Raw genomic sequence first — 54,284 nt, 5'->3', positions numbered from 1 at the left:
GGACCTTGGCCATCTCGTTGTCGCTCATGTCGAGGACGCGGTAGCCGGCGTCGCGCAGGGAGCCGATCAGCGCCTGCTTCTCGCGCTTGCCGCCGCCGACGTTGATGCCCACGAAGATCTGCGCCTCGGAGCCCGGGGCGTGGCGGTAGTTGAACTCGGTGACGGCGCGCGGGCCGAGGGCCTGGATGAAGGCGCGATAGGCGCCCGGACGTTCCGGGATGGTCACGCCGATCAGGACCTCGCGCTGCTCGCCGATCTCGGCGCGCTCGGCGATGTGGCGCAGGCGGTCGAAGTTCAGGTTCGCCCCCGACGAGATGGCGATCAGCGTGCCGTCGCCGCCCTCGCGCTCGGCGTACATCTTGGCGCCGGCGAGGCTCAGCGCCCCGGAGGGCTCGGACACCGCGCGGGTGTCGTCGAAGATGTCTTTGACCGCGGCGCACATAGCGTCGGTGTCCACGGTGATGACCTCGTCGAGATGCTCGCGGCAGAGCCGGAAGGTCTCCTCGCCGGCCTGCCGCACGGCGACACCGTCGGCGAACAGGCCGACGCTCGGCAGGCTGACCCGGGTGTCGGCCGCGAGCGCGGCGGCCATGCAGGCGGCGTCCTCGGGCTCGACGCCGATCACCTTGGTGCCGGGCCTCAGGTACTTCACGAAGGTGGCGATCCCGGCGGCCAGCCCGCCGCCGCCCACCGGCACGAAGATCGCCTCGATCGGGCCGGTATGCTGCTCCAGGATCTCCTTGCCGATGGTGCCCTGGCCGGCGATCACGTCCGGATCGTCGAAGGGGTGCAGGAAGGTCAGGCCCTGCTCGTCCTCGAGGATCTTGGCCTGCGCCAGGGCCTCGTCGAAGGCGTCGCCGTGCAGCACGACCTCGGCCCCGCGCGCCCGGCAGGCATCGACCTTGATCGAGGGGGTGGTGCGCGGCATCACGATCACGGCCCGCGCGCCGAGCTTGGCGGCGGCGAGGGCGACGCCCTGGGCGTGGTTGCCCGCCGAGGCGCAGACGACGCCGCGGGCGATCTGGTCGGGGTGCAGGCCCGACATCTTGTTGTAGGCGCCGCGCAGCTTGAACGAGAAGACCGGCTGGAGATCCTCGCGCTTGAGCAGAACCGCCCGGCCGAGCCGCTGCGTCAGGCGCGGCATCGGATCGAGGGGGCTCTCGATCGCGACGTCGTAGACGCGGGCGGTGAGGATCTTGCGGATGTAGTCCGTCACGGTGTGCAGTCTCGGCCGATGCGCGGGGCGATGCCGGCCAGATAGACCCTCCGGCCCGCGGATGCGAGCGCGCCCCGCGCGCGGCAGGTCAGCCGAGACGGTCCACCAGCGCCGCCACCCAGACGAGCAGCGCCGCCATCTGCGCCATGAAGGTGCCGGCGGAGGCGAGGTCCTTCACGGTCCCGATCATCGGGTGATGGCCCGGATGGACGTGGTCGCAGAGCTTCTCGACGGCGGTGTTCAGGAACTCCGCGGCCAGCATCAGCAGCAGGCTGACCATCAGGGCGACGCGCACCCAGAGCGTCGCGCCGAGGAACAGCGCGACCGGGATCCCGAGCGCCAGGAGCACGAGTTCCTGGCGCACGGCCCGCTCGGTGCGCGCGCCGTGGCGCAGGCCGCGCCAGGAATTGAGGAAGGCGAGGACCAAGGCGTTCATCGGATGGCGGCCTCCGGCACGGACCGGCTGATCCACTTGGCGAGCAGCGGGCCGGTGAGCAGCACCACGAACAGGCGCAGGGTCTGGACGGCCAGCACGAAGGAGACGTCCGCCTTCGAGCCGACCGCGATGATCGCCACCGAGTCGAGGCCGCCGGGGCTCGTGGCGAGGATGGCGGTCAGCAGGTCGATGGGCAGCAGGAGGGTCAGCCCCCAGCCCCACGCCGCGCAGAGGGCGATGACCGAGAAGGTCGCCGCCAGGATGCCCGGCAGGGCGGTGACGGTCAGGCGCAGCGTCTCGCGGGTGAAGCGCAGGCCCACGTAGATGCCGATGCAGGCGTAGGCGAGTTCGAGGAGCGGCACCGGCAGCGCCATCCGGACGAGCCCGGTGGCGTGGAGCAGGCTGCCCAGCACCATCGGCCCGATCTGCGCGCCGGCCGGAACCCGCAGGGCGAGCGCCGCGCCCGCGCCGACGACGGCGACCGCCAGCGTCGCCAGCAGCGAGAGCGGACCGGTGACCTCGCCGGCGCCGGCCGACGCCCCCGGGACCGGGGCCTCCATCAGGAAGCGGGCGGCCAGCGAGGCCGAGAACACCACGGCGGCGACGCGCACGTACTGCATGAAGGCGACGAGGCGCGGATCGGCGCCGAAATCCTCGGCCATCGCCACCATGGCGGAGGCGCCGCCGGGGGACGAGCCCCAGGCCGCGGTGGTCCCGGGGAGCACGCGCAGGCGGGTCAGGATCCAGCCGACGAGGCCGCTGACCGCGACGGTGACCAGCACGACCGCGACGATGAGCGGCCCGTCCTCCATCAGGGTCTGGGCGATCTGCCCGGTGACGGCGTGCGCGACGAGGCAGCCGATCGCCGCCTGGGAGGCCTGGAACGCGGGCCGCGGGACGCGCAGGCGCGAGCCGCCGACGCCGAAGGCGATGGCCGCGATCATCGGCCCGAGCAGCAGCGCGGCCGGGAACTGCGCCTGCATCAGGCCGTATGACACGGCCGCCGACGCGGCGGCGAGGGCGGCCCAGAGGCCGAGGGTGCGGAGAGGGGGCAAGGCGACCGATCGGGAGAGGCCCGCTTCAGCCGGCAGGCGTCAGGCGCGCGCTATACCGCAATATTGGCCCTGTCACGGCAGAGTTTCGGCACGGCGCCCCCGCGCGGAACTCAGGGCTCGCGCGTGAGGGCCGCGAAGGCGGCGTCGAGGCGCGCCCGGGCGTCGGCCAGGCCCTTGCGGCGGGCGTCGAGCCAGTCGCGGTCGGTCCGCAGCCGCGTCTGCGCGGCGCCCAGCATCCGCCGGACCTCCGCGGGCTGCGGGCCGCCGAGCCCCTTCGTGGCGTCGATCATGCCGCGGGCCGACAGCGCCGCCCGGAAGCGGGCCTCGTCGAGGGGCAGGTCCGGCTTCAGCCCCGACCCCGCCGCGGCCTCGGCGTAGATGCGCCGCACCTCCGGGAATGGCAGGTCGGCCGGGCGCAGGTCGTGGCTGCGGCCGTAGCTCACGAGCTCGGACGCGAAGTGGTGGCCGAGCCGGAACGGGACGTCGGCCTCGCGCTGGAGCGTGTCGGCGAGCTCGGTGGTGGTGGAGTAGTCCGCCGCGACCTCGTCGGCGGCGCGCGCCCGGTCCACGACCAGCCCGTCGAGGACGCGCGTCCAGCGCCGGCACATCTCGGCGGCCTCGGCCAGGGTCCGCCCCGGCGGCTCGGCTTGGTTGCGCTTGTAGTCCGGCATGCCGGAATCGACGTTGTGCGCCATGATGACGAAGGCCTGGGCGGCCCCCACGACGTCGCTGGCCTTCATGCGCAGGCTGTAGAGCGCGACGGGGTTGCGCTTCTGCGGCATGATGCTGCTCGGCCCGGTGAGCGCGCCCTCCCGCAGCAGGATCCAGGGCCGGGTCTGTTGGTACTGCGCGTAGAGATCCTGCGCGAAGCTGCCGGCCGTGGTGGCGAGGTTCGCCGCGAGCCCGGTCAGCTCGAGCCCCATGTCCATGGGCGCGAGTTGGCCGGAATCGTAGCTGTTCTCCACCGGCGCGTCGAAGCCGAGCAGCGCCGCCAGCCTCTCGCGATCCACCGGGAAGCTCGACGTGCCGAGGGCGGCCGCGCCCAGGGGCGACAGGTTCAGCCGCGCCCAGCTCTCCCGGAGGCGGTCCGCGTCGCGGGCGAGGACGGATGCGTAGCCCAGGTAGACGTGGCCGAGCGTCGTCGGCTGGGCCTGCACCCCGTTGGTGTAGGCCGGGACGATCGTGTCGGCCTCGCGCTCGGCCACTGCCAGCAGGGCCGCCCGGGTCTCGTCGAGCGCCTTGGCCAGGTTCAGGAGACGGTCGCGCTGCTCGAGCTTCAGCACCGTCGGGATGATGTCCTGGCGGCTGCGCCCGGAATGCATCCGCGTGGCGTCGGCCCCCGCGATGGCGGTGATCAGCGGCTCGATCCGCAGGTAATCGTCCGGCCGCTCGGCGCCCGGCTTGGCGGCGTCGGCGGCGACCTGGTCGAGGGCGCGGGCGACGGTCGCGCCCAGCGCCCGCGGCACGATGCCGGTCTCCACCGTCATCACCAGGGAGGCGCGGTTGATCTGGTCGATCCGGGCGAAGCTGTCCTTCGGCTCGGCGCGCGCGCCCGCGGGGATCAGCAGCGCCAGTACGGCCCAGACCATCGTGCGCCGCATCGAGCCGCTCCCTGTCGTCACCCGTCCTGATAGACCGGTTGCGGCTCCTCTTCCTATTCACAACCGCTCAAGGTGGGCGTCCGCGGCGGCTCAGGCGACGGCCTCGCCGTCGCGGCAGGCGGCCGTGCCCGCTGGCGCGTGCGCCCGGAAGAAGGCGGCCAGGCTCGCGAGGCCGGCGGCCCGCGGATCGCTCGCGCGCCAAACCAGCGCGATGGTCCGCCCGGGCCCGTCGACGTCGAAGGCGCGGGTGACCGTCAGGCCGCTAGGATCGGGGCTCGCCGGCACCGCCAGGGCCGGGAGCAGCGTGTATCCGGCGCCCGCCGCCACCATCGAGCGGAGCGTCTCCAGGCTGGTCGCGTGGCGGCCGACCGAGGAGCCGGCGCCGCAGGCCGCGATCGTCTGGTCGCGCAGGCAGTTGCCCTCGTCGAGGAGCAGCAGGTCCGGCCCCGCGATCTCGTTGGCGGAGAGCGCGCCGCCCCGGGCGAGGGTGTGCTCGGCCGGGCAGGCGAGCCAGAACGGCTCGACGAACAGCGGCGAGACCGCGAGCCCGTGCGACGGCAGCGGCAGCGAGACCAGGGCCGCGTCGATGCGGCCGTCGCGCAGACCCTCGACGATGTCGGCCGTGCGCGATTCGGACAGCGAGAGCATCAGCAGCGGGTACTGCTCGCGCAGGGGCCGCAGCACCAGCGGGAAGAAGTAGGGGCCGAGCGTCTGGATCGCCGCCAGCACGAGACGCCCGGTGAGCGGCGAGCCGCGCCCCTCGCTGGCCAGCGCCAGGAGCCGCTGCGCCTCCGCCAGGACGACCCGCGCCTGCCGGACGATGGCCTGGCCCGCCTCGGTGAGCAGGATCCGCCGGTTCGAGCGCTCGAAGAAAGTCAGGCCGAGCGCGGTTTCCAGCTTACGGACCTGCACGCTCAGCGTCGGCTGGCTGACGTTGCAGCGCTCGGCAGCCCGGCCGAAATGCCCCTCGTCGGCGACGGCGACGACGTATTCGAGATCGCGGAGCGAGAGGCCGGCCAGATTCATAGGCTGCGTCTATCAGAACCTTTGTGACGATGCATTTGCCTCGGGGTCACGCCCCGGTCATAACCCTTCACCAGAACGGTTCCAGGCTGACTCCGCTGTCCACCGAGAGCCTTCGCAGTACGGAGAGACGGTACGCATGAGCGATCAACGCCCGATCCTGACCACCCGCCAGGGCCATCCGGTCCGCGACAACCAGAGCACCCGCACGGTCGGTGAGCGGGGCCCGGCCACGCTCGAGAACTACCAGTTCATCGAGAAGATCACCCACTTCGACCGCGAGCGGATCCCGGAGCGCGTCGTCCACGCCCGCGGCGCCGGCGCCCACGGCTGGTTCGAGGCCTACGGCAAGATCGGCGATGAGCCGGCCTCCAAGTACACCCGCGCCCGCGTGCTGAACGAGACCGGCGTGAAGACGCCGATGTTCGTGCGCTTCTCGACGGTCGCCGGCGCCAAGGAGAGCCCGGAGACCGAGCGCGACCCGCGCGGGTTCGCGGTCAAGTTCAAGACCGTCGACGGCAATTGGGACCTCGTGGGCAACAACCTCAAGGTCTTCTTCATCCGCGACGCGATCAAGTTCCCCGACATGATCCACGCGTTCAAGCCGGACCCGGTGACGAACCGGCAGGAGGCGTGGCGCTTCTTCGACTTCGTGGCCCAGCACCCCGAGTCGATCCACATGGTGACGCACCTGAAGTCGCCCTGGGGCATCCCGGCCAATTACCGCGAGATGGAAGGCTCGGGCGTCAACACCTACAAGCTGGTCAACGACCAGGGTGAGGCGGTGCTCTGCAAGTTCCACTGGGAGCCGAAGCAGGGCGTGCGCAACCTGACCTCGCAGCAGGCCTCCGAGATCCAGGCCAAGGATGTCGGCCACGCGACCCGTGACCTGTACGACAACATCAAGGCCGGGAATTTCCCCGAGTGGGAATTCTGCGTCCAGATCATGCCGGACGGCCCGAACGACCACCTGTCGTTCGACCCGCTGGACGACACGAAGCTGTGGCCGGTCGACCAGTTCCCGCTGCTGCCGGTGGGCCGCATGGTGCTCGATCGCGTGCCGGACAACTTCTTCGCCGAGGTCGAGCAGTCCGCCTTCGGCACCGGCGTGCTGGTCGACGGCATCGACTTCTCGGACGACAAGATGCTGCAGGGGCGGACGCTGTCCTACTCGGACACGCAGCGCTACCGCGTCGGCGCCAACTACCTCCAGCTGCCAATCAACGCGCCGCAGCCCGGCGTGAAGGTCTACTCGAACCAGCGCGACGGTCAGATGGCCTACACGGTCGACGGCACCGGCCCGAACAAGCACATCAACTACGAGCCGTCGACGCTGGCCGAGGGCCTGCGCGAGGCGCCGAAGCCCGCCAAGGACTACCACCAGCCGGTGGAGGGCCGCCTCGGCCGCTACCAGACCTCGCGGACCGAGGACGACTACACCCAGGCCGGCGTCCGGTACCGCTCGTTCCAGGATTGGGAGCGCGACGACCTGATCGCCAACCTCGTGGCCGACATGAAGCAGTGCCCCGAGCCGATCCAGCTGCGGATGGTCTGGCACTTCTGGCATGCCGACGAGGATTACGGCCGCCGCGTCGCCGAGGGCGCCGGGATCGATCTGGAGAAGGCCAAGGCCCTGCCGCCGCTGCCGGGCCGCGCCGCGCCGGGCAAGCGCCTGCAGTCCGAGACCCTGACCGACGGCTCGCAGGCGCACCGGGTCGCCGCCGAGTAAGCCTCGCGCGCGCGCTCATCGACACAGCCCCGCGCGGTCACCCGGCCGCGCGGGGTTCTCGTTTGCGGAACGGACGGGGGCGAAGATGGCGAGTGTCGTGCACCGCGGGCCCGGCCCGAACGCCGTCATCGGCGGCATGCGGGTCTCCTATCTCGCGCGCAGCGACGAGACGGCCGACGGCCTCGGCATCTACCGCGTCGCGATGGATCCCCGGACGCCGGGCGCGGGACTGCATCGCCACGCCCGACTGACCGAGACCTTCTCGATCGAGGCGGGCCGGCTCGCGCTCCACGTCGACGGTGCCGACCACGACCTCGGACCCGGCGACTTCGCGCTGATCCCGCCCGGCGTCGCGCACGCCTTCGCCAATCGCGGCGACCGCCCGGTGCGCTTCACGCTGAGCTTCGCGCCGGCGCTCGGCCGCGAAGGCTTCTTCGAGGGTCTGGCCCGCCTCGCCGCGGAGGGACGGCTCGACGACGACGCCGCGATGACCGACCTGATGGCCCGCTACGATCAGGAACCGCTGGCCGGGTTCGCCGGCTGGAGTTCGGTCAGCGGCTGAGCGTCCGGATCCCGCGGCTCGGGTTCGGCCGCGCTGACCTTCCGGTCGCGTCCGGCGGCGAGCCCGATCAGGATCGCCGCGACGGTGATGCCGACGAACAGGGCGCCCGGCACGGCCCAGCCGCCGGTCGCCTCGTGGGCGAGACCGAAGACCAGCGGCCCCAGCGCGGCGCAGGTGTAGCCGATGCCCTGCGCCATGGCCGAGAGGCCGGCGGCGCTCGCCGCGTCCGCGGCGCGCAGCACGATCAGGGTCAGGCCCAGCCCGAAGCAGCCGCCGATTCCGAAGCCCAGCGCGCAGGCGGCGGGGATCCGCAGGGACTCCGCCCCGAAGGCGAGGACCACGAAGGCGGCGGCCGTCAGGCCGGGTATCACGACGATCCAGGCGCGCTGGTCGCGGGCGCGGGCCGCCAGCATGGCAACGAGCAGGGCGCCCGGCGCCTGCACCAGCGTCGCCAGCGAGGCGTAGAGCCCGGCATTCAGCGGCGTCAGCCCGCGGCCCTGCAGCAGCAGCGGCAGCCAGCCGAACAGGATGTAGGCGAGCGAGGATTGCAGGCCCATGAAGCCCGTCACCCACCACGCGAGCGGGTTGCGGAGCAGCCGCCCGGCCGAGGGCGCGGCGGTCGAGGCGGTCCGGCGGGCGAACGGGATCCACACGAAGGCCGCCACCAGCGCGGGCAGCGACCAGATCGCCAGGGCGGAGGGCCAGCCGCCCCCGAGGGCGTGCTCCACCGGCACCGAGGCCCCGGCGCCCGCGGCCGCGCCGAGGCACAGGGTCATCGTGTAGAGGCCCGTCATCAGGCCGCCGTTGCCGGCGAAATCGCGCTTCACCAGCGCCGGCAGCAGGACGTTGTCGAGCCCGATCCCGATGGCCGCGAGCGCCGTGCCGGCGAAGAGCGGCACGAGGCCGCCGAGACCGCGGAGCGTCAGGCCGGCGACGAGGATGGTCGAGCCGGCGAGCACGGCGAGGTCGGGCCCGATCCGGCGGATCAGCGGCGCGGCCAGCGCGCAGGCAATGCCGAGGCACAGGACCGGCAGCGTCGTGAGGATGGCGGCGCCGCCGGCGCCGAGCCCCGTGCCGTCCCGGATCGTCGCCAGGAGGGGGCCGACCGTGCTCAGCGCCGGGCGCAGGTTGAACGCGACCAGCATCAGCGCGAGGCCGAGCAGGAACCGGTTGGCGGTCGCCCGGTCCGCGCTCACGGCCGCCGCCGCGCGATCACGGCCCCGCCCAGGCAGGCGGCCAGCATCAGCGCGAAGGCGGCGTCGCCGAACTGACCGTAGAGCGTGCCGCCGACGATGCGGGCGGGCAGGTCGGCGTCGAGCCAGGTCTCGGTGTCGAGCGCGGTGCGGGCGACGACGCGGCCGTGCGGGTCGATCACCGCGGAGATCCCGGTATTGGCGTCGCGCACGAGCGGCAGACCCTCCTCGACGGCGCGCAGGCGCGCCTGGGCGAGGTGCTGGCGCGGCCCCGGCGTGTCGCCGAACCACGCGTCGTTGGTGACGTTCAGGATCAGCCCCGGCGGCTGCGGGGACGGCGCGGCGTGCCCGGCGGGCAGGATCGCGCCCGGGAAGATCGCCTCGTAGCAGATGGTCGCCGCGACCGGCGGCAGGCCCGGCACCGTCAGGATCCGCTGCCCGGCGAGCGTCCCGGCCGAGAACCCGCCGGGGATCGCCACGAACTGGCGCAGCCCCACGGTCCGCAGGGCGGCGTCGAGGGGCGCGGGGAGGTACTCCCCGAACGGGACGAGGTGGACCTTATCGTAGCTGTCGGAGATCCGGCCGTCCGGGCCGATCACCAGGACGGCGTTGTAGAAGCGCAGGCGCTCGCCCGGCAGCGGCTCCTCGGCGCGCGCCGCCCCGGTGATCAGGTGCTGCCCGGGCTTGAGGCCGGCCGCCACCTTGGCCAGGGCGTCGGGGTCGCGCTGGATCAGGAACGGGAAGGCCGATTCCGGCCAGACGATGTGGGTCGGTTCCGGCGCACCGGCCTCCGTCGGGCGCTGGCTCAGCTCGATGTAGCGGTCGACGATGTCGGCCCGGTTCTCGGGCCTGAACTTGGCGTCCTGGGGCAGGTTGGGCTGGACGAGCCGCAGCCGGACACCCGCGACCACCGGGTCGGGCGGACCGAGCCGCTCGGCCCCGTAGAGCGCCAGGCCGGCGAGCACGATCGCGGCGGCGACGCTCGGCCCGAACCGGGCGCGCGGATTCGCGCCGCTGGCGAGCGTCGCGGGCGCCGCGCAGACCAGCGCGGCCAGGATGCCCAGGCCGTAGAGCCCGATCGCCGCCGCCCCCTGCATCAGCCAGAGGTTCTGGGCCAGCGCCATCCCGAGGGTGTTCCAGGGGAATCCCGTGAACAGGTGGCCGCGCAGCCAGTCGGCCGCGCCGAGCCCGAAGGCCAGGGCGGCGATCCGCGCCGCGCCCCGCCCCCAGAGCAGGCCCGCGGCGCCGAAACCGGCGCCGTAGAACAGGCCGAGGACGAAGGGCAGGCCGATCACGCCCAGCGGCAGGGCCCAGAGGAACTCGTCGGCCTCGACCAGGAAGGCCTGGCCCAGCCACCAGAGACCGGCGGTGAGGTAGCCGAAGCCCCAGGCCCAGCCGATGAGGAAGCAGGGCGCGAATCTCCGGACCGTCGTCCGACCGGCCGCAGCCCCGTCCTGCAGCCAGACCGCGACCGTCAGGGAGACCGCGAGCGCCGGCAGGAGCCCGTAGGGCGGCATGGCCAGCGCGCCCAGGGCGCCGGCGAGCCACGCCAACCCGAGCCGGCGCCAGCCGGTCAGGCGCGCGATCGCCAGCACCGCGCCGGGGACGCGCGCCCGCTCCGGATCGGACATGGGACCCGGGATCGGCCCGCGCATCGGTGCGCCGGCCGCCGCGGGCGACCGGGCGAAACCGTCCACCAGACCCGTCACGCCGCGACCGTCACGGGTGCGGCGTCTCGGCGACCGGGGCGTTCGCGGGCGGCGGCAGGGCGAGCGGCACGACGTTGCCGATGCGCGCCGCGCCCTTGTGGAACCGGAGCCGCTTCAGGCGGCGCGGATCGGCGTCGAGCACCTCGAACTCGAGGTCCCCGGGGCCGGCGATCAGTTCGCCGCGCGACGGGACGCGGCCCGCCAGCGTCACGATCATGCCGCCCAGCGTGTCGATCTCCTCGGCCATCTCGCCGACGGCCGCGACGAGGTCGACGCCCGTCACTTCGGAGACCTCGGCCAGCGGCGTGCGCGCGTCGGCCACGAAGACCTCGCCCTCGCCCTCGACGCGCTGGACGTACTTGTCCTCGGCAACGTCGTGCTCGTCCTCGATGTCGCCGACCACGACCTCGATCAGATCCTCGATGGAGATCAGCCCGTCGGTGCCGCCGTACTCGTCGATGACCAGCGCCATGTGGGTGCGGGTCGCCTGCATCCGCACCAGCAGGTCGATCGCCGGCATGGAGGGCGGCACGAACAGGACCGGCCGCTGGATGCGCGCCGCCGCCAGCGTGGTCGTCAGGTCGACTTTGCCGAGGTCCAGGCCGCGCGGCAGGCGCGACGCCGGCCGGCGCGGGCGCGGCGCGGCCGGCGCGTCCGCCGCGCCGTCGGCCGCGACCTCGGCGGGCTTCGAGACGGCGGGCGCGCTGCGGCGGGCCGGCTCGGCCTTGGCGGCGATGTGGTCGACGAGGTCGCGGATGTGGACCATGCCGCGGGGATCGTCGAGGGTCTCGCCGTAGACCGGCAGCCGGGAATGGCCGGCCGTGCGGAACAGCTTGAGCAACTCGCCGAGGCTCGTGTCGTTCGAGACGGCGACGATGTCGGCCCGGGGGACCATCACGTCGTCGACGCGCACCTTGTGCAGGCCGAGGACGTTCTTGAGCATGACGCGCTCGAGTGGGGTGAGGCCGCTCTCGCCGGCGTCCGGCTCCGCCAGCGCCTCCTCAAGACCCTCGCGCAGCGAATCGCGCGGCTTGAGATGGAGCGCCTGGAGCAGGCGGTCGTACCAGGGCTCCCGGTGCTGGGACTCGCCCTCGGTGGAACTGGGCGCGGCCAGGGCCGCGCCGCGACTTCGATCGTTGCTCATGTCTCTCGGGTCTGGGGTCGCTCGGACGTCGCGCGCTCAGGCATAGGGATCCGGGATGCCGAGGGTCGCGAGTGCCGCGACCTCGAGGGCTTCCATGGCATCGGCCTCGGCCTCGCCGATCTCGTGGTCCTGACCGAGACAATGCAGGGTGCCATGGACGAGGAGGTGGGCGAGGTGATTCTGGAGCGGCTTCGACTGCTCCGCACTCTCGCGCACCAGGGTCTCGTACGCAAGGACCACGTCGCCGAGGGGCGCGGCGGTCCCGGCATGCCGCGGCTGCGGGGCGGCCGGGAAGGACAGGACGTTGGTGGGCTTGTCCTTGCCGCGCCAGGTCCGGTTGAGTTCCCGGACGGCGGCGTCGTCGGTCAGCAGGACGCTGACCTCGACGGGACCGTCCGGCCTCTCGGGGGCGACGGCGAGCCCGGCCTCGACGGCGCGGGTGACGAGGGCCTCGAGGTCCGGAACCGCCGTCTCCCAGCGCGCGTCCTCGACGGCGAGGTCGATCTCGTGGGGCATGGTCACGCCAGGGGCCGGCGGCGGGGATTCGGGTTGCGGTCGGCCTCCGCGCTGCCGTGGGCGGCGCGCTCGTAGGCGGTCACGATCCGGCGGACGAGGTCGTGGCGGACCACGTCGACGTCCTTGAACCGCACGTGCCCGATCCCCTCGACGTCCTCCAGCACGCTGACCGCTTCCACGAGGCCGGATTTCTGGCCCGGCGGCAGGTCGATCTGGCTCGGATCGCCGGTGATGATCATGCGCGAGCCCTCGCCCAGGCGGGTGAGGAACATCTTCATCTGCATGGAGGTGGTGTTCTGCGCCTCGTCGAGCAGCACCACCGCGTTGGTGAGGGTTCGGCCGCGCATGAAGGCGAGCGGCGCGATCTCGATCTGGCCGGTCTGGAGGCCGCGATCGACGTGGCGGGCCTCCATGAAGTCGTACAGGGCGTCGTAGATCGGGCGGAGGTAGGGATCGACCTTCTCGCGCATGTCGCCCGGCAGGAAGCCCAGGCGCTCGCCGGCCTCGACCGCGGGCCTGGACAGGATCAGCCGCTCGGCATGGCCCTGCTCCAGGAGCGACACGGCGTGGCCGACGGCGAGCCAGGTCTTGCCGGTCCCGGCCGGGCCCTCGGCGAAGACCAGCTCGTTGGTGCGCAGGAGCTTGATGTAGGCGTCCTGCGCCGGGTTGCGCGCCCGCACGGCCCCGCGCTTGCGGGTGGCGATCTGCTCGAAATGCGGCCTGTCGGCCTCGGCCGCGATGACCTCGGCCGGGAACAGGGTCGCCTGCGCGGTGGCCTCGCGGATGGCGCCGTCCACGTCGCCGAGGGTCAGCGTGCTGCCGCCGGTCCGCACCCGGGCGTAGAGCTTCTGGAACACCCGCCGCGCCGTCTCGGCGGCGTCGGCCGGTCCCTTGATGACGAGGTGGTTGCCGAGCGCGGTGGCGGTGACCTCCAGCCGGCGCTCGATATGGGCGACGTTCTGGTCGTACTGGCCGAAGACGAGGCTCGCGAGGCGGTTGTCGTCGAAGGTCAGCGGCACCTCGACCGCCTCGTCCGATCCGGCCGGCCGCGCCGCCGGGCCGCGCCCCTTGAGCGCGCCGCGCGCGCCCGCACCGTCCGACGCGCTCAAGCCGCCATCCTCGCCATCATCCCGACCGCTCCGCTCCTCACGCCGCCGCAGCCGCGGAGACGAGTTCCCCGAACAAGCTGTTGGACCCTGCCTCGGTGATCCGCACGGGCACGACCTGTCCGATATGGTGAGGCGCGGCGTCGAACTGGACGGCCAGCAGGTGCGGCGTCTTGCCCGCGACCTGACCGGGGTGCCGCCCGGGCTTCTCGACCAGAACGTCGAAGACCCGGCCGACGGCCGCCCGCTGATAGGCGTGGCGCTGGCCGTCGAGGAGCGCCTGCAGCTCGGCGAGCCGGGCCGCCATCACGGCCTCCGGCACCTGATCGGTGCGGTCGGCGGCCGGCGTGCCGGGGCGCGGGCTGTACTTGAACGAGAAGGCGCTCTCGAAGCCGACGTCGCGCACGAGCCGCAGGGTCTCGGCGAAGTCCGCGTCGGTCTCGCCGGGGAAGCCGACGATGAAGTCGGAGGACAGGGCGATGTCGGGCCGCGCCGCGCGGATCCGGTCCATCAGCCGGCGGTACTGGTCGCCGGTGTGCTTGCGGTTCATCGCGGCGAGGATCCGGTCGGAGCCCGACTGCACCGGGAGGTGCAGGTAGGGCATCAGGGCCGGCACCTCGGCGTGCGCCCGGATCAGGGCGTCGTCGAAGTCGTTCGGGTGGCTCGTCGTGTAGCGGATCCGCGCGATGCCGGGGATCTTCGCCACCGCGCGCACCAGGTCGGCGAGGCCCGCGGGCGCGCCGTCGGGGCCGTCGCCGTGATAGGCGTTGACGTTCTGGCCGATCAGCGTGATCTCGCGGACGCCCCCGTCGGCGAGCTTCTCGGCCTCGGCGAGCACCGCCGCCACGGAGCGCGAGACCTCCGCGCCCCGCGTGTAGGGCACCACGCAGAAGGCGCAGAACTTGTCGCAGCCCTCCTGAACGGTGAGGAAGGCCGACGAACCCAGCGTCCGCCGGCGGGGCAGGTGGTCGAACTTGTCCTCGACCGGGAACTCGGTGTCGACGACGCGGCGCTCGCGGGAGCGCGCCAGCAGGTCCGGCAGCCGGTGATAGCTCTGCGGGCCGACGACCACGTCGACGGCGGGCTGGCGCGCCTGGATCTCGGCGCCCTCGGCCTGGGCGACGCAGCCCGCGACCACGATGCGCGTGTCGAGGCCCTGCGCCTTCCGCTCACCCTTGAGCACGCGCAGGCGGCCGAGTTCGGAATAGACCTTCTCGGCGGCCTTCTCGCGGATGTGGCAGGTGTTGAGGACGACGACGTCCGCGTCCTCGACCGTGTCGGTCGCCGTGTAGCCCTCGGCGCCGAGGACGTCGGCCATGCGGGCCGCGTCGTAGGCGTTCATCTGGCAACCGTAGGATTTGACGAAAGCCTTCTTCAACGCGCGCCGTCCCGAACCGTCCGATGATCCTTGCACCCGCCCCGCGGGGCCCGGCACGCGGCCTGTAGCACGGATCGCGGGGGCCGTCGCGGCGCCCGAAACGCGACCGGCCGCCCGAGGGCGGCCGGTCAGAGGCTGTCGCGGTCGAACCGGCCTCAGTGGGCGGCCGGCGCCGCCGCGGGCAGGTCGATGACCATCTGCTGGAAGAACGGCACGTAGGCCTGCAGCATCACGAACAGCCCGACGAGGCAGGCCAGCGCGATCGAGTGCCAGAACACGAAGCGCAGGATCTTGCCTTCCTGGCCGAAATAGCCGGTGGCCGTGGAGGCGACGACGATCGACTGGGCGTCGACCATCTTGCCCATCACGCCGCCCGACGAGTTCGCCGCCGCCATCAGCACGCCCGAGAGGCCGAGCTGCTCGGAGGTGATCCGCTGCAGGCCGCCGAACAGGACGTTCGAGGCCGTGTCGGAACCTGTGAGCGCCACGCCGAGCCAGCCGAGCAGCGTCCCGAAGAACGGGTACAGGATGCCGGTGCCCGCGAAGGCCAGCCCGAGCGTGGCGTCGACGCCCGCGTAGCGGGTGAGGACGCCGAGCGCGAGCATCGCCGCGATGGTGATGAGCGAGTAGCGCAGGGCCCAGATGGTCTCGAAGTAGGCGGTGACGAGGCGCAGCGGCGAGAACCGCATGATCAGGCCGGAGATGATCGCCGCGATCAGCACGCCGGTGCCGGTGTACGACATGTAGGTGAACAGGAAGACCGCGCCCTCCGGCACCGGCTTGGCCACCACCGGCGGCACCTTCATGATCACGTTGTGCAGGCCCGGCACCTCGTATTTCCAGGTGAAGAGCGGGTTGACGATGCCCTTGAACCAGCCGGTCCCCCAGACGGCCACGACGATCGACAGGATGATCCACGGCACCCAGGCCATCAGGATCTCGCCCTGCGAGGCGGTGCGGGCGCCGGTATGGACCGGGGGCGTGCCGGGCACGCCGGCGCCGAGCGCCACGGGCCGCGGACCGGCGACGGCGAGCGACGGATCGTGGCCGCGCAGGGCCGGCGACGACCAGATCTCCTTGGGCTGCCAGACCTTCAGGAACAGCACCAGCGCGAGCATCGAGGCGAGCGAGGCGCCGATATCGACGATCCACGGGTTGACGTAGTTCGAGATCAGGAACTGCGCGACCGCGAAGGAGGCGCCGCAGACCAGGATCGGCGGCCACACCCGGATCATGCCGCGGAAGCCCGCGAACACCCAGATCAGCCAGAACGGCACGATCAGCGAGAACAGCGGCAGCTGCCGGCCGATCATCGCGCCGAGGATCTCGGGCGGGTAGCCGGTGACCGAGGCGAGGCCCTGGATCGGCGCGCCGAGCGCCCCGAAGGCCACCGGCGCGGTGTTGGCGATCAGCGACAGGCCGGACGCGGCGAGCGGCGAGAAGCCGAGGCCGATCAGGATCGCGCCCGTGACGGCGACCGGCGTGCCGAAGCCGCCCGCGCCCTCGAAGAAGGCGCCGAACGCGAAGGCCACCAGGAGCAGCTGGAGGCGTCGGTCCGCGGTGATGCCCGCCACCGACTGTTGCAGGATCGCGAACCAGCCCTTCTCCACCGTGAGCCGGTAGAGGAAGATGACGTTGAGGATGATCCAGCCGATCGGGAAGAAGCCCGTGACCATCCCGAGGATGGCGGCGCGGGTGGCGAGATCGGTCGGCATGCCGAAGCCGACGATGGCCACCAGCATGGCGAGGCCGAGGGCGATGACCGCCGCGATATGGGCCTTCACGCGCCCGCTGGCGATCATGGCGAGCAGTGCGATGACCGGCACTGAAGCGGCGAGCGTCGAGAGCCACGGGCTCCCGAACGGGTCGTAAACCTGGTTCCAGGTTTGCACCGGGCGTCCTCCAATAATTTCCGTCTGTTCCGGATTGCGGCCTAGCTAGCAGACGTGTTCCGGCCGCTCAATGCGTTGAATCATGTATTCTGACGGTGATTCCACCGGCTTACTCTCGCGCGGATCGGCGGATCCGCCCGGTCGAACAGCGACGAGCTGGTCTCGAAAGGATCAGACCCGTCCGGACCAGGCGTAAAATCTGGATCTGAGACAGGATTCCGTTCGCGTCCAGGAGCTTAGGCGTGGAAAAGCAGGCCGCGCGCGCCTCCCACGGTGCCGGGGTCGCGGGCGCGCCGGCTCCGGATCCCGACGCGGGAGCAGCGTCCGGCGCAGCGCCGAGGGTTCAGACCGGCGCGATCTCCGGCCCCTGGAGACCGATCCCCGGGGCGGCCGGCCGCGTGTCGGGTGCCGGGGCGGTGCCGGCGCCCGTGCCGGCGCCCCGCAGGGCCGCGCGCACCTCGGCTTCGGCGGCCGCGGTGGCGACCTTCCGGTCGGTGGTCGCCTCGAAGGGGATCGGCGCGCCCCAGACCACGTGCACGTCGATGGGGCCGCCCTGCACGAAGGTCGCGAGGTGCGGCACCAGCTCCATGTCGCCGTACCACGCGATCTCCGCGCGCTCGGCGCGCGTGACCGGCAGGCCGTTGCGCCGTGGATAGGCGATGGCGAGCGGCTGGAGGCGCACCCGTCCGCGCCCGGCCTCGGCCTGCAGCGCCGCGCGGGCGGCGCCGACGAGGGAGGAGCGGAACGGCAGGAGCCGGGTCCCGTCGCCGGTGGTCCCCTCCGCGAACAGGACGACCAGCTCCCCCTCGGCCAGGCGGTGGCCCATGGCGGTGCTGACGCTCGCGGTCGCGCCGCGGCGCTGCCGGTCGATGTAGATCGTCCGCTGGAGCCCCGCGAGGACGCCGATCAGCGGCCAGCCGGCGATCTCGGACTTCGCCACGAAGGAGAGCGGCCGCAGCGAGCCCACCGCGATGATGTCGAGCCACGAGACGTGGTTGGCGAGCACCAGAGCCGCCTCGCCGGGGGCCGGGGGCGTCCCGCTCTGCGTGACCCGCACCCCGAACAGCCACAGGAAGACGCGGTGGAACAGGATCGGCGCCAGGGTCGCGCGGCGGCCGAGGAGGCGCAGGGCGATCCAGTGGGGCGGTCCCAGCACAGCGAAGGCGAGGGCGAGGGCCGCGACGCGCCAGGCGATGCCGAGGCGGCTCACGGCGTCACAGGTCGGCGCTCATCGTCAGCGCGGTCGCCCGGCTGCCGTCGGCCTTGAGATAGTAGCCGGTGCGCGAACCGACCTGCCGGAAGCCGTGCCGGGCGTAGAGCCGCAGCGCGGGAGCGTTGCCCTCGTCGACCTCCAGATGCACCCGGGCGACGCCGTCGAGGGCGAGGCTCGCCAGGTGCTCGCGGAGCAGCTTGCGGCTGTGGCCGCCGCCGCGCAGAGCCGGGGACAGCACGACCGTCAGGATCTCGGCCTCGTCGGCGGCCCGGCGCGAGAGCACGAAGCCCTGGAGGACGCCCGCGCGCCAGAGGGCGTGCGCGTGGGTCGAGCGCTCGCAGAGCATCCGCTCGAACTCGTGCGCGTCCCAGGGCCGCGCGAAGGCGGTCGCGTGGAGGCGGGCGAGGGCAGGGGCCTGCGCGGCGTCGCGGAGCGGCGCGACGTAGGGCTCCGGGGTCAGCGCGTCCCACCACGCGAACCACCAGTCGAAGGGCCAGAAGGGCAGCGGGCGCGTCATCGCCGTGCGATCCGCGCGTGGTCCTGCGGCCGGGCATCCGGCCCCCGCAGGTAGAGGGGCCGCGCCAGGGCCTGCGCCGGGTCGGCGACGAGGCCGAGGGAGGCCACCGCCGCGATATCGGGACCGCCGACATGGGCGACGCGCGCCGCGACGCCGCGTGCGGCGAGCGCGGCGGCCAGCATCGGCGCGCCGGAGCCGGTCAGCACCACCGGGCCGTCGCCCAGCTGCTCGGCCGCCGCCTCGACGGCGAGATGCGCGGGCGCGAGGCCATCGCCCGGCCCGAGGGCCTGCACGTAGACGGCGCCGTGGCGGGCGTCGATCACCGCGGCGATCGTGCCCGCGACGGTGTCGGCCAGGAGCGGCGCGAGGAGCGCTGAGAGGGTGCCGACGCCGACGACGGGCTTGCCGGTCGAGAGGCCGATGGCGCGGGCCGCCGACAGGCCGACCCGCAGCCCGGTGTAGCTGCCGGGTCCGACCGTCACGGCGACCCGGTCGATCGCCTCAAATCCGCCCTCGACCCGGGCGATCACCCGCTCGATCAGCGGCAGCAGGGATTCCGCGTGGCCGCGCGCCATGGGCAGCGACTCGGCGGCGAGGGGCGCCTCGGACTCCTCCGCCATGACGCAGGCGGCGCAGGTGTCCAGCGCTGTGTCGATGGCCAGGATACGCACGCTCACTCCCACAGGCCGGTCCGCGCCGACGGTTGCCTCCCTGCGCCGCGACGGGCGCGAAGAGCCTCCAGCGTTAGAGCAAAACCGCCGCCTCGTCAGCGGCGGGGCGCCCGCACCGGGCGGATCACCGGTGGAGTGTTGCCGGCTTGCGCCGGTGCGCGCCCGCGGCCTCGGACGGGTCCGGCGCACCGGCCCCGCCGCGAAGGCGGGAGCCGGGGGGCAGCCGAGTGCCGTTCCGGCCCTCCGGCGTGCCGCCCGCACCGCGGCGCGGGCGCAAATCCTCAGATCGCCTGGACCTCGCGGATCTCCGGCAGGAAGTGCCGGAACAGGTTCTGCACGCCATGCCGCAGGGTCGCCGTGGAGGACGGGCAGCCCGAGCAGGCCCCCTTCATCTCCAGATAGACCACGCCCTCCTTGTAGCCGCGGAAGGTGATGTCGCCGCCATCGCCCGCCACCGCCGGGCGCACCCGGGTCTCGAGCAGGTCCTTGATGGTCACGACGGTGTCGTGGTCCGCCTCGTCGTAGAACTCGTCGCCCGGCTCGATCTCGCCGTGGCCGCCCTCGGCCATCACGGGCGCGCCGGACTGGAAGTGCTCCATGATCGCGCCGAGCACCGCCGGCTTGACCTGCGCCCAGTCCGAGCCGTCCTCGGCCTTGGTCACCGAGATGAAATCGTGGCCGAAATAGACGCCCGCCACGCCCGGGACGGTGAACAGCGCCGCGGCCAGGGGCGAGCGGGCGGCGGCCTCGGCGTCCCGCGCCTCGAAGGTCGATTCCGCCAGCACGACGCGGCCGGGCAGGAACTTCAGGGTGGCCGGGTTCGGCGTGGCTTCGGTCTGGATGAACATGGTGGCGATACTCCGCTGCGCCGGTTCAAGGCCGGCCGGGACAGGCGCCGCGAGGCGCCGCCTCCCATGTGGACCGGCGATCGGATTTTCTCAACCTGTCGTCCGGTCCCGCCGGCGCGCGAGAGTGGACATTCGGCCGACGGCGCGACAGGACGAACGCCGTCGAACGCCAGAGGAGCCGGCAGTGGACATGACCGCGGACCAGACCCTCGCGCAGGACTTGCTGAAGGATCTGCGCGAGGCCCAAGCCAAGCTGGACGCGGCGCGCGCGGAAGCGGCCTCGCTCAAGGTGCTGCTCGCGCTGCGCACGCATCAGCACGACCAGGCCTGGCAGGAGGGGCAGCGCCTCGCCGCGGCGCTCGCGGAGGCGCAGACCCGCGCGGAGGCGGCCACGACCGCGCGGGCCGAGACGCAGGTGGACGCGCAGGCGAACGCGGCCGCGTCCGAAGCCGCCGCGATGGCCGACGAGCGCACCGAGGCGGTCCGGATCGTCCTGGGCGCGGTCCTCGCCAGCATCGGACACCGCGCCCTCGACCGGCGGCGCTTCCAGGACCTGATCGCCCGGGCCGGCCGCGAGGCGCCGGATCAGGGTCCGGGCGCGGCCCGGCACGCCGTGCTGCTGACCGAGGCGCGGCGGGTGCTGGGGATCGCCCAGTAGGGCGGCCGGAAGCGTGCGCACCGCGACCGGTCGCCGGCGGCAGGGTTAACCGACGCTTAACCCAGCTCTCCCATCGTCGTCCCCGGGACGGACAGGAGATCGACCGCATGCTGATCAGCGAGCACCACGTGCGCGAGTGCGCCTACTACATCTGGGAGAACGAGGGCCGGATTCACGGGCACGCTGCGGCCCACTGGATCCGCGCCGAGTCCGAGCTGCGCGCGAACGCGATGCTCGCGGCCGCCGCGTCCGAGACGGTCGAGGCCGCCAAGCCCGTCGAGGCCGCCGCGAAGGCCGCGCCGGTGAAGACCGCCGCCAAGCCGGTCGCCAAGACCGCTGCCACCAAGGCCGCCATTGCCAAGCCCGCCGCTGCCAAGCCCGCCGCGTCGAAGACCGCCGCTGCCAAGCCCGCGGCCCCGAAGCCCGCCCGCGCCTCCAAGGCCGCGGTGACCGCCGGCCTCGCCGCCAAGGCGAAGCCTGCCCGGACCCCGGCCTCGATGCACTGAAGGGTCGGCGCCGCGGCGCCACCACGGCCTTTCCCGGAGCCCGCCCCTCGCGCAGGGGCGGGCTTCCGTCGTTCGTGGGCCCAGCGCGGAACAGGCCGGGCGCCGGCAGGTTGTCCGGCCTGATGCGGGCGCAGGGCTCCGCGACGGGGCTGCGATGCGCGCGGTGATCTTCGACATCGACGGGACGCTGCTCGACAGCGTCGACCTGCATGCCCGCGCCTGGGTGGAGGCCTTCGCGCATTTCGGCGTGGAAACCGGCTTCGCCGAAGTCCGCCGGCAGATCGGCAAGGGCGGCGACGAGCTGATGCCGGTCTTCCTGTCGGAGGAGCGGATCGCGCGGGAGGGCGAGACCATCGAGGCCTACCGCTCCGACCTGTTCAAACGGCGCTACCTGTCCGAGGTCCGGCCGTTCCCGGGTGTCCGGCCGCTGTTCGAGCACATCCGCTCCGCCGGGCTGAAGATCGCGCTCGCCTCGTCGGGCAAGCGCTCCGAGGTCGAGCACTACACCGAGATCCTGGAGATCGGCGACCTCGTCGACGTCGCCACGAGCTCGGACGACGCGGACCGGTCCAAGCCGCACCCCGACATCTTCGAGGCCGCCCTGGCGAAGCTCGACGGCGTCCCGCCCGACGCGATCATCGTCGTCGGCGACACCCCCTACGACGCCGAGGCCGCCGCGAAGGCGGGCCTGCGCACCGTCGGCCTCCTCTGCGGCGGCTTTCCGGAGGCGGACCTGAGGGCGGCCGGCTGCGCGGCGATCTACCGGGACCCCGAGGATCTGCTCGACCGATTCGCGGAGTCGCCGCTGGCGGGCCGCTGAGCGGCGGCCCGGCAAGCGGATTCCGCGGCGGGTCCGGCGTCGTCCACACATTCCCGCCACGCTGTTGCAGCGCGGTGACGCGGAGCGATGCCGGCTACGTATTCACGCGAAAAAGACTGGTGCCCGTCGATCGAAAGGCGTAGCGACCCGCCCGCCAATCTGGACTCCTTCGAAGGACGAGCGCCTCGCATGCCCCAGACTCACCAGGCCGGCCCGGCACCGCGCTTCCTACCGGTCGCCAAGTCGCTGCCGGAGCAGATCGCCGACGCGGTCGAGAGCCGGTCGACCCCGCTCAGCCAGCTGCTCCGCCTGATGGCCGCGCTCGATGCCGAAGGCGGGCACGAGGCCCTGCGGCTGCGGCTCCGCGCCCGGATCGGCGCGCCGCTCGACGCCTGACCCCCGCGTCGCGGGTCAATGCCGCCGGTGCCGATGGCGCCGGCCACCCCGCTTCGCCGCCGGTGCGGCCGCCTTCGCGACGCGGTCCATGCAGGCGAAGTAGATCCGGCGCCCGATCTCCTCGAGTTCGAGACCCTGCGGGTTGGGCGCCGAGAACACCTTCGCGCGGGCCTCGTTGCGGCAGGCCGCGTCCTCCGGGCTCCGGATCGGCGGCTCCGCGCGGGCGGCCCCGCCGGCCAGGGCCGAGACGATCCAAGTCGCTGCCACGATCGATACGCGCGTGCTTGCCAGGGTACTCGGCATACTAACGTTCGGACCTCACTCGCTCGAGACACAGATAGAGCGTCTCGATCACCCGTGAAGCTTGGTCAGAGTGCGGGCTCCGGCAATAATCGACAGCCTTCGCGTCAGGGCACGATCCAGCGGCACGGCCCCCCGCCGGCGACGGTCAGGCACTCGTAGGGCGCCCCGCCGATCAGGGCCCGCTGCTCCACGGTGCCGAGCGCGCTGCGCGGGATCCGCCGACAGCCGGACTCCGTGGGGGCGGGGCCACCGCTGCCCGAGGACGCGTCGATCCGCCGGGCGGCGATCAGCGTCTCGCAGGCCATCACCGAGTCCGCCCCCTGCGCGCGGGCCGTCCGGGGCGCGACGGCGCCGGACAGGGCGGCGAGGACGAGGACCGCGGGAAGAACCTGTCGGGATCGGGAAAGCATCGCGGCCTCGGCTGCCCGCGCCGGACGGGCGCGTCGCGGTTCGGCCGCCCTCAACGCGTTGCCGCGCGCGTTGGTTGCCGCGTGCGGACACGCCCCCCCGAACGCGACGACGCCCGCCTTGCGGGCGGGCGTCGTGGGCGTCCGAAGCTCGGGTGAGCCGACGGCCTGCGCTCAGCGCTTGGTCTTGACCTTCGCCTTGCGGGCCGCGTAGCGCGCGTCGCGCTGGGCCTTCTTGGCGGCCAGGTCGGCCGACTTACGCTCCTGCGCAGCGGCCAGCTCGGCGGCCTCGCGGGCGATCTGGGCGGCGAGTTCCGCCTCCTCCCGCTGACGCTTCTCCTCGGCGGCCTTCCGCTCGGCGGCGATCCGGGCGGCCTCGCGCTCGCGGGAGCGCTCCTCGCGGGCCTTGGCGACCTCGGCGCGGGCCTTCGCCTTGGCGATCACCTCGGGGTCGTCGGACGGGGGGCGCGCCTTGAACTTGGCCAGCAGGGCGGCCTTGGCGTTCTGCGAGTTCTGGCGACGGTCGTCGAAATTCCTGTAGTCGAATGCGCTCATCTGACCTTTCTCAGTTGGGTACGTCTCGCGTGTCGCGGGGACATCCGGCGGGGCCGGGCACGTACGGAGTCTGCAGGTTCCGACGCCATCCCCGCGCCCCGGAACCGCACCGATCCACCGGCTGTACCGATGGTCCGACCCGAGCGTTCGGCCTGCGTCTGAACGCTCGGGTCGGACCATTGTTCGAAGATCGCAGAGCCCTTAATCAGAGCTTCACGCGAGATGCAATCGGCGAGACCTGCGCAGGCGGCAGGTCCAGCGACAATCCCGGCCCACTCTGTAAGAGTTTCGACCCGCGGTGCGGAAATACCTCAGGCCGGCAGCCGGCAGAGGCTTCGGTGCTCGACAGGTGGGCGCGCATCCATCCCCTGGACTTGCCTGCCAGTCCTAGATGGGTCGCGCGCCGGGCGAAGACAAGATTCGTGTTCGCCCGGCGCCCGTCGCGCAGCTGTCCGCTGGACGCACCTATACTTCCATCGCAAAGCAGACCTGCAAAATCGACAGCGTATTCGTTGCCGGACCTTCGATCCCGCGAGGCGTCGCGATTCCGCTCCGGCGCGCGGCCATGCCCAGAAACGGCCCTTCCGCTGCCGCCTAATTCTTGTGCACGCGGATCGGAGCGCATCGAATCCATCGCCAGCACGTCCCTGCCTGCCTATGATCTAGGCACGCAGGCGCGCCGGTTCGCGGCACTGCGCGCGGGCTCGCGGCACAGGGCCTGCTTGCCGCGATCGATCGCGTCCCGAGCGATCGGCCTGAGGAGTTCCATGTCCGAGACCCGCCCCCCGTACGATCCCGAAAGCTACGCCGCGGCCGCGGCGGCCCTCCTCGGCCTCACCCTCGACCCCGCGTGGATCGCCCCGGTGACCGCGAATCTGCGCGTCCTGGCCGCGGCGGCCGAGCTGGTGGAGGCCTTCCAGCTCGCCGACGAGATCGACGCGGCCCCGAGGTTCGAAGCGTGAGCGCGAGCGATCCCTCGACGGCAACGGCGATCGCCGCAGCGATCGTCGATGGCCGGACCACCGCGCGGCAGGCCGTCACGGCGGCGCTCGACCGGATCGGGCGCCTCGACGACCGGGTCGGCGCGTTCACCGACGTGCTGTCCGCCCGCGCCCTGGCCCGGGCCGACGCGCAGGACGCGGCGCGCCGCGAGGGTGCGTCGCCGGGCCCGCTGGCCGGCGTGCCGTTCGCGGTGAAGAACCTGATCGACATCGACGGCCTGCCGACCCGCGCCGGATCGAAGATCAACCGGGAGCGGCCGCCGGCCGAGCGGGACGGCGCCCTGGTCCGGCGCCTGGAGGCCGCGGGGGCGATCCTCGTCGGCGCCCTCAACATGGGCGAGTACGCCTACGACTTCACCGGCGAGAACATCCACGACGGCGACGCCCACAACCCGCACGCCCTGGATCACATGACCGGCGGCTCGTCGGGCGGCTCGGGCGCGGCCCTCGCCGCCGGGATGGTGCCGCTGACCCTGGGCTCCGACACGAACGGCTCGATCCGCGTGCCCGCCGCCTTCTGCGGCTGCTTCGGGCTCAAGCCGACCTACGGCCGGCTGTCGCGCGCGGGGAGCTTCCCGTTCGTGGGCAGCCTGGACCACCTCGGGCCGATGGCCCGGAGCGTGACCGATCTCGCGCTCGCCTACGACGCCATGCAGGGCCCCGATCCGGACGATCCGGTGGCGACGCTCCGCCCGGCGGAGCCGGTCCTGCCGCGGCTCGAGGCGGGGATCGACGGCCTGCGCGTCGCGGTGGCCGGCGGCCATTTCGCCCGCAACGGCGATCCGGAAGCCTTCGCGGCGGTGGCGCGCGCCGCCGAGGCGCTCGGCGCGCGGCGCACCGTCGAGTTGCCGGAGGCCCACCGCGCTCGCGCGGCCGCCTACCTGATCACCGCCGCGGAGGGCGCCACGCTCCACCTCGACCGTCTCCGCACCCGGCCGCAGGATTTCGACCCGGCGGTGCGCGACCGGCTGATCGCCGGGGCGATGATCCCGGCGCCCCACGTGGAGCGGGCGCAGCGGTTCCGCCGCTGGTACCGGGCGCGGGTGCTGGAGCTGTTCGAGACCGTCGACGTGATCCTGGCCCCGGCCACGCCCTGCCGCGCGCCGAGGGGCGGCCAGACCCACTTCGTCCTCGACGGCGTGACGCTGCCGGTGCGCGCAAATATCGGGGTGTTCACGCAGCCGGTCAGCTTCATCGGCCTCCCGGTCGTGGCGGCGCCGGTCCGGCTCGACGCCGGTCTGCCGCTCGGCGTCCAGATCATCGCCGGCCCCTGGCGCGAGGATCTCGTCCTGCGCGCGGCGCGCCATCTCGAACGGACCGGCGTCAGCGCGGCGCCCATCGCGGAGCTTGACCGATGATCATCGACGATCCCGCCGTGAAGGCCGAGGTCGAGGCCGCGTTCCGGGCCTACGAGACGGCGCTCACCACCAACGACGTCCCGGCCCTGGAGGCGCTGTTCCGGGACGATCCGCTGACCAACCGCTACGGGATCGGCGAGAACCTCTACGGCATGGACGCGATCCGCGCCTTCCGCCGGGCCCGCTCCCCGGTGGGCCTGGAGCGGACCCTGGCGCGGACGCAGATCACCACCTACGGGCGCGACTTCGCCACCGCGATGACGCTGTTCACCCGCGCCAACGCGCCGGGGAAGATCGGTCGCCAGAGCCAGACCTGGGCGCGCTTCCCGGAGGGCTGGCGGGTGGTCGCCGCGCACGTGAGCCTGATCGACGCGGACTAGCCGCGGAGCGGCCCGCGCCCCGGCGGGGGCGTGTGGCCGCGGGCTTGCATACGGTCGAGCGTATTCCGCGCCGTCTGGCGCGGACCAACGCGAGTACCCGACCCAAGATGCTGTCCCGTCTGAGAAAACTCGGCGCCCGTGCGGCGCTGGCCGGCGCCCTGGCGCTCTCCGCGAGCACCGCTGCCCTCGCGCAGGGGACGCTGCGGATCGGCATGACCGCCTCCGACATCCCGCTGACCACCGGCCAGACAGACAACGGCGGCGAGGGCATGCGGTTCATGGGCTACACGGTCTATGACGGCCTCATCAACTGGGACCTGTCGAGCGCCGAGCTGGCCTCCGACCTCGTGCCGGGGCTCGCCACCAGCTGGGGCGTCGACGCCACCGACAAGACCAAGTGGACCTTCAAGCTCCGGCCGGGCGTGAAATTCCACGACGGCTCGGACTTCACCGCCGACGCGGTGGTCTGGAACCTCGACAAGCTCCTGAAGGCCGACGCGCCGCAATACGACCCGCGCCAGTCCGCGCAGGGCAAGACCCGCATCCCGGCCGTCGCGAGTTACCGGGTGGTCGACCCGCTGACCATCGAGATCACCACCAAGGCCCCCGACGCGACGCTGCCCTACCAGATCGCCTGGATCATGATGTCGTCGCCGGCCCAGTGGGAGAAGCTCGGCAAGTCCTGGGACGCCTTCGCCAAGCAGCCCTCGGGCACCGGCCCGTGGAAGCTGACCCTGTTCGCCCCGCGCGAGCGGGCCGAGATGGTCCCGTTCAAAGAGTACTGGGACAAGGACCGCGTGCCGAAGCTCGACAAGCTCGTGCTGATCCCGCTGCCGGAGGCCAACGCCCGGACGGCCGCCCTGCGCTCCGGTCAGGTCGACTGGATCGAGGCGCCGGCGCCTGACGCCGTGGCCTCGCTCAAGAGCGCCGGCTTCACCATCGTCACCAACGCCTACCCGCATAACTGGACGTGGCACCTGTCGCGGGTCGAGGGCTCGCCCTGGAACGACATCCGCGTCCGCAAGGCCGCGAACCTCGCCATCGACCGCGAGGGTCTGAAGGAGCTGCTCGGCGGCCTCGCGATCCCCGCCAAGGGCTTCATGCCGCCCGGCCACCAGTGGTTCGGCCACCCGACCTTCGACATCAAGTACGACCCGGAGGCCGCCAAGAAGCTGCTGGCCGAGGCGGGCTACAGCGCGGCCAAGCCCCTGAAGCTCAAGGTCGCGATCTCGGCCTCGGGCTCCGGCCAGATGCAGCCGCTGCCGATGAACGAGTTCGTGCAGCAGAACCTCGCCGACGTGGGCATCCAGGTCGATTACGAGGTCGTGGAGTGGAACACGCTGATCAACATCTGGCGGGCCGGGGCCAAGGCCGACATCTCCCGCGGCGTCTCGGCGATCAACTACTCGTACTTCATCCAAGACCCCTTCACCGGCTTCATCCGGCACCTGCAGTGCAACTTCGCCCCGCCGAACGGCACCAACTGGGGCTATTACTGCGATCCGGCGATGGACAAGCTGTTCGATCAGGTCCGCAACACCTTCGACAAGGCCGAGCAGACGAAGGTCCTGGAGAAGGTCCACGAGAAGTACGTCGACGACGCGCTGTTCATCATGATCACGCACGACGTCAATCCGCGCGCGATGAGCCCCAAGGTGAAGGGCTTCGTCCAGGCGCAGAACTGGTTCCAGGACTTCTCGAAGATTACGATGGCGACCGCGGGGCGGTAGCGTAACGGGGCGCCTCTCTCCTCCCCCCTTGTGGGGAGGAGCCGGAGGTGGGGGTGGTGCAGGATAGGGCGTTGCGCTGCCTCCTGAACCACCTCCACCCCTGACCCCTCCCCACAAGGGGGAGGGGAATAGTCTCGGCTGAGTAGACAACAGGCCCTTGAATGCTGCTCTACATCCTCAAACGGCTGGTCTACGTGACGCCCGTGGCGTTCGGGGTCAGCGTCGTCTGCTTCCTCCTCGTCCACCTCGCGCCGGGCGATCCCCTGAGCGCGGTCCTGCCCGCCGACGCCACCCAGGCCACCATCGACGAGATGCGGGCCGCCTACGGCTTCGATAAGCCGCTGCCGGTCCAGTACCTGATCTGGCTCTGGCACGTGCTGCACGGAGATCTCGGCACCTCCATCGCCACCGGCCGGCCGGTGCTCGGCGAGGTCAGCCGCGCCGTGGTGAACTCGCTGATCCTGGCCTCGGTGGCGACCGTGATCGGCTTCACCTTCGGCACCCTGTTCGGCTTCGTGGCGGGCTATCACCGCAACTCCCTGGCCGACCGGGCCGCCTCGGCCGTGTCGGTCTTCGGCGTGAGCGTGCCGCACTACTGGCTCGGCATGGTCCTGGTGATCGTGTTCTCGGCCAATCTCGGCTGGCTGCCGCCCACGGGGGCCGGGCCCGACGGCTCCGGCAACTGGCGGCCCGACTTCGAGCACCTGCGCTACCTGATCCTGCCGGCCATCACGATGTCGGTGATCCCGATGGGCATCATCGCCCGCACGGTCCGGGCGCTGGTGGCCGACATCCTGTCCCAGGACTTCGTCGAGGCCCTGCGCGCCAAGGGCATGGACGAGCGCGGCGTGTTCCGCCACGTCGTGCGCAACGCCGCCCCGACCGCGCTCGCCATCATGGGCCTGCAGCTCGGCTACCTGCTCGGCGGCTCGATCCTGGTCGAGACCGTGTTCGCGTGGCCGGGCACCGGCTTCCTTCTCAACGCCGCGATCTTCCAGCGCGACCTGCCCCTGCTCCAGGGCTCGATCCTCGTGCTGGCGATGTTCTTCGTGCTCCTCAACCTGCTGGTGGACGTGATGCAGACCGCCCTCGACCCGCGCATCGAGCGCGCTTGAGCCGGAGCCCGACGATGACCGTTCCCGTCACCGCGGCCTCCGTGGCCCTCGACGGCGGCGTCCTCGCCGCCGAGGACGTGACCCACGGGCCCGAGGCCGCCTTCGCCCCGTCGCGGGGCTTCTGGGGCCATGTCGGCCACCGGCTCGTGCGCGACCCCGTCGCCATGGGCGCGGGCGCCGTGATCCTGATCGTCGTGCTGATCGCGATCCTCTCGCCCTGGATCACCCCGATGGACCCCTACAAGGGCTCCATGCTGCGCCGCCTCAGGCACGTCGGCGACGCCACCTACTGGCTCGGATCCGACGAGCTCGGCCGCGACATGATCAGCCGGCTGATGCTGGGCTCGCGGCTGTCGCTGTTCATCGGCGTCACGCCGGTGCTGATCGCCTTCGTGATCGGCTCCGCGATCGGGATCCTCGCCGGCTACGTCGGCGGCTGGACCAACACGATCCTGATGCGCACCATCGACGTGTTCTTCGCCTTCCCGTCGGTGCTGCTGGCGATCGCGCTGTCCGGGGCGCTCGGCGCCGGCATCTTCAACTCGATCGTGTCGCTGACCTGCGTGTTCGTGCCCCAGATCGCCCGCGTCGCCGAGAGCGTCACCACGGGCATCCGCAGGCGCGACTACATCGACGCCGCCAAGCTGTCGGGCGCCTCGGCCCTGACGATCATGCGCGTGCAGGTGCTCGGCAACGTCGTCGGGCCGATCTTCGTCTACGCGACCAGCCTGATCTCGGTCTCGATGATCCTGGCCTCCGGCCTCTCGTTCCTCGGCCTCGGCGTGCGCCCGCCCGAGCCCGAATGGGGCCTGATGCTTAACACTCTGCGCACGGCGATCTACGTCAATCCGGTCGTGGCCGCCCTCCCGGGCGTCTGCATCTTCGTCGTCTCGATCGCCTTCAACCTGTTCTCGGACGGGCTCCGGTCCGCCATGGAGATTCGCCAGTGAGCGTCATCCCGGACGCCCCCGACCCGTTCGCCCGCGACCGCGGCGGACCCGGCCAGCCGCTCCTGTCGGTCTCCGGCCTCGTCAAGCACTTCCCGGTTCGCAAGGCCGGGGGCAAGAAGCAGGTCGTCCGCGCCGTCGACGGCGTCGACTTCGATGTCCTGAAGGGCGAGACGCTCGGCATCGTCGGCGAATCCGGCTGCGGGAAGTCGACGACCGCCAAGCTGCTCATGGGCCTGATCGAGCGCGATTCCGGCACCATGCTGTACGACGGCCAGCCGGTCGGCGAGCGCGCCATGCCCTGGCGGTCCTACCGCCGCCAAGCCCAGATGGTGTTCCAGGACAGCTACGCGTCCCTCAACCCGCGCATGACCGTCGAGCAGTCGATCGCCTTCGGCCCGAAGGTCAACGGCGTGCCCGCCCGCGAGGCGGTGGAGCGCGCCCGCGGGCTGCTCGCCCGGGTCGGGCTGGAGCCGAAGCGCTTCGCCGGCCGCTACCCGCACGAGATCTCCGGCGGCCAGCGCCAGCGGGTGAACATCGCCCGCTCGCTCGCCCTGGAGCCGCGGCTGGTGCTCCTCGACGAGGCGGTCTCGGCGCTGGACAAGTCGGTGGAGGCGCAGGTCCTGAACCTGCTCCTCGACCTCAAGGCCGAGTTCGGCCTGACCTACATCTTCATCAGCCACGACCTGAACGTCGTCCGCTTCATCTCCGACCGGGTGATGGTGATGTATCTCGGCCGGGTCTCCGAGATCGGCCCGTCCGACACGGTGCTCGACGCGCCGGCGCACCCCTACACCGAGGCGCTGCTCGCCTCGATGCCGTCGCTCGATCCCGACAACCGCACTCAGGCGGCGCTGCTCGCGGGCGACCCGCCGAACCCGATCGACCCGCCGTCGGGCTGTCGCTTCCACCCGCGCTGCGCCCTGGCGGAGGACGTCTGCGGCCGGACGGAGCCTCCGCTCGACACGATCCGGCCGCTGCACCGCGTCGCCTGCCTCGCCCGCCAGCCGGGTTCCGGCCATTCCGCGGCGCCCGCGGGCGCGCTGGCAGCATGAGCACCCCGATGTCCGGTTCAGAACCCGCGGTCGCCCTGGAGAACCTGCGCGTCGCCTTCGGCAAGGTGCAGGTCGTCGACGGCGTCGACCTGAGCCTGGAGCGCGGGCAGGCGCTGGCGCTCATCGGCGAATCCGGCTCCGGCAAGAGCGTGACCCTGCGGGCGATCCTGCGGCTGTTCCCGGAGGGGCGCAGCCGGATCGAGGGCGGCATCCGGGCCGCCGGCAAGGACGTGCAGGCGCTGACCCGGCGCCAGCTCGCCGATTTCCGCGGCGGCGACGTCTCGATGATCTTCCAGGAGCCGCTGCTCGCCTTCGACCCGGTCTACACGGTCGGCCGGCAGATCACCGAGGCGATCCTGCGCCACGAGACGATCTCCAAGGACGAAGCCCGCAAGCGCGCGCTCGCCCTGTTCGAGCGGGTGCGGATCCCGAGCCCGGAGCGGCGGCTCGACAACTACCCGCACGAGATGTCGGGGGGCATGCGCCAGCGGGCCATGATCGCGCTGGCGCTGGCCTGCCGGCCGCAGGTCCTGCTCGCCGACGAGCCGACCACGGCGCTCGACGCCACGGTGCAGATCCAGGTGCTGCTGCTGCTCCGCGAGCTGCAGCGCGACCTCGGCCTGTCGATCGTGATCGTCACCCACGATCTCGGCGCGGCGGTCGAGGTCGCCGACCGGATCGCCGTGATGTACGCGGGCAAGATCGTCGAGACCGGCACGGCGCATCAGGTGGTCCTGAACCCGCACCATCCCTACACGATCGGCCTGCTGCGCAGCCGGGCCGAGGGGGCGCTCGCCAAGGGCTCCCGGCTCCAGACCATCCCGGGCAGCCCGCCCGACCTCGCCAACCGCCCGCCGGGCTGCCCGTTCGCGCCGCGCTGCTTCCTGGCGGAAGAACGCTGCCGCCGGGAGATGCCGCCGGTCGCCGAGATCGCCCCGGGCCACCGCGTCGCCTGCTGGCGGACCGAGGAGGCCTCGGCGGCCTACCGGGCCGGCCCGACCCCGGTGCGCGCCGCCGAGCCGGTCCCGGCCTGACCTCGACGCCCCCGCGCCGAGGCTTTATCCGGCTCGGCGCGGGCCCGCGGCGGCGGACCGCGTCCGAACCGGCCGCGCGGGCGTCACGATGAGCCAAGTCCTATCCGGGCCAGTCCTATCCGGGCCAGTCCCGTCCGAGATCCTGCTCGTCCCCCGGGGCGAGGCCGGGCACTTCCTGCCGGCGGCCCTCGGCTGGCTGGGCAAGCGGGTCACCGTCACCGCCCAACCCGGCCCGGCGAACCACGTCCTCTGCCTGCCGGTCCTCGATTTCGTGCGTCTGGGCTTCCCGGAGGCGAACGGGCGCCTCGACCTCCTCGAACCGGGGGACGCCGAGAACCTTCGCGCCGGGCGCGCCGCGCTGCTCCTCGACCTCTCGAACGAGGGGCCGGGCCTGCACGCGCCGACCTTCGAAGCGCTGCACCGGAACCTCGAAGACCGCGGGATCCCGCGCGAGCGGGTGATCCTGGTCACGCAGAACCGGCTGCTGCGGCTCGACTACGAGCGCCTCTACGGCGAGGGCCTGCGGTTCTGGACCTTCGAGTTCTTCCCGCTCCAGGTCGCCCTCTGGCTGGACGACGCCGAGGGTCCGCGGCTCTTCCCCCAGCACCTCCTCGACCGCACCGGCTACGCGCCCTTCGCCCGCGCCGCCGGCCCGGCCCGGTTCCTCTGCCAGAACGCGGCCCTGCGCTGGCACCGGGTGCTGCTCTACCGCTGGTTCCAGCTCAACGGGCTGGACCGGGACGGGCTGATCTCCTTCCACGGCATCGGCGAGGACAACCCGAAGGCGGGCGGCATCGACGTCTTCCACGCCCCGCCGGAGATCGAGGCGGCCTTCGGGCCGCTGCTCGCCGATGTCGGCAGTTGGATCCCGCGCCGGGCGCGGCGGATCGATGCCGATCAGGGCACCGACATGGTCATGACCCTCGACACCCAGGCCTACGCGGCGTGCGACCTGACCGTCATCTCGGAGACCGATTTCTTCGAGCCGGGCGTCGAGCGGATCACCGAGAAGTCGATCAAGGCGGCAGCGACGGGCCTGCCCTTCGTGACGGTGGGCGCGCCGCGCGCCGTCGCGCGGCTGTCCGAGCTGGGCTTCGAGACCTTCGGCGGCCTGATCGACCACCACTACGACCTCGTGTCCGACCCGGCCGAGCGCCTGCCGCTCGTGTTCCGGTCGATCGAGCGCGCCTGGGCCGCGTGCCGGGACGACCGGGCGCGCTGGCACCGCCTCGCCCGCGAGCAGGCCGAGGCCAACGTGGCCCACGCGCGGCGCGGATTGCTGCCGCAGTACGAGCGAGTGATGGTCGCGCCGCTGATCGAGCGGCTGAACCGGTTCATGGAGACGGGCGCGATCCTCCACTGAACGCCGCCCGCAGGACCTCCGCCATGCGCCGCACCGCCGGCTCGATCGCCCGCTCGGGCACGGCGGCGTAGCCGAGGAGCAGGCCCGGCTCCGCCGGACCGGCATGGTAGGCCGAGAGCGCGACCGCCGAGATCCCCGCGCGGCCGAGCGCCGCCGCGGCGGCCACGTCGGTGAGGGCCGGGCGCCAGGCCGGCCCCGGCCGGGCGATGACGTGCATCCCACCCTCCATCGCGGCGATCGCCGCGACGTCCCCGGCGTGGCGGCGCGCGGCCTCGATCAGCGCCTCCTGGCGCAGGGCGTAGAGGCGGCGCGTCCGGCGCAGATGGCCGGCGAGGTGGCCGTCCTCGATGAAGCGCGCCAGCGCCCACTGGCCGATCCCGGGCGGGGCGGGACCGGTCTCGGCCAGCGCCTGATTGACCGGCGCGACGAGGCCGCGGGGCAGGACGAGGTAGCTCAGGCCGAGGGCGGGCAGCAGCAGCTTCGAGAAGCTGCCGACGTAGATCACCCGGCCGCCGCGATCGAGGGCGCGCAGCGGCGCGAGCGGGCGTCCGGCATAGCGGTAGGCGCCGTCGTAATCGTCCTCCACGATCCAGCCCGAGACCGCTTCGGCCCAGGCCAGAAGGTCGAGGCGGTTCTCCAGGCTCATGGCGTGCCCGAGGGGGTAATGGTGGGCCGGCGTCACCACCGCGAGCCGCGCGCCGGGCGCTCCTGCGGCGGCCAGGGCCACCGACAGGCCCCCGGGAGCGACCGGGACGGGGATGGGGTTCAGGCCGGCGCCGGCGAGGGCCTGCGCGATGCCCGGGAAGCCGGGCTCCTCCACCAGGGCGGTCTCGCCGGGATCGAGGAGCAGCTCGGCGAGCAGGCGCAGGCTCTGTCGGATACCCGCGGTGACGATGACGTCGTCGGCCTCGCAGGCGACGCCGCGCGCCTGCGCCAGGTAGGCGGCGATGGCGCCGCGCAGGGCCGGCGAGCCGCGCGGGTCCGGCCGCTCGGTCGGGCCGTGGCGCCACTCGGCCTGGAGCAGGCGACCCCAGACCTCGAAGGGGAAAGCGTCCTGCGCCGGCCGGCCCAGCGCGAAGGCGTCGGGCACGCCCGGACCCGCCATGTAGCGCCGGCTCGAAGCGGACACGAGGCGGGTGCTCCGACGGGACAGGGTCGGGGCCGGCTCGTCCCCCGGGCGTCGGAGCGGGCCGGGCGCGGGCAGCGCGTCGTCCGGCAGGGTCGCGGCGACGCGCGTCGCGGAGCCCGGCCGCGCCGTCAGGTAGCCCTCCGCGGTCAGCTGCTCCAGCGCCAGGACGACGGTCCCGCGCGCGCAGCCGAGGTCGGCGGCCAGGACCCGCGAGGCCGGGAGCCGGGCCCCGCGCGGCAGCCGGCGCTCGAGGATCGCCGCGCGCAGGCCCTCCCGGAGCTGCGCGTGCAGCGGCGCCGCGGCCGCGGTGTCGAGGGTGAGCGTCAGGGGCAGGGGAGCCCGGGCCATGCGGCAAACTGGTCCAGTCGCGGTGCGAGAATTGGACCTTTCGCCTGGACCGCCGAACGGTCAAGCCCGGATCCGCAAGATCGCCGCAGGACAGGCCCATGTACCAGCCGCCCCATTTCCGGGACGATTCACGCGCCGCGCAGCACGCGCTGATCCGCGCCAACCCCCTCGGCCTGCTGGTGACCGCCGGCGCGGGTGGCCTGACCGCCAACCCGATCCCGTTCCTCTTGGACGACGACGGTCCCCACGGGGTGCTGCGGGCGCATCTCGCCCGCGCCAACCCGCAGGGTCAGGATCTCGCCGCGACGGAGGAGTGCCTGATCGTGTTCCAGGGGCCGCAGGGCTACGTCACGCCGAGCTGGTACGCGAGCAAGCGCGAGCACGGCCGGGTGGTCCCGACCTGGAACTACGCCACCGTCCATGCCTGGGGCCGGCCGCGGATGATCGAGGATACGGACTGGCTCGGGCGCCAGATCGCCGACCTCACCGCCCTGCGCGAGGCGTCCCGGGCCGAGCCGTGGGCGGTCGCGGACGCGCCGGCGCCGTTCGTCGCCGCGCAGGTTCGGGGCATCATCGGCATCGAGATTCCGATCACGCGGGTCGAGGGGAAGTGGAAGATGAGCCAGAACAGGCCCGAGGCCGACCGGCACGGGGTCATCGCGGGGCTGCGCGCCGAGGGCGAGGCGGGCCTCGCCGGGCTGGTCGCCGAGCGGAGCGGGCTGTGAGCGCGCGCCTCAACGGCTTCGGCCAGCCCGTCGGCCCGGCGCTGCCGGACTGGAGCCCGCGCCCGCGGCCGCCGCGCACGCCCCTGGAGGGCCGCTTCTGCCGGCTCGTGCCGCTCGACGCCGCGGCGCACGCGGACGCACTCTACGCCACCTACAGGGCCGCCCCCGACACGCGCGGTTGGACCTATCTCGGCGACGAGATGCCGGAGAGCGCGGAGACCTACCGGGCGCGCCTCGCGCGGCAGCAGACGAGCGAGGACCCGTTGTTCCACGCGATCCTGGATCCCGAGAGCGGCGACGCCCTCGGGATCGCCTCGTATCTCCGGATCGATCCCGCCAACGGCGTGATCGAGGTCGGCCACCTCCACTTCGGCCCCCGGCTGCAGCGGGCGCCCGCCGCCACGGAGGCCATGGCGCTGATGATGGCCCGAGCCTTCGACGAACTCGGCTACCGGCGCTACGAGTGGAAATGCGACAGCCTCAACGCCCCGTCCCGGGCGGCGGCGCTGCGGCTCGGCTTCACCTTCGAGGGCATCTTCCGCAACGCCGTGGTGGTGAAGGGCCGCTCCCGCGACACGGCGTGGTTCTCCATCACCGATACCGAGTGGCCGCGAGTCCGCGCCGGCTTCGCGGCGTGGCTCGACCCGTCGAACTTCGACGGGGCGGGTCGCCAGCGGCGCGGGCTCGCGGACCTGCGCGCCGCCGCGGGCTGAGCCGGCTCAGGGGCCGCCGGCCAGGAACGCCTCCGCGCTGCGCAGGCTGAGCGCCATGATGGTCAGGGCCGGGTTCGCCGCGAGCGAGCTCGGGAAGGTCGAGCCGTCGCAGATCCACAGGTTGTCGATGTCGAAGCTGCGGCCGTGCGGGTCGACGACGGCGCTCGTCCCGTCGCGGCCCATCCGGCAGGTCCCGAGCGTGTGGGCGACGCGCTCCAGCACCCAGACGTCGTCAGCCCCCGCCTCCTCCCAGAGACCGCGCATGACCTTGGTGGCGTGCGCGTTGAGGCGGTTCTCGTTGGTGCTGTAGCCGAAGCTGATATGGGCCTTGCGCATCCCGTGCGCGTCGGTCTCGTCGGCGAGGGTCAGCACGTTGGCGTCGCAGGGCAGCGTCTCGCCGTTGATGCCGATGCCGGCGAAGTGGTTGTAGCGGTCGAGGTAGTCGAGCAGCGGCTGCCCCCACAGGCCGCGCCCCCGCGCCGCCGAGTTGCCGAAGGTCAACGGCACCACGCCGAGGCTCTGGATCAGGTAGCCGCCGGCGAAGTCGGCACCGGCGCGGATGAAGTCCTCGGTGATCAGCGAGGACGGATAGCCCCGGTTCATGCGCACCTCGTGGTCGAAGGTGCCCCAGACCTGGGTCGCCACGTGCCCCATGTAGTTGCGCCCGATCTGGCCGCTGGAATTGGCCAGGCCGAGATGGAGCAGCAGGCGCGGCGTCTCGACCGCCCCGGCGCAGAGGAAGACGGCGCCGCAGCGCTGCCGCCGCTCCGCGCCGTCCTGCCGGTAGACCACGCCGGTGATCCGGCCGTCGGCGCCCCGCTCCAGGCCGTGGACGAAGGCCTCGGCCCGGATCTCGGCACCGTGGGCGACCGCGTAGGGCAGGTAGGTCACGTCCATGCTGGCCTTGGCGCCCGTGCGGCAGCCCTGGTGGCAGTAGCCGCAATTGATGCAGGCGTTGCGGCGGGGCCCGTCCTCGGACTGGAAGTCCCGCGAGACCACGGCGGCGGGCGCGTCCGCCCACCGGATGCCGCGGGCCTCGCAGGCCCGCGCCATGATCTGCGCCGGCCCGTTCCGCGGGACCGGGGGCAAGGGATAACGGCGGCCGGCATCCCACGGATAGCTCTGCGCGCCGGAGACGCCGAGGAAGCGCTCGACCCGCTCGTAGAACGGGAGCAGGTCCTCGTAGGACAGTGGCCAGTCGACCCCTTCGCCGCTCTCCGTGTGCAGTCGGAGGTCGCGGGCGTCGGCCCGTGGCACGAAGGCGCCCCAGTGCAGCGTCGAGCCGCCGACGCCGGTCCCGCTGTTGTTCGCCCCGAAGGCCTCCGGGGTCGAGCCGCCACTCAGCCGCTCCTCGGTCCAGTAGATCTCGTCGGCCAGCGTCTCGTCGAAGGCGAAGCGCTCCGGAGTGAAGTTCGGTCCGGCCTCCAGGGCCACGACCTTCAGCCCCGCCGCGGCGAAGCGCGCGACGAGCGGCGCGCCGCCGGCGCCGGTCCCCACCACGACCGCGTCGACGGCCTCGTCCGCGCGGTAGGTCCGCATCCCCGCGAGGTTCATCGTCCCGCCTCCGTCCGCAGCGCCCGCGGCTCCCAGGGTTCCGGCGCGTCGAGTCCGACGGCGTGGAAGCCCGGCAGGCCGTCCGCGATCTCGCCCGGCCGGTCGCCGCCGGCACCGATGCCCGAGAAGCCGATCCGCGCCAGGGCCGCCGGGTGGCCGAGCCAGAGTCGGACCGCGTCGGCGCGGAGATCCTCGAACCAGAACCGCATCCGGTCGGCGTCGAGGTGGCCGCCGAGGCTCTCCGGAACCTTCAGCGCGGCGCGCGCGCACAGGGTGAGCAGCCCGTCCTGCTCGGCCGCGTCGAGGGTCACGAACGGGCGGTTGCGGGCGATGCGGGCGGCGGCGTCGAGCGTCCGAAGGGCGGCGCGGTAGGCCTCCGCGTCCGGCGGCAGGGCCGAGAAGCGCCAGCCGTCCCCGTCGCCGGAGGAAAGCCGCCGGTCGAGGCGGCCGGCCAGATCGAGGTGCGGCACCGGCACGACGCGGGCGAGGGCGGCCCGCAGGATCGCGAGTTCCACCGGGTCGAGGGCCGCCGGCCGATAGGCGGGATCGCCCGGCGCGGCGCGCTCCGTGAGCGCCTCACGGAGGCGGCTGTTCACGCGCTCGGAGGCGATCAGCGCCGCGTAGTCCGGCGGCACCGCCGGGCCGGCCTCGACGGGCGGCCGGGGCCGGTCACCGAGATGGGCGCGCAGGTGGTCGGCCAGGGCCGCGGGCCGCTCCAGCGGCAGGAGGTGGCCGACGCCGTCGACGGTGACGAGACGATGGTGCGCGAGGTGGGGCGCCGTGAGGGCCCGCTGCGCGTCAGGCCCGAGGTCGGCATCCTCGGACCCCGCGAGGACCAGCGCCGGGGTGCGCAGGACGCCGACCCGGCGGCACCAATCCTCGTTGGCGCCCTCCTCGAGCCAGGCTTTCCAGGCGGCCGGCTCGGCCCGCAGGACATCGGCCACCGCCCGCGCCTCGCTCTCGGGATCCAGGCCGTCGCCCACGTTGGCGCGCACGAAGGCCTCGGCCTCGCGGCGCCGGGTCTCGGGATCCGCGTCGATCCAAGCGAGCATGTCGGCGCGCCGGTCCTCCGGGATCGGCTCCGGGCTCGGCGGCGAGCCGGAGACCAGGACGAGGTCGGTGAGCCCCGCCAGCCCCGCCTCGCCATCCTCGGCCCGGCGCGCGAGCGCCAGCGCCACCTTGGCCCCCATGCTGTGGCCGGCAATCGCGTAGCGCGCCGGAGCCCGCGCGCGGATGGCCTCGGCCACGCGATCGGCCATGGCGGCGACGGAGTAGCCCGGCGTGCCGGCGGCATCGCCGAAGCCCGGCAAGTCTACGGGCACGCAAGTCAACGGCGTCCCGTCGAGGGCGCGCGCGAGACGCTCCCAGCTTCGGGCACTTCCGCCCAGAAAGTGCAGGCAGAACAGGACTTCGGGCTCGGACATCGGCGAGACATCGCGCGGCGCCGGAATGCTTCAAGCGTACGCGACGCCGCATGGCCGAAGTCTTGTCTCGGACTCATTGGCCGAGTCGTGGCCGCGTGCGATCAGGAGCATCGGAGGAGGCGGCGATGGCGGATCTCGAACAGGCCTGGCGCGTGGAGGAGGCCTGCCTCAACGCCTGGCCGAGCTCGCGCGAGCTCCTGGTCCACGGCTACCTGCTGCGCGCCGCCGGCGGCCGCTCGAAGCGGCAGAATTCCGTGAACCCCATGCGCGGGAGCGGCGCGCCCGGACCGGCCATCGCGGCGGCGCGCGCGATCTACGGCCGCCTGGGGCAGCGCCCGATCTTCCGCGTGCCGGCCATCGCCCCGCAGATGGAGCCGCTCCTCGTCGGCGGCGATTACGATGTGGTCGACGAAACCTGCACGCTGATCCGCGGTCTCGACGACCTGCCGATTGCGCCCGATCCGGCCGTGGCGGTCGCCGCGGCGCCCGGGCCGGACTGGCTGGCCCTGCGCGACGCGGTGAACCGCGCGGATGAAGCGGCCGCGCGGGTGTTCCGCGACACCGTAGCCGCCCTGGCCCTGCCGCGGGCCTTCGCGGCGGCAGCGGCCGAGGGGGGCATCGGCGCCATCGCCTTCGGGGTGCTCGACCGGGAGCTGATGGTCATCGAGGCGGTGGCGACGCCCGAACCCCTGCGCGGCCGCGGCCATGCCCGGCGCGCGGTCGGCGCGCTGCTGCGCTGGGGCCGCGGGGAGGGCGCCCGGGCCGCCTGCCTGCAGGTCGTGGCCGCGAACACGCCGGCGCGGGCGCTCTACAGCGCCCTCGGATTCGAGCGCGAACTGTACCGCTATCACTACCGGGTCGGACCGGAGCCCGGCTGAGACGCGGGGGGTCGCGGGCCGGCCCTTACTTCCGGCCGCGGCGACCGTTTCAGGCGTCGAACAGCGAGCCCTGCCGCGTCGGGGCGGGGCTCGCACCGGTCCGCTTGCCGGCCGTCGCCGGCGCGGCCGCGCCGCCGCGCCGAGCGGGCTTCGCGGACGGGGATGGAGCGGCCGACAGGGACGGATCGGCCGTCCCGTCGGGCACGGCCGTCACGGTCCCGTCGGCGAATTGCAGGCTGAGGCGCTGGGCGGCCGCCGCCTCCGCGGCGCGGCGGACGGGCAGCCCCGCGGCGTCGCGCACCAGCACGTAGCCCCGGTCGAGCACCGCGCGGTAGCTGAGCGAGCCGAGCAGGCCCGCCAGACCGTCGAGCCGGTCGCGGCGCCGCTCGATGCCGCGCGCGCCCGCCTGGGTGAGGCGCTCCGACAAGGCGAGGAGCCGGTCGGTGCGGCGCGCCTGCAGCGCCCGGGCCCGTTCCAGGCTGGCCTCGCGCGCGACGACGAGGCGGCGCCCGAGCTGGACCAGGGCCTCGCCCTTGCGCTGGACGTCGTTGCGCAGGGCGTGGAGCGGCCGGTGGTCGATCCGCGCCAGCCGGGCGCGGGCGTTGGCGAGGGCCACGTCGGGCGAGCGGCGAGCCATCCGGTCGAGGAGCAGCTGGAGCCGCGCGCGGTGGCGGCTCGCGCCCGCCGCCAGCGCCGGGGCGAGGCGCGCCTCGGCGAGGTCGAGCCGCTGGCGCTTGGCCGCCAGCAGGGCGTCGGCGCTCGGAAGGGCGCGTCCGAGGGCGCGCAGGTCCGACCGGTCGCGGTCGATCCGGCGCCCGACCGCCCCCAGGCCGCGGGCCGACAGGTCCGCCACCGTGGCGATCAGGTCGGCGCAGACCGGCACCGCCATCTCGGCGGCGCCCGTCGGGGTCGGCGCGCGGCGATCCGAGACGTAGTCGATCAGCGTGGTGTCGGTCTCGTGCCCCACCGCCGAGATCAGCGGGATCGCGCTCGCGAAGGCGGCGCGGACGACACATTCCTCGTTGAAGGCCCAGAGATCCTCGATCGAGCCGCCGCCGCGGGCCACGATGAGCACGTCCGGGCGCGGGATCGCCCCCCCGGCCGGAAGGGCGTTGAAGCCGCGGATCGCGGCCGCGACCTCCTCGGCCGCGCCGTCGCCCTGGACCCGCACCGGCCAGACGAGGACCGGACGGGGAAAGCGGTCTTCCAGCCGGTGGAGGATGTCGCGGATCACCGCGCCGGTCGGCGAGGTGACGACGCCGACGACCCGCGGCAGGTAGGGGATCGGCCGCTTGTGGTCCGGCGCGAAGAGGCCCTCGGCCGCGAGCTGCTTCTTGCGCTCCTCCAGGAGCGCCATCCAGGCGCCGAGCCCCGCGGGCTCCAGGCTCTCGATGACGATCTGGTACGAGGACTTGCCCGCGAAGGTCGTGATGCGGCCGGTGGCGACGACCTCCAACCCCTCCTGCGGCCGCTGGCGCAGGCGTCCGAACACGCCCTTCCAGACCACCGCGTCGATCCGCGCCTGCCCGTCCTTCAGGGAGAAATAGGCGTGGCCCGAGCCGTGCTGGCCGCGATACCCCGAGATCTCCCCGCGCAGCCGGACGTGCCCGAAGGCGTCCTCGAGGGTGCGCTTCAGGGCGCCCGCGAGCTCGCCGACCGACCATTCCGGCTGGTTGGCGTTGAGCACGCTGGTCGGCGGGATGTCCGCCGCTTGCTGGGCTGCGGGGCGCGGGGGCGGCACGAGGGGCATGAGCTGACGCTAGGGGCCTCCGGCGGGACAGTCAAAGGCCCGCTGTGGAGACGGGATCGCTCGGCCGGCGCCGCGCCTGCGGCGCCTCTCCCTCGGCGAATGCCGCCCCCTACTCGACGGCGAGCTCGCGCGGCCGGTCGGAGATCGCCACCGGCGGGACCAGCAGCGACAGGAGCAGGGTCAGCCCCGCCACGGCGAACACCGTCCAGAACGTGCCGTGCAGGGCGTGCTCCAAGCCGGCCCGGATCGCCTCGCCGCCGGCCCCGAGGCTTGCCGGATCGTCGAGCAGGCGCCGCAGCTGATCGGGGTTCACCGCCGGGCCGCTCGACGGGTTCGCGAGCCGGTAATTCAGCACCGCGCCGAGGACGGTCGCGCCGAGGGTCGAGCCGAGGTTGCGCGAGAAGATGTTGGAGGCCGTCGCCGCCCCGCGCTGCGCCCAGGCGACGCTGTCCTGGATGATCACGATGGCGGCCGTGGACAGGAAGCCCATGCCGAGCCCCATCACGACCGAGCCGCAGGCCGCCACCGCCGGGGAGGTGTCGGGCCCGAGAGCCACGAAGGCGACCGCGCCGAGGGGCAGGAGCGTCGCGCCGACCAGCAGGATCGGGCGCAGGCCGAACCGCACGAAGCTACGCGCCGCCGTCGTGGCGCCGATCGGCCAGCCGAGCACCATCAGGGTCAGGGTCAGTCCGGCGATCAGGGGCGACTGCCGCATGACGCCCTGCACGTACATCGGCAGGAACGCCGTGAGCCCGATCACCGTCATGCCGGAGAGCAGCGTCGCGGTGTTGGCGGTCGCGATGGGGCGCTGCAACCACAGGCGGATGTCGAGCATCGGGTCCGGCGCGCGCCGCTCCTGGACGACGAACAGGGTCGCGGCCACCACGAAGGCCAGCGCCGGCCACAGGGCCGCTTCGGCCGACTCGCCCGCCTCGGTCAGCGCGATCATCAGCGCCGCGATGGCGGCGGTGAACAGGGCCGCACCGATCGCGTCGATCTGGCGCGGGCGGCGCTCGACGCCCTCGTGGAGGAAGCACAGGAACAGGCCTGCCGCGATCACGCCGATCGGCAGGTTGATCCAGAAGATCCAGGGCCAGCTCAGGTGGCCGATGATCAGGCCGCCGACCAGCGGGCCGGCCACCGACGAGATCCCCCAGACACTCGCGAGGTAGCCCTGGACCTTGCCGCGTTCCCGCACCGCGTAAAGGTCGCCGATGACGGTCAGGCTCACCGGCTGGATCGCCCCTGCGCCGACGCCCTGGATGAGGCGGAACAGGATCAGCGAGGGCATCGACCACGCGAGCCCGCACAGGAGGGAGCCCGCCAGGAACACCGCGATGCCGAACAGCAGGACTGGCCGGCGTCCGTAGAGGTCCGAGAGCTTGCCGAACACCACCGTGGTGGCCGTCTGCGTCAGCAGGAAGGACGCGAACACCCAGGCGTAGAGGTGAAGGTCGCCGAGATGACCGGCGATCTGCGGCATCGCCGTCGAGACGATCGTCGCCTCGATGGCGATCATGAACATCGACGCCATCACCGCGGCGAGGACCAGCGGGCGGCGCGTCTCGAGGGACTTGGGCATCGGGCCGATCTAGGCCCGCCGCGCCTGCACACCTAGCGTTGGCTCGGGCAACCGGCCTCTACGCGGCGAGATCCGTGCGCGGGCGCACATCCGCTCGGCGTCGGCCCCGCGATGGGCGCATGGATGATGCGCCCCGATGCAGCACGTGCATACATAATGCGGAACGCCGCGGCGCGACCGACTCAGGCCTCCGCGTCGGCGTCGAGGTCCCTTCCGCGGGTCTCGGGCAGCAGGAACGCGGCGATCGTCCCGACGAGGCTGAATGCGGCGAGGTAGTAGGCCGGCGCGAGCCGGTCGCCGGTCGCGGCGATCAGCCAGTTCACCACGTAGTTCGTGCTGCCGCCGAACACCGAGACGGAGACCGCGTAGACGATCGACAACCCGGCGCTGCGCACCGCCCGCGGCAGGGCCTCGGGAATGCCGACGATCACGGCCGCCGCGTTGATGGACGACAGCGCCGAGAGCAGGAAGGTGACCGCGTAGACGCTGGCAGCGCTCGGCGCCCGCACCACCCAGGCGAAGGCCGGGACCGCCAGGATCAGGATCAGCGCCCGCGGCCAGATCATCACCGGTCGCCGCCCGTACCGGTCGGCCAGCCAGCCGCCGAGCAGCGGGAAGATCACCGAGGCGAGCCCGAGGGCGATCGGCACCGCCGTCGCGGCGGTCTCGCTCAGGCCGAGGGTCGCGCCCGCGAAGACCGGCATGTTGGTGCCGACCGCGTTCGACACGGTCGAGGCCGCGATGACCAGGAAGGTCAGGCCCAGCAGGCGGCCGTGCTCGCGCAGGAGCCGGCCGACCACCGCCATCGTCGAGGCCGCCGCGTGCGGATCCTCCTCGGCGCCGGCGGTCTCGGGCAGGTGACTGCGGATGATTAGGCCGACTGGCACGACGGACAGGCCGAGGGCGAACATCAGCCGCCAGCCCCACTGCGCCATCGCCTGGTCGCCGACCGCGAGCGCCAGGGCGGTCGCGATGATCCCGGCGAACAGGGCGGCGCAGCCCTGGCTGGCGATCTGCCAGCTCGTCACGAAGCCGCGCCGGTCCGGGGGCGCGGCCTCCAGCAGGAAGGCGGTCGAGGGACCGACCTCGCCGCCGAGGGCGAGGCCCTGCACGAGGCGTCCGGCGATGACGATGACTTGAGCCCAGCCGCCGATCGTCGCGTAGGAGGGGCAGGCGGCCAGCATGAGCATGCCGACGGCCATCAGCGCGATGGTGATCAGCATCGCGGGCTTGCGGCCGGCCCGGTCCGCGAAGGCGCCGATCAGCACACCGCCGATGGGCCGCATGACGTAGCCGATGCCGAACAGGGCGAGCGATGCCAGCAGGCTGTGGGTCGGGTCGTTCGCCGGGAAGAAGGCCTCGCCGATCGGCTTGGCGAAGAAGGCGTAGACGGTGAAGTCGTAGAATTCGAGGGCGTTGCCCAGGACGACGGCCCCGACCGACTTGCGGTCGAGAGTCGAATGATGCGCGCCGGGATGCGGTGCGGTCCGGGCGTCCATCAGCGGGCCGACCCGTCGACCGGGTGCTTGGCGAGACCGCCGGTCACGGGCGTCTCGCCCTCCGCTAGGGCCGCGTCGTAACCGGCCAGCCAGAGCGCGCGCGCCTCCGTCCACTCCGCGTAGGGGCAGGCTTCCCGAGCGAGCCCTTTGGCGGGCGCGGCCCGGCCGAGGGCGCGGGCATCGAGGTCGTTCGGTGGCGTATCCATACGGGCGCAGCTCCGTTCCGGTGGGCTGCGGCGCGATGTAGGGCGCGGAGCGCGCGCGTCGCCGATCTCAGTGACGCGTCGGGTCCGCGTCGGCGGGCAGCGCCACGGCCTCGCTGAACGGGAATTCCAGCACGACCTCGCCGTCGTCGTCCGTGACCACGAGGCACGCCGTCATCAGCCGGGCCTGATCCTGCGGCTGGCGCAGGGCGGCGCGGATCGTCTCCCGCGCCGCCTCCCAGGCCGCGTCCGGATCCCGCAGCTCGATCCCGGTCGGGTCGGAGATGACGTCCTCGCCGATCTGCGTGTGGAAGAAGTAGCGCGGCATGGTCTTCACCGATTGCAGGGGTGCCGCCCCGGGCGGAGCGACCCACGACAGGTGGTGATGGCCGCGCGTCGGACCAGATGCGGCGCGCCCCCCTGTCTCGGCCCTCAGCCGTGCGCGGCGCGCGCGGCCGGCGCGGACGGGACCGGGCGCAGCGCCCGCACCTGGCCGCTGGAACCGCCCGCGCGGTGCTGCTTCTCCATCGCCATGAGCGGCCGCAGCTCGGGCTCGGCGAAATCGAGGAGCTTGGCGTTGCGCCAGCGCGGCTTGCCGGAGCCGCGGCCGAACCAGCGGGGGCGCTCCTCCTCGACCAGGAGCACCAGCCGCCCTGTCCAGGTCTTCCGGAACCAGAAACGCCCTGTCAGAGACATCGTCCCATCCTCGCCGTCGAGCCGCCCCCGGTCTGGCCGCCTCAATAGCGAACTTGGCTGTTCGCGTACTGATTGAGGACGCGGGCGAACAGGCGCACCACCGATATCCACAGCGTCACGCCGGGACTGCGGGGGACTCGGGGCACGATCAGTGCGCGATATGCCGGACCGACAGCGCCAGCACGACGAGCCAGACGAGCCCCGAGAGACCGAACACGAAGCCGCGGAGGATCGCCGCTTCCAGCGCCGCGTGTGCGGAGCGCGGCTCCGAAGCCCGCTCCCTCCGCGAAGGCTCGGGACGCGCCCGGACCGGGCGCTGCTCCGGCACGGTGAGCAGGCGGGTCAGGCTGGCGGGGAGCGGTCTCGGATCGGGCTGCACGGCAGCCACGAGCCTAGCGCGTCACGCGCCCGCGCGACAGGCCGCTCGGAGCGTCGGCAGGCTCGTGTCGGCAGGCTCATGTCGGGCACCGATTTGTCGCGCCCATACCCCATGCTACAGCTCGACCCCCGGGCGGCCAGTCAGCCCGTCGGTCCGCGCGCATGTCCCTGCCACCTGTTCTGATCACCGGCGTGGCCGGCTTCATCGGGAACCAGCTCGCCCTGCGCCTCCTCGAGGACGGCCGGCAGGTCGTCGGCCTGGACAGCGTCAACGCCTATTACGACGTGCGCCTCAAGGAAGCCCGGCTGCAACGCCTCGCGGATTTCCCGGGCTACAGCTTCGCGCGCCTCGACCTCGCCGACCGCGACGGCCTCGACGCGCTGTTCCGCCGCCACGCGTTCCGCACGGTGATCCACCTCGCGGCCCAGGCCGGCGTGCGCTACTCGCTCACCGATCCGCACGCCTACGCGGCGAGCAACCTCGTCGGCTTCCTGAACATCCTCGAGGCCTGCCGCCACGGCGGCGTGGGACACCTCCTCTACGCGTCCTCCAGCTCCGTCTACGGCGGCGTCACCGCGATGCCGTTCTCGGTGCACCAGAACGTCGACCATCCGCTCAGCCTCTACGCCGCGACCAAGAAGGCGAACGAGCTGATGGCGCACAGCTACAGCCATCTCTACGGCCTGCCGACGACGGGCCTGCGCTTCTTCACCGTCTACGGCCCCTGGGGCCGGCCCGACATGGCGCTGTACCTGTTCACCCGCGCGATCCTGGCGGGCGAACCGATCCGCGTGTTCAACGAAGGGCGGATGCTCCGGGACTTCACCTACATCGACGACATCGTCGCGGGGATCCGGGCCCTGGCCGACCGGCCGGCCGCGCCCGACCCCGCGTGGAGCGGCGCGGCGCCGGATCCCGGGACCAGCTCCGCCCCCTACAGGATCTACAACATCGGCAACAACGAGCCGGTGGCGCTCCTGGATATGATCGCGCTCCTCGAGGACGCCCTGGGCCGCAAGGCGGAGAAGATCCTCCTGCCGATGCAGCCCGGGGACGTCCCGGCGACCTACGCCGACATCGACGACCTCGTGCGGGACGCCGGCTTCCGGCCCGCCACGCCCCTGAAGACCGGGATCGGGCGCTTCGTCGACTGGTATCGGACCTATCACGGGATCTGAGGGAACGGCGCCGCGCGCCGTCGCGCGGAGCCAATCCGTTCACGCGGTGTTGAGTGGGGCGGCGGCCCGCAGCAGCCGCCAACCGGCCCCGGATGACGGCTATCCCAGACTGGGCCGTTGCGCGCGCCGGGCACATTCATTTAGAGCTGTTCCAGGCAGGCAAGCTCTGCCCGCATCGCTGCCCAAGCGGCGGCCAACAGGAGGAAATCCATGCGTTCACTCGTTTTCGGCGCCGTCCTTGCCGTCGTGATGCCGTTCGCCGCGCAGGCCCAGGACGCCGGCGACGCCGCCGCCGGCGAGAAGGCGTTCGCCCCCTGCAAGGCGTGCCACAACTTCCAGAAGAACGGCGTGGGTCCTGACCTGAAGGGCGTCGTCGGCCGCAAGGCGGGCACCTACGAGGGCTACAACTACTCCGCCGCCCTGAAGAACTCCGGCATCACCTGGGACGAGGCCAACCTGCACGAGTGGCTGAAGAACCCGAAGGCGAAGGTTCCCGGCACCAAGATGATCTTCCAGGGCTACCCCGACGACAAGAAGATCAACGACGTCATCGCCTACCTCAAGACGCAGTCCTGAGAGGCGAAGATCGGTACGAACCGGGAGCGGCCGCCCGGCCGCTCCCGGGGCTCCGGCCGCGCCCTAGTCGGGCGTGAGGCCGGCCTGCAGGCTCAGCCTGAGCGTGACGAGATCCTGAAGAAGGTCTTTGCGGCCCTGGATATCGAGACCGGTCATGCCCCCCGCCTCGTCGGGCAGGCAGGCGAGTTCCTCGCGCAGCGCCTCGCCGGCGGCGGTGAGGAAGATGCTGACCTGACGCTCGTCCACCCGGTCGCGGGCGCGGCGCACGCGCCCGGAGGCTTCCAGGCGCTTCAGGAGCGGCGTCAGCGTCCCCGAATCCAGGAACAGGCGGTTCCCGATCTCCTTGACCGACAATCCGTCCTGCTCCCACAAGACCAGCAGGACGAGGTATTGCGGATAGGTCAGTTCGTGGCGCCCCAGGAGGTTGCGGTAGGCGCGGCCGAAGGCGTGCGCGGCGGCGTAGACCGCGAAGCACAGCTGATTGTCGAGGCGCTGCCGCTCCCGCTGCGAAAGCTGGTCGGCACGCGTGTGCCCCGCTCGATCCGGCTCGATGCCGATCTGCGAGGCCGTGGGGCCTGACATAGGAAAACTCTCTCTGGTAAAGGCTGGCTCGCGTACCGGTATGGCGAGGGGCTACTTCTAGGCAGTTCGCTAAACGTATACAATTGGGGCGACCGACCGAGAGTTGCCACACCATCCGCTCGCCAGCGCTCAGCCATCCATCAACGGATGCAGATCGCGGACCATCGCCTTCAGGCGCTCGTCGAGGACGTGCGTGTAGATCTGCGTCGTCGAGATGTCGGCGTGGCCGAGCAGCTCCTGGACGATGCGCAGATCGGCGCCGTTCTGCAGGAGGTGACTCGCGAAGGCGTGGCGGAGCACGTGGGGGCTCACCCGATCCGGGTGGAGCCCCGCCGCCGAGGCCAGCACCTTGAGATCGCGGGCGAAGGCCTGCCGGGTGAGATAGCCGCTGTCGCTGTCGGCGGGAAACAGCCACGGGTTGTCCTCCGGCACGGCCGGAAGATGCGCCGCCATCGCGGTGCGGGCCGCATCGGTCAGGGGCACGAGGCGCTCGCGGCCGCCCTTGCCCTTGACGATGAGGTAGCGCTCGCGCGTCGCGCCCGCCGCGCGGGGCAGGGCGACCAGTTCCGAGACGCGCAGGCCCGTGGCGTAGAGCAGCTCGAGCAGGCACGCCATCCGGCGCGCCCGCCGGGCCGGGCCGGGGGCCTGATCGGCGGCGGCGGCCGCCTGCGCCGTGGCGAGCAGCCGGTCGACCTCCGCGATGGACAGGACCTTGGGGAGCGCGCGCCCGCGGCGCGGACCGGACACCGCGACGCTCGGATCGCTCTCGGCGCCGCCCTCGGCGTAGAGGAACTTGTGGAAGCCGCGCACGCAGGACAGGCGCCGCGCCGCCGAGGACGCCTTCAGGCCCCGGGTCTCGAGGTCGATCAGGAAGGCCCGCAGCGTGCCGGCCTCCACGTCGCCGAGCGCCGTGCCCGAGCGCGCGAGATAGTCGAGGTAATCGTCCAGGTCCCGGCGGTAGGCGCTCAGGGTGTTCAGTCCGGCACCGCGCTCGGCGGCCAGCATGTCGAGGTACTCGGCGACCTCGGGGCGGGGCGCCCGGGCGGCGTCGCCGCTGCCCTCCGGCCCGCTCAACGGTTGCCCGGCTGCAGCTTCGAGGCGGGGATGGTCACGCTCATCTCCCGCGGCGTCGGCTGGACGAAATGCGCGAGCGCGAACATGGCCGCGTAGACCAGACCCGCCAGGATCGCGAGGGTGGCAAAGAAACGGAACAGGGTCGGCACGTCGGTCGAACCTCGGGCAGACGGGCGCTGGCGGCGGGGAGGGGGCGGGCGAAGGCCTTCTCCGAGCCGCCGCCGATGCCCGGGTTCGACCACGTGAACGAGGCGCTGACAAGGCCCACGACGACACAGGGATGCGTTTCGCAGGCCGCTTGAATCGCGCTAAGAGCCTGCCGCAGGATGTGAGGCTGCCCGGGCGACAGGCGCGCGGGGGCCGGTGGAGAGGCGGGGACGCCGCACGGATGCGATGCAGGAGTCGATGCAGGAGGCCATGAGCGGGGAGGAGGCGGGGGAACCGATCGAGGCGCGTCTGCGCCGCGCGCTCGGCCTGCGCTCGATCGTGCTCGTGGGCCTCATGGGAGCGGGCAAGAGCACCGTCGGCCGCCGTCTGGCGAGCCGCCTCGGCCTGATCTTCAAGGATGCCGACATCGAGATCGAGGCCGCGGCCGGCCTGACGATCCCCGACATCTTCGCGATCTACGGCGAGCCGAGCTTCCGCGACGGCGAGGAGCGGGTGATCTCGCGCCTGCTGCGGGCCGGCCCGCTGGTCCTGGCGACGGGCGGCGGCGCCTACCTGCGCGAGGCGACCCGCGCGCGCATCGCGGAATCGGCGGTCTCCGTCTGGCTGAAGGCCGATCTGGACGTGCTGATGCGGCGCGTGCGCAAGCGCGGCAACCGCCCGCTGCTGCAGACCGAGGACCCCGAGGCGACGATGCGCGACCTGATGGCCGTGCGCCACCCGGTCTACGCCGCAGCCGACGTGATGGTCATCTCGCGGGAGGTCTCGCATGACCGGGTCGTCCAGGACGTGCTGGAGGCGCTGGATGCCCATCTCAGCGGCGAAGGATCCATCCCCGTGGCCGCCCAGTGAGACCCGAGCGAACCGATCCATGACCGAGCCCCGTCCGGACCTCCTGACCGTCCACGTGCCCCTCGACGCCGACCGCGCCTACGACATCCAGATCGGACGCGGGCTGATCGACACCGCCGGCACCGCGGTCGCCGCGCTCGGGGCCCGCCGGGCAGCGATCGTGACGGACGCGACGGTCGGCGCGCTCTACGCCGCGCGGCTGCGGACCAGCCTGGAGCGCGCCGGCCTCCAGGCGGGCGTGGTGACGGTGGCGCCGGGCGAGGCCTCCAAATCCTACGCGGGCTACGCGGAGGTCTGCGACGGTCTGCTCGCCCTCAAGGTCGAGCGCGGCGACCTCGTCGTGGCGCTGGGCGGCGGCGTGGTCGGCGACCTCGCGGGCTTCGCGGCCGCCACCCTGCGGCGCGGCGTGCGCTTCGTGCAGGTGCCGACGAGCCTGCTCGCGCAGGTCGATTCCTCGGTCGGCGGCAAGACCGGCATCAACGCGCCGCTTGGCAAGAACCTGATCGGCGCCTTCCACCAGCCGCGCCTCGTCCTGGCCGACACGGCCGCCCTCGACACCCTGTCCGAGCGTGAGATGCGCGCCGGCTACGCCGAGGTCGCCAAGTACGGGCTGATCGCCGATCCGGGCTTCTTCGACTGGTGCGAGGCGAACTGGCGCGGGATCTTCGCCGGCGGCCCGGAGCGCGAGCAGGCGGTCGCCGCCTGCTGCCGGGCTAAGGCCGCGGTGGTCACCCGCGATGAGCGGGAGGACGGCGAGCGGGCGCTGCTCAATCTCGGCCACACCTTCGGCCACGCCCTGGAGCGCCTGACCGGCTACGATTCCGCCCGCCTGGTCCACGGCGAGGGCGTCGCGATCGGGATGGCGCTCGCCTTCCGCTTCTCGGCACGCCTCGGGCTCTGCGCGGGACAGGATGCGGGCCGGGTCGCCAACCATCTCGCGCTCGCCGGCCTGCCGACCCGTCTGCAGGCCGTTCCGGGCGGGTGCGGCGACGCCGAGGCGCTCCTCGACGCGATGACCCAGGACAAGAAGGTCCGCGACGGCGCGCTGACCTTCATCCTCGCTCGGGGGATCGGCCAGAGCTTCATCGCCCCCGGCGTGGACCAGGCGGAGGTGGCGGCGTTCCTGCAGGATGAATTAGCGTCGGACCAAGCCGCCTGACGCCCGCGAGCGCCTGCTGTGGCCTTGCCTAACGCAGGCCGGGCCGCTATGAGCCTGCCACGTCCGGCGCCGGTCACCGCGCGCCGCCGACGGTCCCGTCGGGGCCAGGGCCGCAATAGCTCAGCTGGTAGAGCACCTCATTCGTAATGAGGGGGTCGGGGGTTCGAATCCCTCTTGCGGCACCATTACTCAGCCCGATGCTTGGTTGCCAAAGAACCAGTTCGGTAAGCACATAGTAAGCACTATGGCGAACAACCTGACTGTCTCCGAGCTGCGCAAGGCCGCCGAGATCAGCGATCAGGAGATCGACGCTGCGGTCGACGCCGTGCTCGCGGATCTCGCCACCGAATCATATCCGCTGGCGAAGGGCTGGACGCTCGACCTCGTCGAGACGCGCCGCACGAACACACGCGCGACTGAGGCGCTCACCACCGACAAGCCGGCCTGGAAGCGCAACATGGTCCGGACCGCGATCCTGCTGGCGCACCCGGTGAAGGGATGAGCGCTCTCGAGGCTGACCGCGAGGCGACGGTCGAGCGCCTGATGGAGCGACTGAGCGGCTTCGTGCAGGGAATCGGTATGAGCGGCGCTGACGCGCGCGAGATCATCGCCCGCGTGATCGACTCGGAGCCGTTGGCCGGGGACGGCGACCTGATGGCGAAAGCCCGCACCTGGATGCTGATCGCGCTGGGGTAGCGGCATGGACGACGGGTCCGACCTGATCTTGGAAGCGGTTGATGCGCTCCGGGGCGCCGGCGTCGCAGTGGCGCCGATCGGCGACGAGCTTGAGAGCTGGCAGATCGGCGATTTCGTCTATTCCGACGCCGACCTGTGGCGCCTGGCCGCGAGTCGCCGGCGGTCGAGGATGGCGACGCGCGGTAGCCCAGCGCCATGCCGAAGGCCCCATCGCCTAGAGGCGCCCGGCCGCGCCAGGACCTCCGGCCGCGCGTGCTGGCGGCGCTGACATCCGAACCGTCCACCACCACCGAGATCGCCGAGCGCGCCGGGATTCCTGGCCGGGAGCGCGCCATTCACGCAGCCCGGGCGCTGACGCGTCTGGATTCTGATGGCCTCGCGGTCAGCGAGCTACGCCGGAACGTCACCCGGTGGCGCTCCGCGGCGGCGGCTCGCCATGCTTCGGCGTTGATTTAGTCAAGCGAGATGACCTGCGACGAGGTTGGGCGCTTCTGGATCTACGCTCTTCCTGCAGTTCGAGCGGCCGAGCGGTTGGCGTGACGGCTCTGCAAGCTTGTAGCGATGGCAGATCGTCTCTCCGAATACCCGGGAGCCACCATCGGGTAGTCGCGAGGAAGGCCCCACTTCGCCCGATACGTCTCCGGGGTCAGGCCACAAGTCGTCAGGTGCCGCTTGAGCGTCTTGTAACCCTTACCATCCTCGAAGCTGATCAGCGCCTCGTGCGTGATGGAGTTGCGGACCTGCGCAGGCGTCGTTCTACTCTCCGTTGGAGCGGCGGCTGCGTGACAGCTCGCTAGGCCAATAAGAGCGTCGGCCGCACTCGCGATCAGCATAGCCAAGTCTGAGACTGGTACGTTGTTACGCCTGACGTAGGCGCTGACGAGATTGGCGGTCATCCGCCGGTGATCAGCAACTGAGACCGTATCGGCAATTTTGGCTTCGTTCATGGTGCCCCCACCAGCAATGGAAGGCCAGCCGATAGCACAAGTCGGTTGTTCGCAATCTTGATATTTGCAGATTGTATCCAATTGTTGCGTTTCGAGCACTATTTCTGTTTTAAGTTGATGCGATTAGATTTACATCGACTTTAAGTCATATTCTTAGTTGCAGCTTTATGCAGACGGCGTCAGAGGCCGCATCAGAGCGGTCACGGTAAGCACGTGTACGTGCTCCGCGGCGGCAGCTCCCGCTTCCGCACGATCCGAGCGCGATCTCGCAGGGTGACCTCGTTCGTTGGCCACTCCAGGCAGGCAGCCTCGAATGCAGCGATCGCCACGGTCAGCGGGTAGATCGTGGCGAGGTGAAGCTCGAGCTTGCCGCCGATCCGGTCCCAGACCCCGATCGTGTAGGGCACGCCAGGCGGCACCGGCGGGATTTGCTTGGCGGCCGGCGGCAGCGTGATCGCGGCGAGGCAGAGGTGCTCGTACTTCCGCGCGGGCGGCGCCCCGGGCGCGCGCTGGTAGCGGCACGAGGCCGTCAGATGCCGCAGCAAGTCGAGCGATGAGATGTCTGCCCCGTAGCGCTCGATCAGGCTGGCGACGGTGTAGCGACCCGAGCGCTTGCAGGTGGCGCAGTCGACGTACACCCGACTGACCTGCCCCCACGAGGTGGTCCGAGTTCAAAATTAGTGCAGGGTCGGCCTCTGCTCTACGGGTAGCTTGGCCGCCGGAGCCGGTCGGGCGAGC

General features: G+C 72.5%; 59 protein-coding genes and 1 tRNA gene (1 of these 60 running past the window's edge). 26 read left to right on the top strand and 34 right to left on the bottom strand.

Features of this window, described 5'->3' with window-relative positions:
• The 5 genes from ilvA to ABIC30_RS04760 form a co-directional block, all read right to left on the bottom strand.
• Positions 1-1,303, bottom strand: partial view of a threonine ammonia-lyase, biosynthetic gene (ilvA, locus tag ABIC30_RS04780; protein ID WP_348649333.1) — the 5' portion only. It extends 314 nt beyond the left edge of the window; only the first 1,303 of its 1,617 coding nucleotides appear in the window; its start codon is at positions 1,301-1,303; its stop codon lies off the left edge, out of view.
• A 1-nt stretch (position 1,304) separates the two neighbouring features.
• Positions 1,305-1,652 (bottom strand): diacylglycerol kinase, encoded by a 348-nt coding sequence (locus ABIC30_RS04775; protein ID WP_020093477.1) that lies wholly within the window; start codon positions 1,650-1,652, stop codon positions 1,305-1,307.
• Positions 1,649-2,707: an AbrB family transcriptional regulator gene (locus ABIC30_RS04770; RefSeq protein ID WP_020093476.1), complete on the bottom strand. Its 1,059-nt coding sequence runs from the start codon at positions 2,705-2,707 to the stop codon at positions 1,649-1,651. The genes ABIC30_RS04775 and ABIC30_RS04770 overlap by 4 nt, the downstream gene beginning before the upstream one ends.
• Before the next feature lie 110 nt (positions 2,708-2,817).
• Positions 2,818-4,308 carry an argininosuccinate lyase gene (locus tag ABIC30_RS04765; protein ID WP_354454259.1) on the bottom strand — a complete coding sequence of 497 codons (1,491 nt, stop codon included), beginning with the start codon at positions 4,306-4,308 and terminating at the stop codon, positions 2,818-2,820.
• Between the two features lie 90 nt (positions 4,309-4,398).
• The gene (locus ABIC30_RS04760; protein ID WP_020093474.1) at positions 4,399-5,334 is read right to left on the bottom strand and encodes a LysR substrate-binding domain-containing protein; all 936 of its coding nucleotides are present in this window, start codon (positions 5,332-5,334) and stop codon (positions 4,399-4,401) included.
• A gap of 136 nt (positions 5,335-5,470) precedes the next feature.
• Here ABIC30_RS04760 and ABIC30_RS04755 point away from each other — a divergent pair, with 136 nt between their 5' ends.
• Both ABIC30_RS04755 and ABIC30_RS04750 read left to right on the top strand, forming a co-directional pair.
• Positions 5,471-7,060 carry a catalase gene (locus ABIC30_RS04755; RefSeq protein ID WP_020093473.1) on the top strand — a complete coding sequence of 530 codons (1,590 nt, stop codon included), beginning with the start codon at positions 5,471-5,473 and terminating at the stop codon, positions 7,058-7,060.
• 85 nt (positions 7,061-7,145) lie between these two features.
• On the top strand, positions 7,146-7,622 hold the full coding sequence (locus tag ABIC30_RS04750) for a cupin domain-containing protein (protein WP_020093472.1): 477 nt from the start codon (positions 7,146-7,148) through the stop codon (positions 7,620-7,622).
• On the opposite strand, the gene ABIC30_RS04745 is transcribed toward ABIC30_RS04750, so the two are convergent.
• From ABIC30_RS04745 to ABIC30_RS04695, 11 genes are all read right to left on the bottom strand, one after another.
• Positions 7,574-8,818: an MFS transporter gene (locus ABIC30_RS04745; protein WP_020093471.1), complete on the bottom strand. Its 1,245-nt coding sequence runs from the start codon at positions 8,816-8,818 to the stop codon at positions 7,574-7,576. The two genes, ABIC30_RS04750 and ABIC30_RS04745, sit on opposite strands and share 49 nt — an antisense overlap.
• Positions 8,815-10,446, bottom strand: coding sequence for an apolipoprotein N-acyltransferase (gene lnt / locus ABIC30_RS04740; RefSeq protein ID WP_106735920.1), 1,632 nt, complete (start codon positions 10,444-10,446; stop codon positions 8,815-8,817). The genes ABIC30_RS04745 and lnt overlap by 4 nt, the downstream gene beginning before the upstream one ends.
• Positions 10,447-10,534: 88 nt before the next feature.
• Complete coding sequence (locus tag ABIC30_RS04735; RefSeq protein ID WP_020093469.1) at positions 10,535-11,668, bottom strand: hemolysin family protein; 1,134 nt, start codon at positions 11,666-11,668, stop codon at positions 10,535-10,537.
• A 36-nt stretch (positions 11,669-11,704) separates the two neighbouring features.
• Positions 11,705-12,184, bottom strand: a complete 480-nt coding sequence (gene ybeY, locus ABIC30_RS04730; RefSeq protein ID WP_026604977.1) for an rRNA maturation RNase YbeY — start codon at positions 12,182-12,184, stop codon at positions 11,705-11,707.
• A 2-nt stretch (positions 12,185-12,186) separates the two neighbouring features.
• Positions 12,187-13,293 (bottom strand): PhoH family protein, encoded by a 1,107-nt coding sequence (locus ABIC30_RS04725; RefSeq protein WP_020093467.1) that lies wholly within the window; start codon positions 13,291-13,293, stop codon positions 12,187-12,189.
• Between the two features lie 37 nt (positions 13,294-13,330).
• A complete protein-coding gene (gene miaB, locus ABIC30_RS04720) occupies positions 13,331-14,668 on the bottom strand; it encodes a tRNA (N6-isopentenyl adenosine(37)-C2)-methylthiotransferase MiaB (protein WP_020093466.1) in 1,338 nt (445 codons plus the stop codon).
• A gap of 155 nt (positions 14,669-14,823) precedes the next feature.
• A complete protein-coding gene (locus tag ABIC30_RS04715; RefSeq protein WP_026604976.1) occupies positions 14,824-16,560 on the bottom strand; it encodes an L-lactate permease in 1,737 nt (578 codons plus the stop codon).
• A gap of 343 nt (positions 16,561-16,903) precedes the next feature.
• Positions 16,904-17,770: a lysophospholipid acyltransferase family protein gene (locus ABIC30_RS04710; protein ID WP_020093464.1), complete on the bottom strand. Its 867-nt coding sequence runs from the start codon at positions 17,768-17,770 to the stop codon at positions 16,904-16,906.
• Positions 17,771-17,774: 4 nt separating this feature from the next.
• The gene (locus tag ABIC30_RS04705; protein ID WP_012317649.1) at positions 17,775-18,290 is read right to left on the bottom strand and encodes a GNAT family N-acetyltransferase; all 516 of its coding nucleotides are present in this window, start codon (positions 18,288-18,290) and stop codon (positions 17,775-17,777) included.
• Entirely contained in the window at positions 18,287-18,961 is a 675-nt protein-coding gene (tsaB, locus tag ABIC30_RS04700; protein WP_026604975.1) for a tRNA (adenosine(37)-N6)-threonylcarbamoyltransferase complex dimerization subunit type 1 TsaB, read from the bottom strand. The genes ABIC30_RS04705 and tsaB overlap by 4 nt, the downstream gene beginning before the upstream one ends.
• Positions 18,962-19,242: 281 nt before the next feature.
• Positions 19,243-19,809: a NifU family protein gene (locus tag ABIC30_RS04695; RefSeq protein ID WP_020093462.1), complete on the bottom strand. Its 567-nt coding sequence runs from the start codon at positions 19,807-19,809 to the stop codon at positions 19,243-19,245.
• A 190-nt stretch (positions 19,810-19,999) separates the two neighbouring features.
• Here ABIC30_RS04695 and ABIC30_RS04690 point away from each other — a divergent pair, with 190 nt between their 5' ends.
• The 4 genes from ABIC30_RS04690 (at position 20,000) to ABIC30_RS04675 (ending at position 22,189) form a co-directional block, all read left to right on the top strand.
• On the top strand, positions 20,000-20,467 hold the full coding sequence (locus ABIC30_RS04690; RefSeq protein ID WP_354454251.1) for an atp-dependent helicase: 468 nt from the start codon (positions 20,000-20,002) through the stop codon (positions 20,465-20,467).
• 107 nt (positions 20,468-20,574) lie between these two features.
• A complete protein-coding gene (locus ABIC30_RS04685; RefSeq protein ID WP_354454249.1) occupies positions 20,575-20,973 on the top strand; it encodes a DUF2934 domain-containing protein in 399 nt (132 codons plus the stop codon).
• Between the two features lie 154 nt (positions 20,974-21,127).
• Positions 21,128-21,793 carry an HAD family hydrolase gene (locus ABIC30_RS04680; protein WP_354454247.1) on the top strand — a complete coding sequence of 222 codons (666 nt, stop codon included), beginning with the start codon at positions 21,128-21,130 and terminating at the stop codon, positions 21,791-21,793.
• Positions 21,794-21,982: 189 nt separating this feature from the next.
• Positions 21,983-22,189 carry a hypothetical protein gene (locus ABIC30_RS04675; RefSeq protein WP_354454246.1) on the top strand — a complete coding sequence of 69 codons (207 nt, stop codon included), beginning with the start codon at positions 21,983-21,985 and terminating at the stop codon, positions 22,187-22,189.
• 15 nt (positions 22,190-22,204) lie between these two features.
• Here ABIC30_RS04675 and ABIC30_RS04670 read toward each other — a convergent pair whose 3' ends face one another.
• The 3 genes from ABIC30_RS04670 to ABIC30_RS04660 form a co-directional block, all read right to left on the bottom strand.
• The gene (locus ABIC30_RS04670) at positions 22,205-22,456 is read right to left on the bottom strand and encodes a hypothetical protein (RefSeq protein WP_376738925.1); all 252 of its coding nucleotides are present in this window, start codon (positions 22,454-22,456) and stop codon (positions 22,205-22,207) included.
• 140 nt (positions 22,457-22,596) lie between these two features.
• Positions 22,597-22,902 carry a hypothetical protein gene (locus ABIC30_RS04665; RefSeq protein ID WP_354454243.1) on the bottom strand — a complete coding sequence of 102 codons (306 nt, stop codon included), beginning with the start codon at positions 22,900-22,902 and terminating at the stop codon, positions 22,597-22,599.
• 171 nt (positions 22,903-23,073) lie between these two features.
• The gene (locus ABIC30_RS04660; RefSeq protein WP_020093455.1) at positions 23,074-23,454 is read right to left on the bottom strand and encodes a DUF6481 family protein; all 381 of its coding nucleotides are present in this window, start codon (positions 23,452-23,454) and stop codon (positions 23,074-23,076) included.
• Between the two features lie 767 nt (positions 23,455-24,221).
• Between ABIC30_RS04660 and ABIC30_RS04655 the strand changes: the two genes are divergently transcribed.
• The 9 genes from ABIC30_RS04655 (at position 24,222) to ABIC30_RS04615 (ending at position 33,437) form a co-directional block, all read left to right on the top strand.
• Positions 24,222-24,416 (top strand): AtzG-like protein, encoded by a 195-nt coding sequence (locus tag ABIC30_RS04655; protein ID WP_091680016.1) that lies wholly within the window; start codon positions 24,222-24,224, stop codon positions 24,414-24,416.
• Positions 24,413-25,813, top strand: a complete 1,401-nt coding sequence (locus tag ABIC30_RS04650) for an AtzE family amidohydrolase (RefSeq protein ID WP_354454241.1) — start codon at positions 24,413-24,415, stop codon at positions 25,811-25,813. The genes ABIC30_RS04655 and ABIC30_RS04650 overlap by 4 nt, the downstream gene beginning before the upstream one ends.
• Entirely contained in the window at positions 25,810-26,193 is a 384-nt protein-coding gene (gene hpxZ / locus ABIC30_RS04645) for an oxalurate catabolism protein HpxZ (protein WP_354454239.1), read from the top strand. The genes ABIC30_RS04650 and hpxZ overlap by 4 nt, the downstream gene beginning before the upstream one ends.
• A 107-nt stretch (positions 26,194-26,300) precedes the next feature.
• On the top strand, positions 26,301-27,923 hold the full coding sequence (locus tag ABIC30_RS04640; RefSeq protein WP_354454237.1) for an ABC transporter substrate-binding protein: 1,623 nt from the start codon (positions 26,301-26,303) through the stop codon (positions 27,921-27,923).
• A 161-nt stretch (positions 27,924-28,084) separates the two neighbouring features.
• Positions 28,085-29,038 (top strand): ABC transporter permease, encoded by a 954-nt coding sequence (locus tag ABIC30_RS04635; protein WP_056522601.1) that lies wholly within the window; start codon positions 28,085-28,087, stop codon positions 29,036-29,038.
• 14 nt (positions 29,039-29,052) lie between these two features.
• A complete protein-coding gene (locus tag ABIC30_RS04630) occupies positions 29,053-29,988 on the top strand; it encodes an ABC transporter permease (RefSeq protein ID WP_354454235.1) in 936 nt (311 codons plus the stop codon).
• Positions 29,985-31,040 carry an ABC transporter ATP-binding protein gene (locus tag ABIC30_RS04625; protein WP_331326361.1) on the top strand — a complete coding sequence of 352 codons (1,056 nt, stop codon included), beginning with the start codon at positions 29,985-29,987 and terminating at the stop codon, positions 31,038-31,040. Before ABIC30_RS04630 ends, ABIC30_RS04625 begins: the two co-directional genes overlap by 4 nt.
• Before the next feature lie 8 nt (positions 31,041-31,048).
• Complete coding sequence (locus tag ABIC30_RS04620) at positions 31,049-32,074, top strand: ABC transporter ATP-binding protein (protein WP_354454233.1); 1,026 nt, start codon at positions 31,049-31,051, stop codon at positions 32,072-32,074.
• An 88-nt stretch (positions 32,075-32,162) separates the two neighbouring features.
• On the top strand, positions 32,163-33,437 hold the full coding sequence (locus tag ABIC30_RS04615; protein ID WP_331326359.1) for a hypothetical protein: 1,275 nt from the start codon (positions 32,163-32,165) through the stop codon (positions 33,435-33,437).
• On the opposite strand, the gene pdxR is transcribed toward ABIC30_RS04615, so the two are convergent.
• Positions 33,409-34,914, bottom strand: a complete 1,506-nt coding sequence (pdxR, locus tag ABIC30_RS04610) for a MocR-like pyridoxine biosynthesis transcription factor PdxR (protein WP_354454231.1) — start codon at positions 34,912-34,914, stop codon at positions 33,409-33,411. The two genes, ABIC30_RS04615 and pdxR, sit on opposite strands and share 29 nt — an antisense overlap.
• A gap of 98 nt (positions 34,915-35,012) precedes the next feature.
• Here pdxR and ABIC30_RS04605 point away from each other — a divergent pair, with 98 nt between their 5' ends.
• Positions 35,013-35,639 (top strand): FMN-binding negative transcriptional regulator, encoded by a 627-nt coding sequence (locus ABIC30_RS04605; protein WP_331326357.1) that lies wholly within the window; start codon positions 35,013-35,015, stop codon positions 35,637-35,639.
• A complete protein-coding gene (locus ABIC30_RS04600; protein ID WP_331326356.1) occupies positions 35,636-36,352 on the top strand; it encodes a GNAT family N-acetyltransferase in 717 nt (238 codons plus the stop codon). Before ABIC30_RS04605 ends, ABIC30_RS04600 begins: the two co-directional genes overlap by 4 nt.
• A gap of 6 nt (positions 36,353-36,358) precedes the next feature.
• On the opposite strand, the gene ABIC30_RS04595 is transcribed toward ABIC30_RS04600, so the two are convergent.
• Together ABIC30_RS04595 and ABIC30_RS04590 are read right to left on the bottom strand one after the other, a co-directional pair.
• The gene (locus ABIC30_RS04595) at positions 36,359-37,906 is read right to left on the bottom strand and encodes a GMC family oxidoreductase (protein ID WP_331326355.1); all 1,548 of its coding nucleotides are present in this window, start codon (positions 37,904-37,906) and stop codon (positions 36,359-36,361) included.
• Positions 37,903-39,330 carry an alpha/beta hydrolase gene (locus ABIC30_RS04590; protein WP_331326354.1) on the bottom strand — a complete coding sequence of 476 codons (1,428 nt, stop codon included), beginning with the start codon at positions 39,328-39,330 and terminating at the stop codon, positions 37,903-37,905. Before ABIC30_RS04590 ends, ABIC30_RS04595 begins: the two co-directional genes overlap by 4 nt.
• Positions 39,331-39,455: 125 nt before the next feature.
• Here ABIC30_RS04590 and ABIC30_RS04585 point away from each other — a divergent pair, with 125 nt between their 5' ends.
• Positions 39,456-40,208: a GNAT family N-acetyltransferase gene (locus ABIC30_RS04585; protein ID WP_331326353.1), complete on the top strand. Its 753-nt coding sequence runs from the start codon at positions 39,456-39,458 to the stop codon at positions 40,206-40,208.
• Between the two features lie 49 nt (positions 40,209-40,257).
• Here ABIC30_RS04585 and xseA read toward each other — a convergent pair whose 3' ends face one another.
• The 7 genes from xseA to ABIC30_RS04550 all read right to left on the bottom strand — a co-directional run bounded on the left by xseA (position 40,258) and on the right by ABIC30_RS04550 (position 46,326).
• Positions 40,258-41,958 (bottom strand): exodeoxyribonuclease VII large subunit, encoded by a 1,701-nt coding sequence (gene xseA / locus ABIC30_RS04580; RefSeq protein WP_354454227.1) that lies wholly within the window; start codon positions 41,956-41,958, stop codon positions 40,258-40,260.
• A 109-nt stretch (positions 41,959-42,067) separates the two neighbouring features.
• Complete coding sequence (locus ABIC30_RS04575; protein ID WP_331326352.1) at positions 42,068-43,540, bottom strand: MDR family MFS transporter; 1,473 nt, start codon at positions 43,538-43,540, stop codon at positions 42,068-42,070.
• A gap of 182 nt (positions 43,541-43,722) precedes the next feature.
• Positions 43,723-45,039 (bottom strand): MFS transporter, encoded by a 1,317-nt coding sequence (locus tag ABIC30_RS04570; protein ID WP_331326351.1) that lies wholly within the window; start codon positions 45,037-45,039, stop codon positions 43,723-43,725.
• On the bottom strand, positions 45,039-45,245 hold the full coding sequence (locus ABIC30_RS04565; RefSeq protein WP_331326350.1) for a ribosome modulation factor: 207 nt from the start codon (positions 45,243-45,245) through the stop codon (positions 45,039-45,041). The genes ABIC30_RS04570 and ABIC30_RS04565 overlap by 1 nt, the downstream gene beginning before the upstream one ends.
• A 67-nt stretch (positions 45,246-45,312) precedes the next feature.
• Complete coding sequence (locus ABIC30_RS04560) at positions 45,313-45,570, bottom strand: DUF6894 family protein (protein WP_020093435.1); 258 nt, start codon at positions 45,568-45,570, stop codon at positions 45,313-45,315.
• 104 nt (positions 45,571-45,674) lie between these two features.
• Complete coding sequence (locus ABIC30_RS04555; protein ID WP_056522641.1) at positions 45,675-45,938, bottom strand: hypothetical protein; 264 nt, start codon at positions 45,936-45,938, stop codon at positions 45,675-45,677.
• A gap of 148 nt (positions 45,939-46,086) precedes the next feature.
• On the bottom strand, positions 46,087-46,326 hold the full coding sequence (locus tag ABIC30_RS04550) for a hypothetical protein (protein ID WP_331326349.1): 240 nt from the start codon (positions 46,324-46,326) through the stop codon (positions 46,087-46,089).
• A 152-nt stretch (positions 46,327-46,478) separates the two neighbouring features.
• Here ABIC30_RS04550 and ABIC30_RS04545 point away from each other — a divergent pair, with 152 nt between their 5' ends.
• Together ABIC30_RS04545 and ABIC30_RS04540 are read left to right on the top strand one after the other, a co-directional pair.
• Complete coding sequence (locus tag ABIC30_RS04545) at positions 46,479-47,495, top strand: NAD-dependent epimerase (protein WP_026604971.1); 1,017 nt, start codon at positions 46,479-46,481, stop codon at positions 47,493-47,495.
• Positions 47,496-47,705: 210 nt separating this feature from the next.
• On the top strand, positions 47,706-48,071 hold the full coding sequence (locus ABIC30_RS04540) for a c-type cytochrome (RefSeq protein WP_042673136.1): 366 nt from the start codon (positions 47,706-47,708) through the stop codon (positions 48,069-48,071).
• Between the two features lie 63 nt (positions 48,072-48,134).
• On the opposite strand, the gene ABIC30_RS04535 is transcribed toward ABIC30_RS04540, so the two are convergent.
• From ABIC30_RS04535 to ABIC30_RS04525, 3 genes are all read right to left on the bottom strand, one after another.
• Positions 48,135-48,653, bottom strand: a complete 519-nt coding sequence (locus ABIC30_RS04535) for a MarR family winged helix-turn-helix transcriptional regulator (RefSeq protein WP_020093430.1) — start codon at positions 48,651-48,653, stop codon at positions 48,135-48,137.
• A gap of 129 nt (positions 48,654-48,782) precedes the next feature.
• Positions 48,783-49,727: a site-specific tyrosine recombinase XerD gene (locus ABIC30_RS04530; RefSeq protein ID WP_100252167.1), complete on the bottom strand. Its 945-nt coding sequence runs from the start codon at positions 49,725-49,727 to the stop codon at positions 48,783-48,785.
• The gene (locus tag ABIC30_RS04525) at positions 49,724-49,876 is read right to left on the bottom strand and encodes a hypothetical protein (RefSeq protein WP_012317685.1); all 153 of its coding nucleotides are present in this window, start codon (positions 49,874-49,876) and stop codon (positions 49,724-49,726) included. Before ABIC30_RS04525 ends, ABIC30_RS04530 begins: the two co-directional genes overlap by 4 nt.
• A gap of 244 nt (positions 49,877-50,120) precedes the next feature.
• Here ABIC30_RS04525 and ABIC30_RS04520 point away from each other — a divergent pair, with 244 nt between their 5' ends.
• From ABIC30_RS04520 to ABIC30_RS04495, 6 genes are all read left to right on the top strand, one after another.
• Positions 50,121-50,744 carry a shikimate kinase gene (locus tag ABIC30_RS04520; RefSeq protein WP_020093428.1) on the top strand — a complete coding sequence of 208 codons (624 nt, stop codon included), beginning with the start codon at positions 50,121-50,123 and terminating at the stop codon, positions 50,742-50,744.
• A 19-nt stretch (positions 50,745-50,763) separates the two neighbouring features.
• Positions 50,764-51,903, top strand: coding sequence for a 3-dehydroquinate synthase (gene aroB / locus ABIC30_RS04515; RefSeq protein ID WP_331326348.1), 1,140 nt, complete (start codon positions 50,764-50,766; stop codon positions 51,901-51,903).
• A gap of 109 nt (positions 51,904-52,012) precedes the next feature.
• Positions 52,013-52,088 (top strand) — tRNA-Thr (locus ABIC30_RS04510).
• 59 nt (positions 52,089-52,147) lie between these two features.
• A complete protein-coding gene (locus ABIC30_RS04505; RefSeq protein WP_331326347.1) occupies positions 52,148-52,405 on the top strand; it encodes a hypothetical protein in 258 nt (85 codons plus the stop codon).
• On the top strand, positions 52,402-52,599 hold the full coding sequence (locus ABIC30_RS04500; RefSeq protein ID WP_331326346.1) for a hypothetical protein: 198 nt from the start codon (positions 52,402-52,404) through the stop codon (positions 52,597-52,599). The genes ABIC30_RS04505 and ABIC30_RS04500 overlap by 4 nt, the downstream gene beginning before the upstream one ends.
• Before the next feature lie 252 nt (positions 52,600-52,851).
• Complete coding sequence (locus ABIC30_RS04495; protein WP_331326345.1) at positions 52,852-53,055, top strand: hypothetical protein; 204 nt, start codon at positions 52,852-52,854, stop codon at positions 53,053-53,055.
• A 41-nt stretch (positions 53,056-53,096) separates the two neighbouring features.
• Here the strand turns inward: ABIC30_RS04495 and ABIC30_RS04490 are convergent, their stop codons facing one another.
• Together ABIC30_RS04490 and ABIC30_RS04485 are read right to left on the bottom strand one after the other, a co-directional pair.
• Complete coding sequence (locus tag ABIC30_RS04490) at positions 53,097-53,495, bottom strand: Ros/MucR family transcriptional regulator (RefSeq protein ID WP_331326593.1); 399 nt, start codon at positions 53,493-53,495, stop codon at positions 53,097-53,099.
• Between the two features lie 251 nt (positions 53,496-53,746).
• Positions 53,747-54,184, bottom strand: coding sequence for a hypothetical protein (locus ABIC30_RS04485; protein ID WP_331326344.1), 438 nt, complete (start codon positions 54,182-54,184; stop codon positions 53,747-53,749).
• Positions 54,185-54,284 lie beyond the last annotated feature (100 nt).

It is taken from the genome of Methylobacterium sp. 1030 (assembly GCF_040544715.1).
GTDB lineage: Bacteria > Pseudomonadota > Alphaproteobacteria > Rhizobiales > Beijerinckiaceae > Methylobacterium.
The sequence above is the reverse complement of the archived record's forward strand: the minus strand, read 5'-3'. Positions and strand labels throughout refer to the sequence as shown.

Excerpts from the sequence above, each read along its gene's own strand:
- ABIC30_RS04750 (WP_020093472.1), top strand. The coding sequence starts at position 7,146 with ATGGCGAGTGTCGTGCACCGCGGGCCCGGCCCGAACGCCGTCATCGGC.
- ABIC30_RS04765 (WP_354454259.1), bottom strand. The coding sequence starts at position 4,308 with ATGCGGCGCACGATGGTCTGGGCCGTACTGGCGCTGCTGATCCCCGCG.
- ABIC30_RS04760 (WP_020093474.1), bottom strand. The coding sequence starts at position 5,334 with ATGAATCTGGCCGGCCTCTCGCTCCGCGATCTCGAATACGTCGTCGCC.
- ABIC30_RS04575 (WP_331326352.1), bottom strand. The coding sequence starts at position 43,540 with ATGCCCAAGTCCCTCGAGACGCGCCGCCCGCTGGTCCTCGCCGCGGTG.
- ABIC30_RS04590 (WP_331326354.1), bottom strand. The coding sequence starts at position 39,330 with ATGTCCGAGCCCGAAGTCCTGTTCTGCCTGCACTTTCTGGGCGGAAGT.
- ABIC30_RS04735 (WP_020093469.1), bottom strand. The coding sequence starts at position 11,668 with ATGAGCAACGATCGAAGTCGCGGCGCGGCCCTGGCCGCGCCCAGTTCC.
- ABIC30_RS04490 (WP_331326593.1), bottom strand. The coding sequence starts at position 53,495 with ATGACCGCCAATCTCGTCAGCGCCTACGTCAGGCGTAACAACGTACCA.
- ABIC30_RS04665 (WP_354454243.1), bottom strand. The coding sequence starts at position 22,902 with ATGCTTTCCCGATCCCGACAGGTTCTTCCCGCGGTCCTCGTCCTCGCC.
- ABIC30_RS04630 (WP_354454235.1), top strand. The coding sequence starts at position 29,053 with ATGACCGTTCCCGTCACCGCGGCCTCCGTGGCCCTCGACGGCGGCGTC.
- ABIC30_RS04545 (WP_026604971.1), top strand. The coding sequence starts at position 46,479 with ATGTCCCTGCCACCTGTTCTGATCACCGGCGTGGCCGGCTTCATCGGG.
- ABIC30_RS04500 (WP_331326346.1), top strand. The coding sequence starts at position 52,402 with ATGAGCGCTCTCGAGGCTGACCGCGAGGCGACGGTCGAGCGCCTGATG.
- pdxR (WP_354454231.1), bottom strand. The coding sequence starts at position 34,914 with ATGGCCCGGGCTCCCCTGCCCCTGACGCTCACCCTCGACACCGCGGCC.
- ABIC30_RS04620 (WP_354454233.1), top strand. The coding sequence starts at position 31,049 with ATGTCCGGTTCAGAACCCGCGGTCGCCCTGGAGAACCTGCGCGTCGCC.
- ABIC30_RS04775 (WP_020093477.1), bottom strand. The coding sequence starts at position 1,652 with ATGAACGCCTTGGTCCTCGCCTTCCTCAATTCCTGGCGCGGCCTGCGC.
- ABIC30_RS04690 (WP_354454251.1), top strand. The coding sequence starts at position 20,000 with ATGACCGCGGACCAGACCCTCGCGCAGGACTTGCTGAAGGATCTGCGC.
- ABIC30_RS04680 (WP_354454247.1), top strand. The coding sequence starts at position 21,128 with ATGCGCGCGGTGATCTTCGACATCGACGGGACGCTGCTCGACAGCGTC.
- lnt (WP_106735920.1), bottom strand. The coding sequence starts at position 10,446 with ATGTCCGATCCGGAGCGGGCGCGCGTCCCCGGCGCGGTGCTGGCGATC.
- ABIC30_RS04640 (WP_354454237.1), top strand. The coding sequence starts at position 26,301 with ATGCTGTCCCGTCTGAGAAAACTCGGCGCCCGTGCGGCGCTGGCCGGC.
- xseA (WP_354454227.1), bottom strand. The coding sequence starts at position 41,958 with ATGCCCCTCGTGCCGCCCCCGCGCCCCGCAGCCCAGCAAGCGGCGGAC.
- hpxZ (WP_354454239.1), top strand. The coding sequence starts at position 25,810 with ATGATCATCGACGATCCCGCCGTGAAGGCCGAGGTCGAGGCCGCGTTC.
- ABIC30_RS04675 (WP_354454246.1), top strand. The coding sequence starts at position 21,983 with ATGCCCCAGACTCACCAGGCCGGCCCGGCACCGCGCTTCCTACCGGTC.
- ABIC30_RS04535 (WP_020093430.1), bottom strand. The coding sequence starts at position 48,653 with ATGTCAGGCCCCACGGCCTCGCAGATCGGCATCGAGCCGGATCGAGCG.
- ABIC30_RS04520 (WP_020093428.1), top strand. The coding sequence starts at position 50,121 with ATGCAGGAGTCGATGCAGGAGGCCATGAGCGGGGAGGAGGCGGGGGAA.
- ABIC30_RS04615 (WP_331326359.1), top strand. The coding sequence starts at position 32,163 with ATGAGCCAAGTCCTATCCGGGCCAGTCCTATCCGGGCCAGTCCCGTCC.
- ABIC30_RS04635 (WP_056522601.1), top strand. The coding sequence starts at position 28,085 with ATGCTGCTCTACATCCTCAAACGGCTGGTCTACGTGACGCCCGTGGCG.
- ABIC30_RS04585 (WP_331326353.1), top strand. The coding sequence starts at position 39,456 with ATGGCGGATCTCGAACAGGCCTGGCGCGTGGAGGAGGCCTGCCTCAAC.
- ABIC30_RS04660 (WP_020093455.1), bottom strand. The coding sequence starts at position 23,454 with ATGAGCGCATTCGACTACAGGAATTTCGACGACCGTCGCCAGAACTCG.
- ABIC30_RS04685 (WP_354454249.1), top strand. The coding sequence starts at position 20,575 with ATGCTGATCAGCGAGCACCACGTGCGCGAGTGCGCCTACTACATCTGG.
- ABIC30_RS04565 (WP_331326350.1), bottom strand. The coding sequence starts at position 45,245 with ATGGATACGCCACCGAACGACCTCGATGCCCGCGCCCTCGGCCGGGCC.
- ABIC30_RS04655 (WP_091680016.1), top strand. The coding sequence starts at position 24,222 with ATGTCCGAGACCCGCCCCCCGTACGATCCCGAAAGCTACGCCGCGGCC.
- ABIC30_RS04705 (WP_012317649.1), bottom strand. The coding sequence starts at position 18,290 with ATGACGCGCCCGCTGCCCTTCTGGCCCTTCGACTGGTGGTTCGCGTGG.
- ABIC30_RS04755 (WP_020093473.1), top strand. The coding sequence starts at position 5,471 with ATGAGCGATCAACGCCCGATCCTGACCACCCGCCAGGGCCATCCGGTC.
- ybeY (WP_026604977.1), bottom strand. The coding sequence starts at position 12,184 with ATGCCCCACGAGATCGACCTCGCCGTCGAGGACGCGCGCTGGGAGACG.
- ABIC30_RS04605 (WP_331326357.1), top strand. The coding sequence starts at position 35,013 with ATGTACCAGCCGCCCCATTTCCGGGACGATTCACGCGCCGCGCAGCAC.
- aroB (WP_331326348.1), top strand. The coding sequence starts at position 50,764 with ATGACCGAGCCCCGTCCGGACCTCCTGACCGTCCACGTGCCCCTCGAC.
- ABIC30_RS04560 (WP_020093435.1), bottom strand. The coding sequence starts at position 45,570 with ATGCCGCGCTACTTCTTCCACACGCAGATCGGCGAGGACGTCATCTCC.
- ABIC30_RS04505 (WP_331326347.1), top strand. The coding sequence starts at position 52,148 with ATGGCGAACAACCTGACTGTCTCCGAGCTGCGCAAGGCCGCCGAGATC.
- ABIC30_RS04595 (WP_331326355.1), bottom strand. The coding sequence starts at position 37,906 with ATGAACCTCGCGGGGATGCGGACCTACCGCGCGGACGAGGCCGTCGAC.
- ABIC30_RS04695 (WP_020093462.1), bottom strand. The coding sequence starts at position 19,809 with ATGTTCATCCAGACCGAAGCCACGCCGAACCCGGCCACCCTGAAGTTC.
- ABIC30_RS04540 (WP_042673136.1), top strand. The coding sequence starts at position 47,706 with ATGCGTTCACTCGTTTTCGGCGCCGTCCTTGCCGTCGTGATGCCGTTC.
- ABIC30_RS04555 (WP_056522641.1), bottom strand. The coding sequence starts at position 45,938 with ATGTCTCTGACAGGGCGTTTCTGGTTCCGGAAGACCTGGACAGGGCGG.
- ABIC30_RS04570 (WP_331326351.1), bottom strand. The coding sequence starts at position 45,039 with ATGGACGCCCGGACCGCACCGCATCCCGGCGCGCATCATTCGACTCTC.